The sequence below is a fragment of the Sphingomonas folli genome (assembly GCF_019429525.1).
Taxonomy (GTDB): domain Bacteria; phylum Pseudomonadota; class Alphaproteobacteria; order Sphingomonadales; family Sphingomonadaceae; genus Sphingomonas; species Sphingomonas folii.
The window spans coordinates 1-55190 of the sequence record NZ_JAHXZL010000015.1; the positions used below are offsets into that span (position 1 = coordinate 1).

The window sequence follows — 55190 nt, forward strand, 5'->3', positions numbered from 1 at the left end:
ATCTCCATACAGGCCAGCAGCCGTGATGATGGCTGCATCACAGGCCGGACACACGGAAGCACCTGAACCCGCGCGATCAAATCTCCCGAACACCCCCTTGTATCCGGTGGGGCGTCCACACACGGACATTCATTCACCTTCAAGCTGCCGTTGACGTGGCGAGACGAAGCCACTGAGAGGCGGCCTCTCTGAACGGTCGATCACCAAGCACCTTTCGCTCTCTGCGCTCTGTTGAGAGGCCGCAGCTGGCGCTGCAATCGGTCGCCATGGTCGACTAGGTGGGATTAAGTGACTGTATTTCTCAAGCGTGATGTCAGCGACATCCTGCGAACGGCACAACGGCAGCTCCGTCCTTCATCACGAACCGAATGCCTCGCAACGCCCTGATGTCCTGCGACGGATCGCCAGCGACAGCGAGCAGGTCGGCGTGTGCGCCGGGCCGAAGGACGCCGAGTCCATCGTCGCGCAACAGCCGGCCTGCTTCCCATGTCGCGGTGCGTAGTGCCTGCGCTGGCGTCAGCCCCGCGTCGACATAACCCTCGAGCGTTCCGCGCGTGCCGGCCCCTCGACCAGGCGCGTACGGGAAATAGAGATCCGAGCCGAGCGCGATCCGTACGCCTGCCTTGTGGGCGCGCATCAGCGGTCTTGGAACATCTTCAACTGCTGCTCAATCTCACCGGGCGGAGGCTGTCGCTTCCACGACATCGAGAACTCTGTCACCATCTCGATCGAAGGATCGGTTGGGACGATCCACACGCCCTTGGCGGCCATCAGCTTCAATGTCGCATCGGATATCTCGTAGCCATGTTCGATCGACGACACGCCTGCCTCGACTGCCTCGCGGATCGCGGCATCGAAGGTTGCATGTGCCGCAACCGGAATGTTGTGCCGCCCGGCTTCGCTGACGATCGCCTGCATTTCAGCGACGGTCAGCCTGGTACGCTGAGGTGACGCTTCAGGGTACATCTTGATGACATCAGCGCCGCGGGCAATCGCGTCGCGAACGGCAGCGCGCGCATCGTCGGCGCCATTGATGACCCGATACTCGCCCGAGACGAGCCCATGTGGGTCCATCGGCAAAGGCTCGAACTGTCCGCCGGCCGGAGCGAGACCGGGACCGGAACCGAAGATGCGCGGGCCGCTCACCGTGCCGTTGGCGATCGCCTGCCCTAACACGAGATCGAGAAATTGGCCGGAGTTACTAAGGTCACGGATCGTCGTTACGCCGGCATCGAGATATTGCCGTGACCGGGGTATGCCGGTGAGGGTCCGCCCGACAGCGCCACCATGCGTGTTGTCACGGTCAATGGATTGACTCAGCGGCTCACCGAATTTCTGTTCTGCCAGAATGTGGGTGTGCGCGTCGATGAGACCTGGCAGCACACTGCAGCCGCGCGCGTCGATCTCACTCGCACCCGCCGGAAGCGCGATGCTAGGAGCGACCTCCGCGATGCGGTCGCCACGGATTAGGATGTCGCGGCCCGGAAGCATTTTCCCGCTCTCCGCATCCCAGAAATGGCCGGCATGAATGAGCGTGACCGGACCGGCCGGTCGCTGCGCCAAACCTTCGGTCGCCACCGTGGCGAGCAGCAGGTGCAGCAGGATCTTACGTGTGAGTTTCATTAAGACCTCTCCCCTCTTTGCTCGTCAGCGGTTCCCGATCATCACTGCGTTGTGAGCCAAGGCCGAGCGGCTCCGCGTCCGGCGCTCAGTTCCAAACGACCTAGATAAGTGGCACGGGTGGCTTACCCATGCAACACACCTAGCGTAGATGCCCAACCTCGCACGATGTTCGCGACGAAAGTGGACTCTGGCGCGGTGGAGATGCCGCACAGGTTCGAGGGCGAGCCATGCCGGCTCCGTCGCCCATACGCAGAGCCTACGAGATCCTTCGGGTCGCGGAGAAGCCGGGGAACAGCAACGCCAGCGCCAAGACGAAGACCAACAGTGCTCTGTTCATCACATCAGGCGCCCGACCCGACCGATCGTGACGGTAGCGGATCTTGATGGCTCGGCAGAGCAGCTCGGCGCGTTGCTCGGCGGGCGAGGATCATCGTGACTTCGGGCCGTGGCGCCGTAGAGCCTGCCGAAGGTGAGCGTCACGAAACGTTCGATCAGCCACTCTTGTGTGAGGTGTGACAAATGCCGCGTGCACGACTTCGAAGCAGGCGCTAAATTTCTTTGTAACGAGCGGGGGGCGCAATCCTTGCCGATGATGGACATTCGTCTCGAATTAGCGGCATCGATCATGAAGAGGTCGAGCGTAGTGCCCGAGAATGGATCGACGAGTTCAACCTCGGCGCGGATCCGCTTGGTCGTCGGGAACAGCGAGCCGATCAAAGGCAGCCGTGGGGCTGGTGCTGGCGAAGGGGAGCTGGTCGCCGCCTCATCAATGACGATCCGCAACATCGCGGTCGGTAGCGAGGGTTCGTGGTCGGCGATGGCGAGCTCGAACGCAAGCCGCAGTCGTTTGCACAGCTGATCGCGATCGCCATATCCCTTCCGTCGTCGCACCATTATGCCGCCGATGTGGTAGAGCCGCGGAGTGGCGGCGGGCGGGCCGCCGCACCACAGCACAGGTGCGCCGAGCAGAACACAGCGCCACGACACGGCGCCCTCCTCCCTTATCTTCATGAGTTCAACCTTGTGGAACGGGCGAGCCCCTCACGCAGGGCTCGCCCTTGATCAGACCAGCTGCCGCCGAAGCGCGGGCGCACGTCGACGGAGCGACGTACCGACGAGGCCGAAGCCCAGGATCATCATCGCCCAGGTCGCCGGCTCGGGCACCGCGCCGGCGCCGATCGCGCGCACATACCACTTGATGTTGTCGATGCCGACATTCTCCCCTGCGCCGAACCAGAGATCGACGACATTGCCATAACCGGCGTTGAACGTGACGTTCTGGTGGGTGGGGTAACCGGTGCCGAGCGAACCGGTCTGGTACCCGCCTGCGCCGGGGTTGACGTTGTAGGTCGCCGTCTGGCAGTTCGCCAGATTGACAAAGCAGCCGAGATCGAATGACTTGAGCGTGATCTCATAGCCAGCAGCGGCGCTCAACGTGATGCGGGCGCGGGTACGGAAATCGGTCGAGCCCTTGTTGCTGTACGCCACACCGACGAGATCGCCGTAACCGCGCTCGTAGTAATAAAGCGGGCCGCTGGGATAATTATCGTAGGTGCTGCCGAAATTGACCGAAACCTGCGCCGTACTCCCGTGCCCTTGGTCGATGGCGGCGTTATTGGTGCACAGTTCCCCACCGTTGCAGTAGTTGCCCTGCGTAAAATCCAGCATCTGCACCGCCGCCTCGGCCGGCATGGAGGTGAGCACAGCGAAGGCAGCCGTCAGCAGAGGCATGATCATCTTGTTCATTGTATCTCCCTTTCTTATAGCAGCAGCGATGCGGCGAGAGTCAGCCGCGAGCTTCTTGGATGGTCATTGGAATGTCGGCGGCTGAGCGTTTCGCCGGTCGCCGCCGCCTCGTTTACTATACCGCAAGGATGCAACGCTCATCCGTGTCGCGACGAAACAAGACGCCGCAGCGACGAAGCCGACATCGGTGTCCACGGCTCCGCGCCCCGCTAGTTACCCAGCCTCAGTCTGCCTCACAGTCGCCGGTACGCTGCCCTTTCAGCCGGATCTCCAGCGGTACCGGTAGCTCGGGCAGGCGCGAGGACGTTGTCGCATCGAACGCGGTGAGCGAGTAACTTGCGCTGATTGATGCCGAGCGGACCTGCGCGCCAATGCGGCAGGAGTGCGCGAGTTCGATTCGCCCTCCGCCGATCTGATCGCGCGTTATGACACAGTCTCCCGGCATCGGCCGGAGCGCGAACAATTGGGCGATGTCGTCGGCGCTCATACATTCGCTACTGACCTTTAGCGGCGCACCTTTGACCGTGGAGGTGACGCGGTAGGTGCCGGGGGTCGGCGCGCCCGACGGGCTTGCGGCACTGACCGCCCCGCAAGCGAGGCTTCCACTCAACCTGGCGCAGAAGCCGACGATGGCGAGCGCGAGCCTCATGCTCCGCACTGCCGCTCAGACGCGAGCGTCGCCAGACGCCCAAGTCGCTCCTGCTCTGCCGCGCTGTATTGAGGCGCGGCCGGTGCAGCCACGGACACATTCGATCGCGCCAACGCCTCGGCAGCCGATTGCCCCACTCCCTGCGCAGCAAGCGATCCGAGTGCCGAGCCGCCGCCCGCCACCATTGCCACGCCAGGAACCATGACCGACGCCATCGTCTTGGCAAAGCCGAACAAGCCTCGCTTCGTTTTCGCCGCTCGCTGCGCCTTGACCGCGCGCGCGGTGGCCGCCTCCTGGAGAACGCCGAGCTCAGCAGAGATCATCTCGCAGGTAAGCGGCTGCTCGTCGACGTTGAGCTCGCTACCCGAGGCGAGCGCCTGCTTGCTGTCTGCCTCTTGGGTCGAGGCCCATGAGACAGCCGGTTGAGCGAGCGTCAGCGCGGCGATGATCGTTGCGCCGACCAGCGACGGTATCTTCTTCATGGCGGTGTCCCTTCTCGAGCTGGGCGAGCCCAGATCGAGGAGCGCGCCACGTTAGGAGCCCGAACCGAAACTCGGAGCGGCTCCCCTCCGCGGCGCAATGCGCTCGACGTTTTACGTGCGCAGCGACGGCGCGACGGAAACCGATCCCGCTGCGACCAAGACGGCTTCGCTATGAAAGGCTGGTAATAGCCGGTGGGAAGCGCAGGCGCACGCGCCAGCCACCATTCGCGTCCGGCCCCGCTTCCAACGCCGCAGCATCACCGTACAGCGTTTCGAGACGCTGCCGCACGTTGGCGAGGCCCAGTCCGGTGCTCGTGATGCTGCCGCAATCGACGGCAACACCGGCGCCGCCGTCCCGAACCTCGATCACCGCTAAACCGTCCTCTTCCCACGCCGACAAGGCGATCGTGACCGGCTGCCGCGCCGGCGCGACGGCGTATTTGATCGCGTTCTCGACGAGCGGCTGCAGGATTAGGCTCGGCATCAGGATACGCGCGCGAAGGAGACGATCGACGTTGAGCTCGATGTTGAGCCGCTCGCCGAACCGGATCCGCTCGATTGCGACATAGCTGTCGAGTGCGGCGAGTTCCTGACCGAGCGGAACGATCGCATCGACATCCTCCTCCAGCGTCTGGCGCAGGAAATCCGACAAGCGCTCGATCATCTCGTCCGCCTCGCGCGCGCGTCCCGCACCGACGAGCGAGGAGATGGCATTGAGCGTGTTGAAGAGGAAATGAGGATTGAGCTGCAGTCTGAGCGCCGCCAGTCGCGCTCGGTCCGCACGTGCGCTGACCTCGAGCAATGCCATGCGGTCGGCAGCGCGGTCACGTACCTGCACCGTGAAGGCGATAAGGGTGATGTTCGCGAAGGTCTTGTAGAAATGCCCCTGCATCACGCGCGCGAAACGCTCGCGAATGATGTCGGCATGAGCGGCGTCGAAGCGCGGGATGACGCCGAGCAGACGGTTCTCGGCCAGATTGACCATGCTCTGCAGGGACGCGATCACGAGCGCGACGACGAAGAAAATGAGCCATTTTTGCCACGGCGTCGCCTCGTGGAGTGCCAGCACGAGCGGGTAGGCAGGAAGAACGAGTAAAGCGACCAGTACGACCGCCGGCACGTCCATCGGTATGTCGTACAGCCAGCCGAGGCGACCGCTGAGCGTCTCGGTGAGCTGGTAAACGCCGAGCACGAGGAGCCAACTCGTCAGCGTCATCCAGACGACCTGGCGCCCCTCCGGCGTGGTCCAGATGTCGCGGCGCAGCATTCCCATAGGCGCGATCCTGCCCGGCGCTTACCCAAGCAGCAATCCCGTCGCGGGCTCAGCCTGCGACCAAAGTGGACAAGGGTGCGACGGGGCCGCTCGTGCGCGTGGCCAAGGGTGCTAAGTTGACGCCGGCGCTGGTATGCAGCGGTACCGAGGTGAGTGTCATGCGGGCAATCCTGATCGACGACGAGGCATTGGCGATCGAGCGCCTCGCGACCGGACTGGCGGCGATCCCCGAGGTCACGGTGGTTGCCACCGCGACCGGAGCGTCGGAGGGATTGTCGCTAATCGAGCAGCTGCGTCCAGACCTCGTCTTCCTCGACATCAATATGCCTGGCATGAGCGGCATCGCCCTGGCCGAGCAGCTGATGGAGCAGGCCACCTCACCCGAGATCGTGTTCGTCACCGCGTTCGATCAATATGCGGCTCAGGCCTTCGACATTGAAGCGGCCGACTACCTGCTCAAACCCGTAGGCGCTGAGCGACTGCGCATGAGCGTGGCACGCGCACTGCGTCGGCGCCGCGCCCGCGCCGTGGACGCCGGCGACGTAACCCAGGTGACGTCAGCCGCTATACCGGTCGGCAGCTACGACAATGCACTGTGGGTCCCGGTGAAGCAGGGCAGCGTGCTGCTGCCGATTGAGACGATCAACCTGATCGAGGCCGCGAAAGACTATGTGCTGCTCCACACCGACCTCAAGGCGCATATCCTTCGCGCCAAAATGAGCGAGCTCGAGCAGCGCCTCGATCCAAGGGTCCTGCTGCGGGTGCATCGTTCGTACATCGTACGGCTCGCCACGGTGACGGCAGTCGAGCGGCCGGGCCGTGGCATTCTCCGGCTGCGGCTGGCTGATGACAGCTCGGTGCAGGTCGGGCCGCTGTACATGGACGAGGTCGCGGAAGCACTGAAGTTGACGGCTCGTTGAGGTGACGATGGACCACTACATGACCGTGGGCGCGCGCGATCAGGCCGCGTCGGTCGCCTTCTACGACGCTGCGCTGGGGGCGATTGGCTGGGCGCGCCACGCGGACGTCGCTGGTTGGTCCTGCTACTCGCAGGGGGGCACGGGGGGCGGCATCGTGCTGTTCGTCGGTGCGCCCTTCGACGGCGCGAAGCCGAGCGCCGGCAATGGTCTGATGATCGGCTTCATCAGTCCCTCACGCGAGCAGGTCGATTTGTTCCACGCGGCGGCGTTGGCAGCCGGCGGCACCTGCGCCGGCGCGCCGGGCGAGCGCGCGCGCTACGGACCGGGCGTCTACGCCGCCTATGTGCGCGACCCGAGTGGCAACAAGATGTCGGCCGTTCATCGCGGCTAGCCGGGTGGTCCGCTGGCAGCCCTTCCGGCGAGAGAGGGCGCACATCACGCCAGCGCGCTCCGCGCGGCGGCGTCGAGCCAGGGCCCAAGCACCGCTGGTTGCTGCGCCAGCGCCAGGATCGTGACTGTGACGAGGAAGGCTGCCGACCCCTCACGCAAGGACCTGCCTCGCGTCGGCGCGACATGCCGCATCCGCGTGGCAGCGGGACGTGACTGATTGGATGCCCGTCGCAGCGCTCGCTGCGACAGACCCTGCATCATCTCGATCATGACAGATTCCCCTTTGGTCCGCCTCGAGCCTTCCGCCAACGCCGCGTGGCGCCTCTCAGGCGAGCGATGCCGCAGCGCCGAAGGAGCGCAACATGGCACGCCAGTTGTCGGCCGACATCGTCGCCTTGTACTCGTCCTGCATCTCTGGCGTGAGCACCTCGATCATCTGGCGTCCCTCGATCCAGATCTCGACGACGCCGAACATGCCGCCACGCTTGCGATATTTCGCCGGCCATCCCTCGCGCGCCGCGATCGACATCACCTCCTGCTGGCTGAGCGACGTGCCGATCGCCGCATGCGTCGCCGTGAACGGCTCACGTCCGGTCGCTTCCCCTACCGCGTCGGCATCACCTTCGGCTTCCCGCAGAACCGTGTCGATGGGATAGACCTCGAGCGCGCTGCGGTGCTCATCCCTGGCGAGAACGATCCAGCCATTGTCGGAGACCGGCGGAAAAAACAGCGCGTCGCCTGCCCATAGCTCAGCAAGCACCTCGGCAACGTGACGCGGATCGTGCGCAGCGATGGAAACATGGAACAGCATGGTGAGATCCCCCTCTTTGTCCTGAGCGGATTAGCTTAGTGGCACAGATTGTGTCAACATGAATTTGACACAGCCTGTGCCGATAATTAGATCGCCCACATGCCTGACCACGCCGTCGACGTACCCTCCTCCGCCATCCCATCGCCGCGCAATCGCAAGAAGGAGGTGGCTCGCAACCGCATCGCTGACGCGGTCATTCAGCTGATGGCCGACGGTCGGACGGACCTGAATCACGATGTCGTCGCCGAGGTGACAGGTATCAGTCGCCGCACGGTGTACCGCTATTACGCCGATCGCGAGCAGCTGCTCGCCGCGGCCAGCACGCGCGTCCGGGAGCTCGCTGGCAGTCGCGTGATCTTTCCTGACAACGAGGAGGATCTTCGCGACACGCGCTCCATCTACCTAGGCCTGGACCGCATCGCGCCGATCGCCACGCTCGTCCGCTCGACGCCGCAGGGTCGCGCCATGCGCATGGCGCAGAAGGCAGATCGCCAGCAGAGCTACCGCGCCGCGACGGCTGACGCGGTGCGGAAGCTCCCGGAGCCCGACCGCACTCTCGCGACCGCGATGCTGCAGGTGTTGCATACGACGCCGTGGCTCGAGATGCGGGATCACTGGGACCTGGACGGTGAGCAGATCGCGCGCGTGACCGGCTGGGCCATCCGCGTATTGCTGGCTGATCTTCGAGCGCGAGACGGTAAGCCGCTGGATCAATGAAGGACGGAGCGGACGGCCATAGGCAGCCACGGCCGGACCGGCGGCGCTTGGTGCTGACCGATTGGCGGGAGGTCGCCCTACGTCACGCATGCGAAGGCTCGATGAACCAGACGTCCCCCGTTTGAGCGTTGACGATCAAGCGAAAGCGGCGGATGTGATCGAGGCCGAGCAGCATGGCTGGACGATCACTCCAGCCGAACGTCTGGAAGACGCTGAGATCCGCAACCTTGATCGTCGTCGCGCCCAAATCATGACCGGGCAGCCGCATCGAGGCGACGCTAGCTGTACGAAGCGTTGTCGCCTTATCGTTCGCACCTCTGATCGATCGCAGCGGAGCAGCGATCGCCGTCAGCCTGGCCTGTTTCGCAAAAGCCTCGTTGGCGCGGCTCTCGCGGGCCCCAGTGTCGATGATGGCTTGGCCCGCGACACCGTCGAGGACGACGGGGATGGCAAGCAGCCCTCCCGTGACCTTTGCCGCTCGCACGGGTCTGCCCAGGGATCGCCTGAGCCGACCTGCCGCTGCGCGATCATGGAACAGCGCACGTCCGCGTGCGAAGTCGAACTCGACGAGATAGCCTCGCATCACGTCCAGACCGACGATGCCCGCCACATCCGGTCGGTCCGGCTGGTCCGCGAGCTCGACGACGGTTAGCGGGCCATGCCGAACAGCATCGATCGCCAACGTGCGGACGGTGCGGAGCGGCAGCGTGGTGGAGCCCGTCTGGCCCACGAGTCGCTCCTCCCCTGCATTGGGCAGAGCACTCTTGTGAGCGAATCCACGATAGACCGCGGTCCCCTCCGCCCCGGTGTCGACGATGAAGGCCGCAGCCTTCTGTCCGTTGATCGATACCGGCGCGACGAGGTGCCCGCTCGATGCCAGAGTGAGCGGGGCTGCCGTGATGGCGCTGGCTGCGGCGAGAAGCGCCGCAGCCATGATCACAGGGGCTAATCGGCCCCAGCGTCGCGCGCTCATCAGGCTGTGACGCAGTCGGCCGAGCCGCTGCGCCGACGCACCACGCCGCCGACCAGCGCGAAACCGACGATCATCATCGCCCAGGTGGCAGGCTCGGGCACAGCTGGAGTGCTTGGCAGGTCGATCGGCGGCCCGGAGCGGATGCCGTTGATCTGCAGGTTGTCGATCTGAACGCCGGCATACTGGATCGCGTGATCCGAGGTAAAACGGAAGCCGAACAGCTGATCGCGTTCCAGCGCCGCAAGGTTGAATTTGTAGGATCCGCTCCCCGTGCCGTAACCTTGCGTGATCTGCCCGAAGGTATTGAAAACTAGGGCACCCGCCGCATCATAATGGCCGGTAAACCAGGTCACGTAATCGTAGGAGCGCTCCGTGTACTCGGTGAGGTCGAAGGTGAAGTCGATGTTCTCGTATGCGTTCAGCCCGAGATCAGCGATGTAAAGGCTGCGCTCGTTCGGCGAGTACTCTGCGCTGTGCCCGAGGAAGCCGTTGTGAACTCCCCAGCTGCCGGCGACGTTGGAGACGACGCTCTCCTTTGCGCCAAGGCCGCTGGAGAAATCCTGCGAGAAGATGGTTGCCGCACTGGCTGGCGTTGCGGCCGCTGCCAAAACGCTGGCGATGAGTAATGGGGTAATCCGAAGCATGATGCACTCCCTCTGTTTGCCAGACGCGCGTCATCACACCCGGACGAGCGCCTTTTATTTTCGGTTGATCCGCTGCCGGGCTGCAGCGGGACTGATGCAGCTGCGCCTAGCTTCCTTGAGAAGCTTTGGCGCTCACAAGCCCAAGGAATGCAGCGTAGGTTGAGCCATAGCCAGGCATGGCCTTCATGCGCCGCAGCCACGCGACGACGTTCGGACATTCGTCGAAGTCGAACACGATCAGTTCTGACAACGTGATGTACGAGAAGGCGAGGAAGTCGGCGATCGTGATTGAACAACCCGCTATGAAGCCGTCGCGCAGGCGTTCGTCGAGGACCGACATGATCTGGCGAACGGCCGGCGCCGCAACCTGCTGCATCTCGGCTACACTCGCGGCCGACAGGCCTGCGGGCACGCCAAGCGCTGCGGGGTAGACCGAGAACACATCGAGCCAGATCCTCACGTCCGTGCTAGCCCAACTCATCGCCTCATCGACGCGAGCCTGTTCTTGATCGTCACGGCCCAAATAGTCCGGCGCCAGCCTTCTCGCGAGATAGCGGAGAATGGCAGCTGCCTCGGTCAGCACGAAGTCACCATCGACCAGCACTGGGACGTGTCCCATCGGATTGACCGCCAGGAACGCCGGCGCACGCGTCTCGCCTGCCAGAAGGTCAACCAACTCGAGCTGCAACGCGAAACCTGCTTCGGCCGCGAAGAACGTGACCGGGCGTGATGTTGTCGAGATCGGATCGTAGTAGAGCTTCATCGTGGCGCCCCTTTCTTACCGCGGAGATACGTGCCCCTCAGGAATGGCTCAAACCCCTTTCCTGACCGAGCGCTATGCGGCAGTGAATAGGCGTGGACGATTGGGATGATATCCGCTGGTTCCTCGCTGTGGCGGAACATGGCAGCACGTTGGCCGCGGCACGAGCGTCGCGGGTCAGCCAGAGCACCATATTCCGTCGGATCGCCGCGCTGGAGGCCGCGCTTGGTCTGTCCTTGTTCGAGCGGCGATCAAGCGGCTACACTCTCACCGAGGACGGCGCCGCCTTACTCCCCATAGCTGCGCAGATCGCCGCGAATGTTGAGCACCTGTCGCGCGTTGCAGCGGAACGTCAGCGCAGCGTCGCAGGCACGGTGCGACTGTCTGCGCCCGAGATTGTCCTCGCGCACGTTCTGCCGCCCGTGATCGGTCGCTTTCGCGCGCTCTATCCAGCGGTAAAGCTCGAGCTCGTCGCTACTGATCGCAGGGTCGACCTCGCAAGTGGCGAAGCGGACGTGGCGTTGCGGGGCGGCTTGGCTCCAACAGATCCTTCGTTATTTGGACGACGCCTAACCTATGACCGCTCCGTCGTAGCGGCGAGCAGAGCCTATGCGGATGCTGCAGGTCTGCCGCAATCACTCGCTGACCTGAGAGACCATCCGCTCATTCGTTTCGATCCTCCCGGCGCCCCTACCCCCCTGCTCGATCAGCTCGTGGCGTGCTTTCCCGACGAAGCCGTTGTCCTGCGTCCAAATACGATGACAGCGGTTGTAGCGGCCGTGCGGGGTGGCCTTGGCCTCGGCATATTGCCGCGCTTCGTCGTCGACCGCGAAGCGGACCTCGTCCACGCGCCAATCGTGCTGCCGCTGCCCGTGTTCGAACTGTGGATCATCACGCATGAGCGACGCCGACACTCGGCCCCTGTCCGGGCGCTGATGGATTTTGTGGCGGCGTATGTACTGGCCGAGCAGCCGCAGGCAGACGAGTAGGCACTGACTGACCGACGACCCACAAGTGGACGTTCAGGCCGCCGTGCTCGCTTCCCAGCTTCGGTCGTTCATTCATGTAGACTTATCCGCTCGCCGGAAGTGACGTACCGAGGACGCGGATCGACGAAAAGTCGGACAAAGCTATCGATTGCCCCCTTCGCTGAGAACGACCGGTAGCGCTGAAATCGACCATTCTTGGTGTAGCGAAGAGCCTGCGCGGCTGCCCGGTTCGACCTGAACACCGGAAGAAGCCTAGCGGCTCGGGTCTCAACCCAGAGTACATTCCGAGTGGATGTCGGCCCAACCACCGATCGCGCGATCGACGCTAGATGGGGATGGTGGGTGAAGAAGAGGACCTGCGTCAACCTCGCGAGCTCCGCCAGCACTCGAGAACCCGCTTCGGAACGGTCGTCGTCGAAGTTGACGAAGAGATCGCCGGCTAGGAACGGCAGGCGCACGCCCGCTGCGACAGACGGCTCGACGGCGGCCAGGCGCAAAACGAGGAAACAGCTGGTCGGTGGTTCCCTCGCCCATGGCGCCGACCTCGAGAATGTTCCCGCCGTCATCACGGACTCCAAGGAACCGCGGCGAGGCGGCGTCGCTGTCGCTCTGCACCGCCGGTTAACGTCCGATCGCCTGTCCTTTATCCCGAATCTCACGCTTATCGGCAAAGAGTTTGCCGTTGGAGTGTTGCGTCCGTATCAATCTCGTTGATTGAATTCCAAGCCGGTCGTCACTGGATCAAAGGTTACTTCCAGATCCTTTCGTTGTCTGAAGAGCTCTTCGCTAAATAGCTTTCGATGGCGTCGCCGACGCTACTGATAATCTTGTCGCGCGGCGTCGCATGCAACGCCGGTATTTCAAGAACGTAGCGGCAAAATACTAGGCCGAGCAATTGCGAGGCGATCAACGCAGCTGCCCTTTCACCTTTTACACCGGTGACGATTTTTACAGTAGCGTTCAGCTGCTCGTAAAAGATTGAGACAAGTCTCTCCTTTGCTTCCGTATGATCGAGGCTGGCTCGCAGCAACGCAACAAGGTCTCCGCCGCTCCCACTCGTGTCCCAGTCTCTTGTAACATGGGTTACCAGGATTTCACTGGCAGCTTTGTAATCCATTCCCTCAAATGACGGAAGGACAAGATCGAACTGGATCGCTGCGGCAAATACACCTGCCTTTCCACCAAAATATCGGACTAGCATGGCCGGGACGACGCTAGCGCGCTCGGCGATTTGTCTAACGGTAGCTCGTTCGTAGCCAACTTCCGCAAACACGGATCGCGCCGCCGCAACGATGCGGTCCTTCGCCGCTTGCGACCGAGATGTCCCCTGTACGCGTTTCACTTGTTCGCCCCCAGTTTGCAAACATGCGTTTGCAAAAGCCTTGCGTTTGTGCGAACAGGTGTTTGCACGGACGCCATTTCTGAACAAGTCAAAGCGTTGGTTAGATGAACACGGTGTCGGAGCGCAGGGCTGCTATCCAAGGGGCATAATCGTCGGTTGCGAACCTCGCCGCATGGACGCCCCAACGGGAGAGAGCCTTTCAAGATGCCGCGACCCACGTTTCGATTTTCTAGGTCTTAATCGAACTTCGCTGTCATGAACCCGACAAAGGAGGAGAGATTGGATAACTCGTATAGCTTCGCAGCCATCCGCGGCGTTCAAGCTAACCGCGCCTACTACGTCGCGATGGTGCCGATGAAGACGCTGCAGCGGCTGTTCCAGTTTGATGATGAGGAGCTGCCGCCCGGCCTGCGCGCCCAGCGCGAGCTAAACCGGACGCGCATCCCCTCCATCGCCCGGTACATCAACGCGAACCCCAACGAATACGTGCTGTCGGCGCTGTCGGCATCCATCGGCGGGGCGTTCCGCTTCGAACCGTTTCCCGGGCAGCGCTCGGTTGGCACGCTTTGCGTCGACATGGCCGCCACGATCCTCATCAACGACGGCCAGCACCGCCGCGCCGGCATCGTCGAGGCGTTGCGGGAGCGTCCGTCGCTTGGCGACGAGACGATCGCCGTGACGCTGTTCCCCGACGAAGGGCTCGAACGCTCGCAGCAGATGTTTGTGGACCTCAACCAGCATGGCGTTAAGCCGGCCCGCTCGCTCCGTCTCTACTATGACGGTCGCGACGACGCGGCACAGCTGACGAAGGCGGTCACGGTGGCGATCCCGCTGCTGCGCGACCTGACCGATTTCACGCGCTCCAACCTGCCCGCTTGGTCGCGCAAGCTCTTCGCGTTCAGCAGCCTTCATACGGCGACGGCCACGCTCGTAGCGGACGCGGCGCTGGGCGCGACCGCCGACGAGCCGGCCGCGGCGATCGAGTTCTGGCAGACGGTCATCGACAACATGCCGGACTGGCTTGCCGTGGGTCGTCGCGAGGCTTCCCCGTCCGACCTTCGAAGGGACACAGTCCACGCGCACGGCATCGCGTTGGAGGCGATCGCCATCGCCGGTGCGCGGCTGCTGGCGCACCGGCCCGACGACTGGCGCGACGGCCTTGCCGCGCTCCGGGACATCGACTGGTCCCGCGCCAACTCGGACCTCTGGGAGGGTCGCGCGCTGGTGAACGGTCGGGTCAACCGGTCGCGGACGAGCGTGCTGCTCACGGCTGAACTCATTTCCCGCTCGATAGCGCACAAACAAGCTGACGGGGGCGGGACGATCGTCTAGGATTCCGGATGAGGCGGGTTAGTTATGAAGAAGATCGTTGAAAAAGAGGGCGTTGCGCGTTTGACGCGCATGCACGACGACGTTCGCGAGATATACCTCGCGGACAGCCGTCCGTGGGTCGTGGGTTATTCCGGCGGCAAGGATTCCACCACCGCGCTGCAACTCATCTGGAGCGCGATCTCCGCGCTCCCCCCGGAAAAGCGCACCAAGAAGATCTACGTCATCAGCTCCGACACGCTGGTCGAGACGCCAGTCGTGTCCAACTACATCGACGTGTCTCTTAAGCGGATCGCGGAGGCCGCGGTCGAGCAGGGGATGCCGATCGTCACGCACAAGGTGGTGCCGGAGGTCGACAAGAGTTTCTGGGTGAACCTGATCGGCCGAGGATACCCCGCGCCGTCGCGCCGCTTCCGGTGGTGCACCGAGCGGCTCAAGATCGAGCCCGCCAACGACTTCATCAAGAGCCGCGTGGCGGAGTTCGGCGAAGTCGTTATGGTGCTCGGCGTGCGGCGCCAGGAGTCCGCCACCCGCGCCCAGGTCATGTCGCTGCACAGCATCGAGGGCTCCCGCCTATCAAAGCACTCGTCTCTCCTGAACGCCTTTGTCTACGCGCCGATTGCCGACTTCTCGACCGACGACGTCTGGACCTACCTGCTCCAGAACCAGTCGCCATGGGGCAACGACAACCGCGACCTCGTCGCGATGTACCGTAACGCCGCGTCCGGCGAATGCCCGCTCGTCGTTGACACCTCGACGCCCTCGTGCGGAAATTCGCGCTTCGGCTGCTGGGTGTGCACCGTCGTCGAGCGGGACAAGGCGATGGAGGCAATGATCGATTCCGGTGAGGAGTGGCTGACGCCTCTGCTCGAATTTCGCGACAAGCTGTCGGACACGCAGGATCCCGCGCGCAAGCTCGAGTTCCGCGACCACAGGCGCCGGACCGGCAACGTGTCCTTCATCGGCGACACGGACCGTGTGATGCCGGGGCCCTACACGATGGAGTTCCGCCGCGAGCTCTTGAAGGGTCTGCTCGAGACCCAGCGCCAGGTCGCCGACGAGGCACCTGCTGGCGAAGCGCCGATCCTGATCCACGAGGCGGAGCTGCACGAGATCCGGCGGCTCTGGCGCACAGAGCGAGGGGATTGGCAGGACTCCGTCCCACGCATCGTACGCGAGACACTGGGCAAGGAAGCCGGATTCGTCGAGCCGGACTGGGTCGCCGAGGACTCGGTCGCCTTCACCGCCGAGGACGGCGAACTGCTGGGCTCGATCTGCGCGGACAACGACGTTCCGCTTGAACTCGTGATGAAGCTGCTGGACGTCGAACGCGCGTCGCACGGCCTCAAGCGCCGGCACGCCGTGCACACCCGCATCGAGGAGGCGTTCAAACTGGATTGGCGCGAGATCGACCTTGTAGTCGCCGAGCGGCGCGAGAAGCTGGGCATCGGCGCGCCGTCGGTGTCTGAAGCTGCGATCGACGACGATGCCGAACTGCCCTTCGACGCAGAGGAGGACGCGCGATGATCCTCCGCAACATCGAGATGGAGAACTTTGGCCTCTATTCGGGTCGGCAGGTGCTCGATCTGGTCCCAAGGAAGCGCGCAGGCCGCGACACGCCGGTCGTGCTGTTCGGCGGGCGAAACGGCGCCGGCAAGACCACGCTGCTCGAGGCGGTCCGGCTCGCGCTGTACGGCCGCCTAGCGCTCGGTCACCGCGTCGGACAGGCGGAATACGAGAGGCACCTGCGCGGCCGCATGCACATCGGACCCGGCGGACGGGTCGCAGGCTCGGCATCGGTTGGCCTGGAGTTCGACTATTCCGAGGGCGGCCGGATACAGCGCTACCGCGTCACGCGCCGCTGGACTGCGAAGGGCGCCGGTATCGTGGAGACGCTCGTCCTCGAGAAGGACGGCAAGCCGGTCGAGTCCGTGCCGCGCGAGGAGTGGCACCACTTCCTGCAAGAGCTTATCCCGCCCGGCGTCTCGCAGCTCTTCTTCTTCGACGGCGAGAAGATCGCCGACATCGCCAACGACGAGATCGACGAGGGCCTGGCGGACGCGGTCCGCGGCTTGCTTGGGATTGAGCTGGTCGGCCGCCTCCGGACCGACCTGGGGCTGTTCATGGCTCGGCGATCCAAAAGCGGCGACGCGGTTACCGCAGCCAAGCTCGAGGAGGTGGTGCGCGAGGACGAGAAGCTCGAAGTCTGCATCACGGCGATGCAGGACACCGTCGCCGAGCTGATCTCCCGCCGCGCGGGCCAAGCGCGCCTAGCCGCGACTGCGCGCCAACGGTTCACGGCAGAAGGCGGCGACGCGGCCAATCAGCGCGCCACGCTCGAAGCGGCGCGCGACGAGACCCGGCATCAGCTGGGCCGCCGCGAGACCGAGCTGCGCGAACTCGCGGGCGGCCTGCTGCCGTTCGCGATGGCGCCCCGGGTGGGCGAACGCCTAATGCAGGTTTTGTCGAAGTCGACCGGCGGCAGCGGGGCCGAGGCGGCAGCGCTGCGTGAGCGCCTGCTGTCGTGGCGCGCGAGCGGGCATCCCCCGCGGAACGCCGCGTGGAAGGAAAGCCACTGGCGCGACCTGGACAGCTTCCTCACGGCCGAGGCGCTGTCGCCGGCCGCGTCGTTGGACGAACCGCTGGCGGATTTGGAGTCAGGCGAGCGTGCGGTGCTGCTGCATCAGCTGCGCGAGGTCCGCGAGATTACCGTCGCCCGGTCGGCGCTGATCTCGTCCGAATTGCACCGCCTCAACGGCCGCCTAAAGGACATCGAGGCGAACCTCGTCCGCGCCTCCGGCGAAGGCGCCGGCGTGGTGCTCGATGAGCTCGTGCTCGCCGAGCAGCAGGTCGGCGCGATCGAAGCCGAGCTGAAGGCGCGCGAGGAGGAGCTCAAGACGCTCCTGTTCCGCCGCACGACGCTCCGACGCGAGCGCGAGCGCCTGCTCAAGGCGCAGTCGGAAGCTGCCGCGGCGGAGGGCCGCGCCGCATTGGCGGGGCGCATCGGCGTCGCCCTGCAGCAGTACGAGGACCGACTGCTGGAAGCCAAGCTGAGCAGGCTGCAGTCCGAGTTCGTGCAACGCTTCAATCACCTCGCGCGCAAGGGCGGCTTCGTGGCCGACGCGCAGATCGACCGGGCGACGTTCGAGACCACGCTGATCGACCGCGACGGCAACGAGATTACGAAATCCGCGCTTTCCGCCGGCGAGAAGCAGATCTACGCGATCGCTATGCTGTGGGCGCTCGCTCACACGAGTGGCCGCGCGCTGCCGATGATCATCGACACGCCGCTCGCCCGACTGGATTCCGAGCACCGTACGACGCTCGTCGAGCGTTACTTCCCGGAGGCAAGCCACCAGGTAATCGTTCTCTCCACTGATACGGAGGTGGACGACAAGCTACTGAAGCGGCTCATGCCGGCCGTCAGCCACACCTACCGGCTCGACTACAACCCTGACCAAAGGTCGACGTCGGCCCGTCCCGGCTACTTCGACGACGAGGAGGAAGCACCCCATGCGCTTCACCAAACTTAAAATCTCGGCCGATGCCGAGAGCCGGCTGCGGTCGCTCCGCCAGCGGACCGGCCTCACGCCGAACCTGCTGTGCCGGATGGCAATTATGCTGTCCCTCGAGGAGGGACCGGTCGGTTCCGGCACGGACACCGACGAGGGCGGGAGCGAGTTCAACGCCTACACGCTCACCGGCGACCACAACCGGCTGATCTTCGCCATGCTGCGGCTGGTAGAGGAGGAGCAGGCGGGGGGCCGCGTGGCGGATGACGAGCTGCTCGCCCGGCTTCGCGCGCATATCCACCGCGGCGTCGGCACGCTCTCCGTCAGGGCGAAGGCGCCGGCGGACGTTGCGCTGCTCGCGGCGGCTGCATGACGACTGCGGCGGACGCGCCGCTCTACCTCGACCACAACGCGACCACCCCCGTCGACCGGCGCGTTCTGGAAGCGATGCTGCCGTTTTTCACTGAGGTGTTCGGCAACCCGTCCAGCGTCGAGCACGTCCACGGCAACCGCGCGCAGGCCGCGGTCACGAAGGCCCGCGCGCAGGTGGCCGCGCATCTTGGCGCGCGCGAGAACGAGATCGTGTTCACGGGCAGCTGCACCGAAGCCAGCAACATCGCCATCCTGGGCGCCGCACGCGCGCAGGCGGGCCGCCGTCACGTGGTCACCTCCGCCGTCGAGCATCCCGCCGTCATGGAGCCGATGCGGCAGCTCGAGCGCGAGGGCTTTGAGCTCACCGTGATCGGCGTCGACGAGTTCGGCCGCGTCGACGCCGGCGAGGTCGCGGCTGCACTGCGAGACGACACGGCGCTCGTGTCGATCATGGCGGCCAACAACGAGGTCGGCACCATCCAGCCGTTCGGCGAAATCGGTGCCGCCTGCGAGGCGCTGGGCGTCCTGTTCCACACCGATCTCGCCCAGCTGCTCGCCCACCGTCGGGTCAACGTGCAGGACGAACACATCCACCTGGCAAGCGTGTCGGGCCACAAGGCTTATGGGCCGAAGGGCGTGGGCGCACTCTACGTGCGATCGCGCTCGCCCCGCGCCCGGCTGGAGCAGACCGTGTGGGGTGGCGGCCAGGAGCGCGGTCTACGTTCAGGCACGCTCGCGACGCCGCTGATCGTCGGCATCGGCGCCGCCCTGGAGATCGCCGGACGCGAGGGTGAGCGGGAAGGCGTGCGGCTACGGACGATGTGCGACGCACTCATCGCCCGCGTCACAAGGGCGGTGGATGGCGTCAAGCTCAACGGCCACCCGACGGAGCGCATACCAGGCAACGTCTCGCTGTCGATCGACGGCGTCGAGCCGCTGGCGCTTATGCACCGGCTCAACGAGGTCGCCAGCTTCTCGGCGTCCAGCGCCTGCGCTACCGACAAGGTCAAGACAAGCGACGTGCTGATCGCGATGTTCGGCGACACCCCACGTGCCCGGCAGTCGTTCCGGGTGTCGCCTGGTCACGGCACGACGGCCGAGGACCTGGACGCGTTCGCGACTGCTGTCATCGACGTTGCCGGCGAGCTCAGGAGGTTCGCGGCCTGATCACGGTCAGGTTTCGCCCAAGCCGCTTCGCACGCGCGCGTTGAACACTGCGATCCATGCCTCATGCTCGTCCTTAAGGTGCTCCACGAGCCTTTGGACGGTCGCATCGTCGATCGCCTGGGGTTTCCCGTGGGCGAAGTCGTTGCGCTTGTGGTGGATGTCTTTCATCATCTCAGACACCCGCTCGAAGCCATGCGCGGCGAGGTCGTCGAAGTAGGTTGTGTTGAAATTGATCCTGTAGAGATCGAAGACTCGGCTGCCGATGCCGGAATACCGGCGGAGCTGGTCCGCAAGGACGCGCTTGGGCAGCGACCGCATGGCCGTGCGGTGAAGCCGCTCGATACGGGTCTCGAAATACGTCCAGAACAACAGGACCAGCGCAGCGCGTGGTGATGGCCGCCCGCCGTCTGGGAAATGGACGAGGCGTCCGAACTCCTCTGCGGGACGCTCCCACTCGCGCTGAAGCATCTCCAAATAGACGTAATCCTCGTATCGCCCCTCAGCGCCCATGAACGCACGAGGCACGGTGAACTCGACCTCGCCGTCGGAGGAAGTCTCTGGCGTTAGGTCGTAGGGAGGTCCACCGCAGGCCGGGCACGGCGTCTCGATGTGCCGAATCCCGCGACAGTCATGGCCACAGACGACATACCCCGCCCATAGGCTTGTCCAAGACCCACCAACGGCGTCGTCGATCCACATGGCAGGCAGCTATCTACCTACGCCGGGAAGGGTTCGCCGGCCGTTGCAGCTCAATTCTGTCCGGTCACCCTGCATCGATCGCCTTGGCGATCAGCGCCGGGTAGCTCTGAAGAAACTCCTCCACGTGGAAAGGACGCTGCTCACGGTTCTCGGCCAGATACTCATACCCGCCGCTCGCGTAGGCATTCATCCGGCGCATGCCGAAGTCGGTTAGGTCGTTCGTTCCGTTGGGGTGGACCAGCTTCTTGAACAGCTCGCGGACCTGCGCCTTGTCGGTGCGGTTGACGCCAGTGAACTTCAGCTCGGCGATTACCAGCAGCCCGATGATGAAGTGCCGTGCCGGACGGTATTCCTCAACGAAGCGCTCGGTGAGGTCGGTGGCGGCGGTAGACTCGCTCGACCGACCCGACGCGAAGCCCGCCATCAGGCAAAGGTAGTAGACGTCCCACTTGACCTTGAACGGCGGTGCGTCGCCGATCTCGCGGAACCACTTCTCGGCGTCCTTGCGCAACCTGAAGTACGCCATCAAACCTCCTCCTCGATATCGAAGCCCTCGAAGAAGGCTTGGTCGTGCACGAGCACGGAGCTCTCGGTCACCGTCGCGCGGTCCGCCGGCACCTGCGCCATGAGCGGTAGCGTTCCGGGGGTCCGACGGAACATCGTCAGGTAGCGCACGTCCGAGGACGCCGCCTGAAGGGCGGGTACGAAGCCCTCCCGCTCGGTGTTGATCGTTAAGCCGACGAACTGTTTGGTGAGCTTGGGTATCAGCGTGCCGATCCGCCGCCTGACGCCGGCGTCGATCGGGTTGGCGGGACTGTCGACGACGAGCGGCAGGTCGTTGTTGCCGCGGTTGAGCACCGTCATAAGAAACACGTAGCCCACCGAAAGCGTCTGGCCAACGCTGGCGCCGGACTGGCCCGAAAGCCGGAGCGAGCGGTCGATGCCGGCGATCCTCAGCGGATCGTTGACCAGCACCTTCGCGATCGTTTCGTTGCAGGCATCGATCAGCTCGCGCTTGATCTCCGCCCTGGCCAGCTCGCCCGTGCGCTTGAGGATGCGAACGATCAGCTCGGTTTGGCGGCGCACCGTCAGCGTGTCGGTGAGCTTCGCGATTCGGCTGCCGATCGCCCTGATCTGGCGCTCTAGCGAGGCCATCGACCATGTCTCGACATCGACCTCATCCTCGTCGAGCTCCTCGCCCGCTGCGTCGATGTCCTCAAGCAGCTTCTTGCAGCCCTCGTACTTCTCCATCGCCAGGACCTGCTCCGCCTCCCAGGCGTCGATGTCGGTCTCGCCAGCGTCCTTCAGCTGCTTCTTGAGGGTGTCCACTTCCTGCGTCGCGAGCCGCTGCTCCTTTCGCGCGGTGGCGAGCTCGGCCACCAGCGCCGCGAACATGGCGTTAGGCGAGCCTTCGCCCTCGATTTCGCCGACGCCCTCGATGTCGGCCTTGAGCGCGTTGATCGTGCCCGCGTCGGCGGCGTCGAGGTATCGCTCGGACCGCGCGCGTATCTCCTCCCTCGCACCTTCCGTCATCTCGCGTCCGCAGATGCAGTCGACCTCCTCGAGCAGCTCTTGGAAGAACTGCGCCGAGGAGTTCTCAGGCAGCCGCAGCTTGTCCAGACCCTCCTTGAGCTGCACCAGGTCTCGGCCGAACGCGGTGTGCAGCGCGATCGGCATGCGCAGCGCCTGCATCGCGTCGCCGGAGACGCGCGTCAGCTTGTTGGCGGCGGAAGCGAGCGTCTCCTGAGCCGCGTCGAAGCGCTCGCGCGTCTGCGCCCCGCCGCTCAGCTTGGCCTTTATGCGTCGATCGAGCTCCTCGATCTCGAGGGCCAGCTTGTTGGCACCCACCTGCGCGTTCTCCCGGTAGCGCGCGACCTCGGCCTTGCGTTTGAGGAGCGCACGATGGCTCTCCTGCAGCTTCGCCAGTCCGGCCTCCGTCTTCACGGGTGCCTGCTTGGCCTTCCGGTTCCAGGCCTCCTCCGCGAAGCCGGCGACGTCGTCGAGTACGTATAGCTGGCACAGCGCCTCAATCGCGTACTCCGCCTCGAGCTGCCGCTGGTCGAACAGCTTTCCAGCGAACTCGCCATCGAAGATGAAGAGGTTGAGGAACTCGGGCTTCAGGAACCGACGGACCGACGGCAGCGGAACCCAGTTTGGCTGGACGCCGCCGCTACCTGGATTGGTGGTCCGGTAGACCGCGGTGCCGCGGCCGAAGTCGAGCGTGAGCTCGAACGTTAGCGGCTTGCCGTCCACCGCTAGCCGGACGACGAAGACACCCTTCTCGGTCGGCGAGCCGGGGCGGCGGAAGTCCCGTACCTCCGTTTCCGACCAGTTGGTGGCCGACCCGTTCATCGCCGCCTCAAGTAGCGACAACGTGGTCGTCTTGCCGGTGCCGTTGGGCATCTGGATCAACGACACGGCGGACGGCTCCATCCCGTCCGCCAGATCGACCTTCACATCCGGGCAGCGCATGCCGTCGCTGGACCAGCCGAGGAGGCTAATCCGCATCGGTTTCACCGAAGTCGAGCTGATTCCTTATGACGTCGTAGATCTGCATCTGCGCGTCGACGCTGGCATCGCCCTCGCTCAACGCGAGCAGCCAGGCCTGTAACTGCTTGGCGACCTCGGGAGGCTGACCCTCCTCAGCGACCGCCTCGCGCAACGAGCGCGTCACCGCTGGATCAAGTGGCAATCTCTTCCTCCCTCGTGATCTCCGACAGACCGGTCAGCCATTGGCACCGATCCTGGTCGGCATTTAGCTCCTTGTCACCCGGCTGCGACGGCCTGACGAAATCTATGACACGCGCGCGCTTGTGTGCGTTGCCGGGATCCGCGCGAAGGCACCGGCCGATACGCTGGATAGTCTCCAGCCGAGCCCTCGCGGACGCGAACAGCACCACGGTTTTCAAAGACCGGATGTCGATCCCCTGCGAGATGCGGTGGCACGTGATTAGGCAGTCGATCTCGCCGTTGGCGAACGCCACGAGATGTGCCCGGTCGTCATCCGCGTAATACGTCCGGTAGCGGTGCGTGTAGCGGTCCACGATTTCCAGGATGCGCTGGCCATATTCCCGCGTTTCCACGAAGACGATGCAGCGATCTACGATGGTCGGGTCCTCGGCCAGACGGTCGGCGAACACGTCCGGCTTGCGCTCCGCCGTCTTGTAGACCCGAGCGATCTCAGTCCAGATCTCCTCCTGGCTCATCGGACGCCCCTCGCGGGCTCGGCTCGCCTGCTTGGTGTAGACCTGGCGCAGGCGCTGACGGTCGCCGTCCGTTAGGTTGTAGTGCAGCGGCTCGTAGTCGAACTCGCTAAGCACACCCCTCGCGATCGCCGCCTCCAGCGGGAAGCGGTAGAGCACAGGACCGATCTCGCTCTCGAGGAAGTGGTTGCCCTTTGCGTCGTAGGCCCTGTCCGGCGTGGCGCTGAGACCGAGCCGCCAGCGGAAGCGGTCATGCGTGCCATCAAGATCGCGCACGGAAGACGGCGTGCCCAGCCCGTGAACCTCGTCGTGGATGATTATCGCCTTGGCCGCATTGCCCTTGCTCAACCCCCGCATGAGGCGCGGCAGCTGCCCGCGTGAGATCACCATGAGCGAGGACGCCGGATCAAGCAGGTACTCGTCCAGATCGTGGTGGCGTTCATACTGGCGGTAGATGACCCAGCGCTGCTCAGACTTGGCGACCCACTCCTCCAACTCAAGGGTCCACTGGTCCAGTAGATCGGTACCGTCCATCGTCACGATCGCCGAGACCACGTCGCCAGCGACGGCGAGGTCGGTGAGGATGCGTAAGGCCGTTCGCGTCTTACCCGTGCCGGTCGCCATTTCGAGGACGCCGGCGCCGGTCTCCATGAACGCCGCGACCGCCTCGTCCTGATGGCGCCACATCGACGGCGTGGGAGGCGCCTCCACGGCCGCATCCTCCTTCACCGACCCCCGATTCCTCGCCACCCGCGCGCGCAGCCGCTCGATGACGGCCGGTGTCGGCTCGAGGACCCGTAGACCATTCGCGGCATCACTCCATGCCTCCTCGAACTGGGTGCCCTTGACCTCGACGCGGCGCCGTTCGTCCGGGAGCCAGCCGCGGAAGACGTCGATGCTTTCGTAGTTGCGGCGCTGTCCCGAGTCCGTCTCGTTGGCCGACCCGGTGAAGGCCAGCTGGTCGCCACCCTCGAGCGTCACGATGCCGATCTTTTCGTGATAGAGCCTGGCGTCGTCGACGTGCTCCGCAAAGGCGAACTTCAGCTTCAGGCGTCCGTTGGCGACCATCCACGCGAAGACGCGGGCGCGACGCGCGACGTCGCCGGGATTGTCCATCAGCTGCAGGATGTCCTCGAGGATGTGATCGACAAGCGTGGCACGATGGCGGTCGATCTCGTCCTGATCCTGAATATCCCGGAGGACGGCGAGATCCAGTGGCTGTAGCTCCGGGGAGGCGATCAGCCTGACCTCTAGATCGCTGGAGGCCATGCGAAGCATCGCGTCGGCCCAGCCCAGCAGCGCGCTGGTCGAGAAGTATCCAACGGAACGGCGGTAAAGCGTGGCCTGCCCCAGCACCGGGCCGAAGAAGTCCTCGACGAGGACGTCGCCGCCGCTGCGGTAATGGTCGCGCACCTGCGGCCGGATCGGGCTAGGCGTCCTGGCCACGTCGTTCAATTCTCGTCCAGCCATGCGAGCAGGTCCGACTTCCGGCGTTCGGCGAGCAGTGCCCGGCCGACGTCGCTTGCGACCTCCGGCGTGATCTCGATTGGCTCGGACGGTGCGGTGGCGAGGTCGCGGAAGAGCGCGGAAAAGCGGCGGAACGGGATCCACTGAGCGGCACGCTTCTCGCCATCGACGATGCGCCCTGCGATCCGCGCACCGACCTCGGAAGCCCATTCGAGACGTCCACGCTCGTGCAGCTCGGCGGCGAGTTCGCCGCGCATCTCTGCGGCGGCGGCGGACTCTATCGCATGCGTGAGCTGCCAGGCGCTCTCGGCGTCCTGGCCAAGAGGTGTAAGTGCGCCACTCAGGAGCAGCACCGCCAGCAGGCCGCATCCCATCTGAGAGGCGACATGCCGGCCGTCGACGCGGTTCAGCGCCATCCAGCTGGTCCGTCCCGCCGCCTCCAGATCGATCAGCGCGGCCAGAAGTCGGTCGAGGTCCGGCCTGACCGTGAATACGTTTGGCCGCACGTTCGCGACTAAATCGTAGCGACCCTCACGCGCGCAGACCGCACGCCATTCGTCTCTTTCCTCGATTTCCACCGGCCAGGCGTCGACGGTCGCGGTGGCGAGAAGGCTGCGACGCACCTCACCCGATCCTTGGCGGATGGCCCAGCGGCAGAGCCTGTACTCGGCGTCGGGGCTCCACAGCGGGAACGTCCCCCAAGGTTCGTCCGCCCGCCTTGCCATGGCGAAGATCTTGGCCTGTTGCTCGTCCAGCAGATACGGCATCTCACCGGAGAGGATGACTTCGCGTGTCGGGACCTGGGACCATAGCGAATAGACGCCCGGCAGCAGCCGGGCGAACAGGTCTGGCCTCGTGAGCAACGTCGGTTGGACGCTGTTGTGGGACCGGTCCGGCGGAAGGTAGCGACGCGGGTTGTTGGTGAGCGCGGACAGGGGCTGAGGACCAGCGCGCTCAAGTTCGTCACGGATCGCCGACGCGACCGTCAGGTCGCCCTCGCCGGGACTCTCATCACCTTCGTCCACGTCGCGGCGCCGGCCGCCCGGCGGGATTTCCCCCGCGCCGCCGACGGCGGTCCAGCGCCATTCCGAGACCTCAAGGAAGAGGTGCGGGGCGTCGCTCATCACGATGGTGAGGTCGCGCGTCGAACATTGGTCGGCCGGTGCCGCCTGGCGGTATGCCCGCTGCAGGTCGGACAGCGTCATGGGCTTGCCGAACCCGGCCAGGACCGCGTGGGCGACCAGCGACCTCTTCTGCCGCGTGCCGATGCGACCTTCGACAACATAGCCATGCAGGGTGCGGAATCCGGCGCCGATCAGGACGGCCGCCTCAACGTCCAGCGGCGCGCCGGGTAGCCCCAGCTCGCCGAGCGCCCGAGGCAGCGGCGGGCCTGTCGTGACGTCCCGCAGCGCACCGAGCGCGGCATCGACGGGAGCGCGCTCGCGACTGGGTGCGAGCCAGCCGTGGGGATAGCGATGCGCGACCTCGGTCAGCCAGCCGGCCAGGTCCAATCCTAGCAGTTCGAGCCCCAGGATGATCGCGCCTGGGACCATCTTCCTGAACGTGGTGATCTCGAGATCGGTGATCAGGTCGTCGCCGTCGGCGAGCGCGTCCCAGGCCGATCCCCACCTCTCGTCCAGTGCCTGCCGCAGCGAAACCTTGCGGGCGAGTACCTTAAGCTCGCCGAGCCCGCGCTTCTCGATTTGGCGGATGCGTTCGCGCGTGACATTTAAGCTGACGCCGATCTCCTCAAGCGTCTCGGGTGAGCCATCCAGCCCGAACCGACGCCGGACGATAGGCGCATCCTGCGGCTTGATCCGCTCGAGCATAAACGCGAGGAGTTCGTCCAGACCGCGTGGGATGAGCACACGGTCAGCTACGTCCCCGGACGACGGCACCAGCGGCGCATGCTCGGCCATGTCCTCCGGATCCGGGTCAAGTCGGGTGAGCTCCACCTCAAGGAAACGGGCGAGATTGCTGCGCTCGGTGCTGCCAGCCTCGGCGCGCGCGAGCTGGACGGCGAGCCGGCGCCACAGCACCTCCCAGAACTCTGAGATCGTCTTGCGCCCGACCGCCTGCACGCGTCCCAGCTCCCAGCCAAAACGGGTCCTATCAACGAGCGCATCGGCGATCGGCCGGTCGCCGATGTTCCTGGCGCAGACCAGGCGGGTCAGCCTCACCGGTACGATCGCGTCCTCGAATGCGGACGCGCACACGGCGTCCCCAAGGACCTTCTGGAGGAGCCTGTGTGCCTCCTCGTCCGCCAGCTGCAGCCGCGCCTCGCGCGGCCAGATTGGACCGGCGCCTTTACCGAACAAGGCGGTCAGCACCGCGTCGTGCATCGAAGGGGAGCCGCCCGTCTCACGAAGCAACCGCGACGTCGCCAGGTGTACCTTCGCGCAGAGCTCGTCCGCCGTGACGGCTCCTGCGGTCTTTGCGCAGAGCAGGTCGCTCCGCAAGGCGTCAGCGTCGTCGAGGGCGTCAAGGGCGGGTCGATCGCCGACCGCGTGTCTTAAGGCGCGTTCCAGCCGCGTTCCGGGTGACGCCCGTCCGACGAGGTCACGGAGTGATATCTTGGCGAGCTCACCGCAGATGGTCGCGCGCCCTTCCGAAATCTCCTGATCGGTCGGCATCTCAGTCTCAGAATCGGACCCATCGACCGGGACGGTTGTCCGGACGAGCTGGTCGAGTTCAAGGGCGGTCTTCCGGCCTAAGCCACCGACTCGAAACATCATCGTCTCGACGGGCGCGGGTGAGGCGAGGTACTCCGCCACAGTCGCGAACGGCAGCTGGCCGCCAAGCGCGGCCGCCTCGAGCGAGTTGCGCAGGCGCGCCGATCCGTTCTGCCCGCGCGCGAACTCGTACAGGTCCATCTCGACGGCAGGGCCGGGCTGCTGCGATGCCAAGCTCAAGCCCCAGCCGGCTGGGCGCCCGGCGCCGACTCGTGCTCGCGCCACACGTCGACCAGCAGCGACAGCCTACCCGACTTGATCCGGCCATCGGATCGGTCGGTCGAGCTGCGCCCGATCAGGTGCGGCAACAGCGTGACCGTCACGAGATCTGCAGACGCAGCGTTCAGGGTGGCGTCCGACCGACCGGTGTCGCGGGCGAACTTGTTGTATCTTTCGATCGACCCGCGCGCGCCGGCCTCGGCCAATCCTCCAACCATCTGTTCGATCGCGTCGGGCGACTTGAGGCCAAGGCGCTGCGCCGCGTCGTAGGCCTGGCCTGCGTTTACGGACAGATCGGCTCGGGGGAAACGGTCGCGCAGCCGCGCGACGAAGTCGTGGACGTCACTGAACTCGCCCTGTCGGCTGCGGAGCCGCTGCTGGTTCGCCTCGAGCAACCGCGTGATCGTCGCGTCCCCGGAGCGAGTGAGGTGACCGAGCGCCTCAAGGAGACCCCGTTCGGCCGGATCGGGCCCCCCCCCATCGGGCTTGTAGCCGATGTCATGCTCGATCTCGTTCCACACGTGCGCCATCATCGAGCAGATCTGCAACTCGCAGCTGGCGCCGCGAAGATTGTCGTAGATGCCAGCCAAGTCCTCCTCGCGGAGAAAGACCTGGCAGTGCGTGGCGCGGTAGAATTGAGCCTCGCCGGGATCGAGCTTGTTCTTCGGATCGACGTTGACCGCTTCGCCGTCGGGACCGCAGAACAGCTCGCAGACCCGCTGGCGCACGCGGTCCTCGTCCTCGGGGCGGTAGGTGGCGATTCGGACGCCGGCGAAGTCGCCGATACCGTCGAAGACCTCGTCGACGTTCGCGTAGTTGCGGTCGGCGCGGCGGGAAAAACGGTCCAGCTTGCCGCGGAAGCTCTGAGGGGTCTTGGTCCTCGAGGTGACCTGGGCGCGAACCGCATCGCCCTCAATGATGCTGGCCTGGCAGATGTCGGCCACGCGCCCGGCCAGCTTGATATATCGGTCGCGCTCGCGTTCGTAACGCGCAGCCGCACCCTCTATGACTTGCGCTGAAAATGGCATGCTACCCCCGTCCGGCCAAGTCTGCCGCCAGCCGCCGCGCCTGTCTACGGCTCCGCGTCGACCTTAGCTCGCCGAGACCGAACAAACGTCTGAGCGGACGCGATAAAAGGACCGGTATTCGATCCACTTCGGTGGCATCGAGGAACGACGGACCCTCTGCCAGCGCGAAGCAGCATGAATATCGGCGGAATCACGCCTTCATTTGCCGAGGGCTTGCGTGAACGCGCGTCCGAGATGTTCTTCGGCCTGATCCACGAAATGCTTTTCCATCCTGGTCTGTCGTGTCCGTGTCGCATGTATGATGATTAGAGGACTGCATAGAGCCCCGCAGGTCTCGACGGCCAGCTTAGCGATCAGCACGGCTGCTTTGCGATGAAGCCATGCGAGAGCCTTCACGGTGCGCTGGCCCGCTTGGTGGGACGTGCCCGCACCTTCAGAAGCAGCGGCTTGAGGAGCTCGTCCGCGGCCGGCACGTCCGCCGACGTGATCCTGAGGCCGCGCTCGCCGTCGAATAGCCGGCCGACGGACAGGTTGTGGTAGCGGATGAGCCAAAGGTATTTCGGGAGGATCAGGGAATCAGACTGTTCCCGCAAAGCGCTCTCGATGATGAACTCCCGCATCAAGAATAGCGTTTCGCGAACGTAGTCGGCATCGTTCAGCAACGAGACGCTCTTAATGTAGTCGATGAACCAGATCCCGTCGTCACCTAGGTGCAGGTGACTCTTCAGGTCCTCGATCAAAGTGCGCTTCTTGGCGCGCGAGCCTACGGAGTGAAGGTGCTCCCGGATCCGCTCTACCACTGCGGGATCAATCACGATCCTAGGCGCACCGGCGAGCGACGACTCCAAAGTATACGCGCGGATGAAGGCCGGTCCGAACGCCCGTCTCTCATCCATGTGGATGTCCCCGACCGTGGTCCCGCCGCGGATGAGCATGCCGAACTCGACCAGCGTCCACTGCGCGGTGGCGAGATCCTGCACCTCCTGCAGCAACGCGTCGTAGACGGTCTCGCCCTCCAACGATCTCGCGCGGATGACGCTGTCAGAGAAGGAGAGGATCGAGGTGAGCTTGCCGACCTCGCCGACCGGCTGGGCGGCCGTCTTGCCCATCGCGTCAAGCATCTCGTCGATCTGAGCGAACGGCCCCTTCTCGACTATCTTGCTGAAGCCAAGGATGTCGACGAACGTTACAACGGATTGCCTGTAGGCCATTGGCACGTCCCCACTAGTCGTCGTCCGATGAACCGCAGGACTCCGCAACGCCATCGATGAAGCCGGGCTTGAGGTGCGGTATGTAATCCTCGGCGGCCGCGATCGCCGCGCTCAGCCTCTCGAACGAGATGTAGCGGCAGATCTCGTTCACCGCGGGCGAGAAACTAGAGAAGGTGGGCCGGTTAATCTCCTGCATCACCTTCGCCCGCCTCGCCTCGGGCGCGACAAGGAAGAGCTTAATCTTGATGTTGGGCTGCATCGCGGCGAGATCGGACATCCGGAGCAGGCCCGAGTAGATCGAGGTCGTGCTCTCGATCTCGAAGGCGGCGACGATCGACCGGCCCTTGATCCAGAGCACATCGATCAGCTCGATAATGCGGTTTGTCACCATATCGAACTGCAGTGGCACCTCCGACAGGAGGCGCGGCATCTCGGCGAACTTTTCCTTGCCGAACGACCGGCTCCGGTCGTTTCGCGCAACCCAGACCGACAGCCCGAGATCCGAACCCAGCTTGAGCAGGCGGTACTGGATTTCAGTGTGCAGCGTGGCTTCGGCGATGGCGCTATCCGACTCCGATGTCGGGACTGTCACCACGCCGATATTGCGGCTAACGTAGCGTCCGCTCTTGGCGCTGCGCTCCATGAACGAAAGGAAAGCCGGGTAACGTTCCAGCGTCTTCATATCGATCCGGGCGGGGTTCTCGGCGAGGAGTTCGCGTCCGAGCTTGGTGATGCGCAGCTGGCCACGCTTCGGCAGGTCTACGAGGCCAGCCTGCCGGAGATAGACGCGCGCCCAGCCGACCCGGTCGTAGAAGCGGCCCTTGCCGGACGCGAGCACCTCCTCCCGTTCCGAGGTCGAGAGCTTGAACACGCTCGACAGCTGCGACGTCGCCTCTTGGATGCCGATCTGGCGCTCGGACACGAGCTTGAGCAGCGGGAGGGTCAGATCCATCTTGTTGGGCATCGGCATGGCGGCGGTCCTCATCCGCCGCGGATCCGCGTCGGATCGAATTGTGATGCTCCGGTGATGCCCCAAAAGAACGATCTGCGCCATGTGCCGAGCTTCACGTGGCGCACGAGTGTCGCGGAGCACGCGGCCTCAGCCTTCCAGAGACCGAGCTAAACTTCTTAAACGCGGCCTGGCCTCGTGGGACACCATTATTGGCGCGAGCAACGTACGATCACGAGGAACTCGCCGAAGCTCGCTCCGTCTAAAGCGTTATCAAGGCTGTTAAGACTCATCGCGATCGCCGTCAGGCGCTCGAAGACCGACTTCGCCGCAGCGATCGCGTCCGGGCGCTTCAGGTCTCGCGGCCCGAGGGCCGACGCCGAGTCGTTGAGCGCGCGCAGCAATGTGAACTGCAGGTCGTAAGCGTGACCGGCTAGATCATGTATTCGACGCACACTTTCCGCAACCGTTTTGTTGGGCTGAGCGGAAGGCAAAGTATGAAGCGCATGGCGCGTCGTCTTGTCGGATGTGTGTTCGGCGACAATGATGAGTTGCCACAAAGAGAGCTTTGGAAGAGAACGTCTAAAAGCTACAAATTCTCCCTTCAGATGTTCCAGTACTTCACTCGTCGCTAGGACAAAGAGAACGTGTGCTCATACTGCCTCGCTTCTTTCAGCTGCAGGACGGCCTGAACGAATTTCTGCGGCTTCGCTGCAGTGGCGATGCGGGTCGCTACGCTGCCGCGGGTGAGCAGTTTTTGCTTCCTCATTTCGACCATCAGCTCGGGCCCAAGGCAGGTCGGACGGGGCGGTCGAGTTGAATAGACTCATCATGATCTAGGTAATGAGCAAATTGCCGGACTAGGCGCTGCCGATGTCGTTCTGGTCTTCCTATGACTTTCGACATTTCTTTACCCACGTTCGTCAAACCAGCGCCATTCCCGTACTTATATTTACTTCGACAACGTAGCCGCATAACCGGGTCGTGATCGTGTTGGCCAAGCTAAACGTAGGGGCGAGTCCCACCCAGCTGTCATTATGGATGAAGCAGGGGTGCCAAGTTGCGGCCCAGATCTGCTCCTGGCGGGATGGCTACGGCCGCTCGAAGTTCGTCGAGTCTCTGCCGGGAATACACACGCGCGAGCTGATCGGCCATCTGTCGTCGCGATCGCAGCAAAGCTCCGACGTTGCGCGCGTGGTTTTCCGCGGCGAACTCGAAGTCGCCGTTCACCATGCAAAGGTATAGGGCGCTCGCACCATCCCTAAGTCGCGAAAAGCCTAGCGCCTCGAGGTACTGCCGATGCTTTTCAGTCTGGGGAAGGCCGGCAAACTTGCCGAACTCCCGTAGCAGTTCGTCGCCCGAAAGCCTCGCCTGCGACTTAGCCTGTACGTAGACTACGGTAGAACGGAGCGGCCCCGACTTAAGTAGGCCAATCAGGTCGATGCCCTCGTCTCGCGAGCCGTCGGTGATCAGGACCGGGTCGCAACCCAGCGCGCGCAGGTAGCACGCGCACGGCAGCAGGAAATCGCGGTTCAGCAGTGCAGCGACCCAGGCCTGCACTTCAAACTGCGATGTGGTTGGCGCCGGATGGCCCGTGAGCTCCTCGAAGCGGTCGTGGCGCCAAGTCACCACCTTGCCTTCCTGCTCGACGTGGAAGCCGAACGGAGGCGACAGACCCTGGTCACTCCAACGGACGATGTGGTCCGCAACCTTGTGCCGCACCGCCGGGTACTGCTCAGTCGATAGCTCGGACGCGAGGTTCTCCTCGATACCATGGTCGGCGAGGAAGCGGGTGAAGCTGACCTCTAAATCGACCACGCGTTCGCCATCGACGGCGGTCACGATCAAGGCAAGCCGGTCCTGCACGAAGCTTCTGACGGCGCGCCTCGCGTCCCCGAGCGCACCGAACCGCATATCAGTCATGCAGCTCCGCCCGCGCGCTCTCCAGCCGCCTGTCGATCTCCTGCTTGAAGCGTTCCAGCTCCGTGATGAAGTCCCTGGTCTCGTCGTAGATCGCGGACTGCGGCAGGTCGCCGATCAAGGTGCGGGCGCGCTCAACCGTCCTGCGCCAGTCCGCGGTCTTCGTCTCGCCCGTCGCCCGACCGTAGGCTTCCGAAATGCCGATCTCATGGTTTTCAAAATCCGAGATCAACGACGCCTTGTCGTTGCTGATGAGGTAGGCGAGTTCCTTGATCTGCTTGGGATTGTGGATGCGTCGAGATCGATCCTGATGTTCGTCGTCGGGCGATATCCAGGCATAAAATCGTTTGATCCGATCCGTGTTAGTGAAGCGCTTATGATCCTCATCCCAGCCGAACCATTCCCGCAGAGTGCTGTTGCGGTACGCCTCCTCGAAGAGCGAAAAGTAGTCGTTGCGGGCCTTAGCGCCGAACTCGTCGTCAGCCCGCATCTGCTCGAGCGCCTTGTACGTTCGATAGAGGCGCCCCACCGCCTGGGGCGACAGGCCGAACTGCTGCCCGGTCGCACGGAAGCCCTTGCCGTCCTGATCGATCTGCTGGGCGACCAGCTTCGCCCGCTGCGCCGGTTCCCAGTCGCGGACACCGCTGATGTGTCGAATGCCCTGCAGCATCCACGAGATGTCCTCTGAGCCGGTGCCCCCGTAGATGAGCACCTGGATCGTAGCAGTCTGCTCGAGCAGTCTCTGCAAGTAGTCGTCGTCGATGCCCTCCTCAGCGACTGCCTCGTCCTCGATCGCGGCGCGCAGCTTCGTGAGCGAGCGGAACCGGCGGTTTCCCTCGACGACGACGAACTTGCCGTCGTGCCCTTCGATCGGACGGACGACTATCCGATCCAGCAGCAGAAAACCATTCCGAAGGATGCTGTTGTAGAGGTCGTCGATTCCGTGCTTGTCGATGTTCGTGCGGGCGGATGCCTGGATGCGTTCGTCTGGGATGCGTCGATCCGGCACCTCGCGGACGTTGTGCTCAGACCAGAAGCGCGGGTTGTTCGGATCGAGGAAGATGTTCGCTACCGACACCTCCGCGACCTGCAGCTCAGACATGTACATCGGATGACCCCGCTTTCGTTGCCGACCACAGTACGCTCGGCGGGCGCGCACCTGCAACAGCGTTGGCGATATGGTAGGGCCAAAGATCGAAAATGCCGCGGCGCTCGCATCCAGACCTGTTCCTGTGGCGTTACGACGCGCCATTCCGGGAGGTGAGTCGACTAGCGTTGCTCAGATCGTCAGCGATCCTGGTCCCCCGGCAACGGTGTTCGCCGGCCGCGAGAACCAGGTGGACCTTGACCGTCTAAGTTCCCGTGCAATGGGATAAACGCTTGGCTCAGGTCGTACAATCCTCCCAGCCACCACTCTACTGGCAGCACTTAGAGGACCTGACCGCGGGCGTGGTCGAAGCCGTCTACGGCGTGGCCCAGGCGAACAGGATCGGTCGTCCTGGTCAGGCGCAGAAGGGGGTAGACGTTCACGCCGCGAGAGCTCGGGTCGGCCGCGTCGGCGTGCAGTGCAAGCGGCGCGACGATCTGGACGAGAACGACGACCCGCTGCCGAGCGGGGCCGTGACCCGGTCCGTCCTGCTGGCGGAGGTCCGGCAAGCGGAGGCGTTCACGCCGCGCCTAGACCTATCGATCTTAGCGACTACCGCTAAGCGCGACGCCCACATTCAGCGGTTCGCTCGGGAACTCGATGAAGAACGCGAGGGCATCGGCAGCTTCGCCGTCCACCTGTGGTTCTGGGACGAATATCCGCGCTGAACAGCCACTCGGACCTCCAGCGGTGGTACTACTCGGAAGTCATAAACCTGAGGAGCGCGCGCGGCCAGGACCGGCTGATACTCGAGATGGCCGCGACCGCCTTCCACCGACCCGCCTTCACCGACCCGCTGAGCATCGAACAGGTCGACGACCTCGTGCAGGGGCTGAGGGACTCGCAGGACGCGCGACGGCCGCATGGTCAACGGGAACGCGACGAAGGGCGGGAATTTAGGCGTCGAGTTTTTGAGGATGCACGGTCTATTTTGCGTTGTCGCCGGACTAAGGCGATCTGAGCAGAAGCTCCTCAGCGTACGCTGCGGCTACTAGCATTGCCGGCCCGGACAGTGGGCGCCGGCCACCGGCTACGCGATTGCGCGAACCGACTGCCCGCCGCACTCGGCATCGGTGGTAGTCCTCCGGTTATCCGGCCTCGTTTATGCAAGCTCGTTCAAGGCCCCGTGATGGTCGCGAGCATGTTGCCTTCTGCGCGTCGCCGACTGTCGCGTTGATTCGCTCGGACGATGCTGATCCCGAGAGCCATATCGGCTCGGCGCACGACATAGGCCTCGTCTGGACCAAAGCACGTCTTCAGGTGCTCAAGCGCTCTGCCGAAGGTCTCGTCTCCGACTGCCCTCCGCACGCCAGCCAGCCACCGTGCCGAAGCGTAAGGATGTCGCCGTATCCACAAACCTCGTGCGAGATCGGCCACCGCAAGCACCAACCATCCTGCGAGCGCTACAAGCAGTACGAGCGCCGACGCCTTATCGCCGAAGAAGGTGACCGTCAGCGAGGCTATCAGCATCATGCCGGAGACTGGCAGATGGATGATCCCCGGCATGCCGCTGAGTGACCCTACCTCCCATGCGGCGAGCGCCCGGTCGGCCGCGGTCACGGTGTCAGTCGCGCCAGGGATCATGTCCGCCTCCGATGCTGTTCCATGAGCCGCTATCGTGCCACTGCGACGAGCTGTCGTAATGGCATGAGGACGCACCGGAGCTTGCGAAATGCCAGTCGTCATGACGGTGCGCAGTCAGGTCGGTGCCGAAGGGATTGCCGAGCACATCAACGCCGCCGATGCCACCGGTCATGGGCAGGCCATTAGCGGGGTTTAAAGCAGGCTCAATGGTCGCCGAGAGGCTTGGCGAGGCATGCCAATCGTCGAACAACGAGGTGATGCGATCCAGCAGTCCCATGGGTCAAAGTCCTTCGCCAATGAGTGCGCAGCGACGTCCATCTGCCCCCCCACAACGACCGTCCACCGCGGCCGGGTTCGCGCTCGCTGACGGAGATCGTAGCCCGAATTCTTACGCAAAGATCGGGTCCGCGTCGTTCTCCGTTGCATCCAACTTGGAGGCAAACGCCAAGCTCGTCGCAGCGTCCAACATGTGCCCGCCGGATAGTAATTTCTGGGCCACGCAGGCCTTCCTCTGACACGATCGCTGATCCAAAGAACATGGGGCCGAAGCGGGGCCGCCAGCGATCTTTGATCCTGCAGAAAACGGACGGTCGATCCGCTACGCTGATGATATCAGGATGGCTAACCGTCGGGCGGCAGACCGCCTGGCATCCAGTCGCTTGAAACGGCTCTCCGCATCTAATCTTGAACGCCAAGCGGAAGCCGCCGTCGCCAGAAGCGGTTCAAAGCCCGACAAGGTGCGGGCGAGTTTCGCGTTCTCTGTATCTCGGTTTCACAAACGTCGTCGCTTGCCAAAATGCGCTCGCCTGTCGCGACAAAGCCGACTTCAGAGGGCGTCGCTCGCGCGTGCCGGTCTAGCCCTCAAGCTAGCTTCTAGTTGCAGCTTCCACAGCCGCGCACGTGGGCCAATCGCTTCATCAAAGGACTCGAAGGCGGTCGGGTACTGCCAGTGGCGGATGGAGTAGCAGCGAAGCAACCTGGGTTTACGGTGTCCCAGGCGATCGCAAGTGGATCGGATCCTGGTGATGGCTATTTGATCCCCAAAGCGGGCCAAAGAGCGAACGGGCCGCGTTGGAGAGCGATTTGGAGCGGCATTGAGGCGCGCTGTCCCGCGCGCCTAAGTCTTTGCGGAAACGCGATAATCAGGACGTGTTCGACGCTTTGTACGCCAGCCTTATCCGCGCGTACTATGTGCTGAATTGACAGCACACCCTACGCAAGCTTTCGAAAGTGGGGTTATGGTCGCAAACCAGCGAAACCTTCGCTTCAAAGCGTGCCACTTATCTCTCCAATCCTTGCTCATCTGCCGCGCGGAAGCGCCTTCGTTCCGCATTCGACGCCGGAACGTGCTCAAGCCCCTTCCCGACCCGCTGAACGAATGTCTGGTTTTCTCATCCGGCTGCTCGATAGCGGACAGGCAGCAATCCACCCGAAACCGCCGCCTTCAGTTTCGAAGCTGATGTCCACGAACAGCAGCGACGCCCTCCAGGATGCCATCGACGACAAAGGCCGGTGCTTCATGCGGTAGCCCATGCCCAGCTCGCGCAGCAACGTTCTGGCGCGCGTTCGTCGACAGCGCGAGGAACTGCCGCTGCATGCGCTGGGTCGCGTCTTCCAACCGGACAGCGATCGGCTCCGACAATCCAGGCACCATGCGAAAGCGCGGACTATGGGTCAGCACGATCACGGGCTTCTTACCCAGCGAAGTCAGCTGGCGCGCCTCGCGGGCGCTCGTTCGCATGTCCAGTCGCTCCTCGTTCTTGCTCGGATCCGTTTGCATGCTGGTGAGGAACGAACGAGCCTCCGTGACCGCCTTTTCCTCGCCCGGCGCCGGAGGAGGCAAGAGCGCGAGCCATGTCGTGACCTGATCGGGATGCGTCGAGGACACCAACACGAGACCGGCCGTTTCAGCAGGGTATTGCGCAGCGAATACCTGAGCATGGAGCCCGCCGATCGAATGGCCGACAAGAAGGTACGGGCCCTTCACCTCTGCTGCTGACAATGCGGCATGCAGGTCGTGAGCGGCGTCTGAGCTGGAGCGTGGACCAGCCGGGGCCGGATCGCTCGCCCCGAGGCCCGCCCGATCATACAAGCAGACGCGAGTCACCGACCCCACCTGCGCAGCGATCGCCTGCCAACCTGGGTCCTCGACCGGCGCGGTCCCCATTCCGCCATCGATCACCACCGTCGGTGCTCCCGTGCCCTTACAGGAGAGCCGGATTGATCGGTTACCGACATCAAAGCGCCCGTCAGCAGGCTTCTCCGGAGCAGCCGCTACCTGGCCGGGCGCAATACCGGCGATGCAGGACAAGAGCGCGGCGACGGCTAAGGCGCGCATGTAAGCCTCCCAATCAAGCGTGACGATGTAGGCCTGCCGATGGCCCGACCACAATGACTGTGCTCCGGTTGATTCAGCGGACAAACTATCGATGTCGATGTTCAATTAAAGCACGCGAACCGCTGGACTTCACCTGCACCCAGAGCGACAGCACAGCTCGTCTCAGGCGCTGGTGCGGCCGGGTCGCTGCCCCGCCGACACGATCGCCGGGGCTGTGGGTGGTGGGAGCGGCACTGGCGCCGCTCTCCTCGAGAACGAGGACCCACCATGCCTAAGCTCACCGACACCCACACGCTCCTGCTCGCCCATGCCGCACAGCGCCATAGCGGCAGCCTGTTTCCCCTCCCGGAGGCGCTCGCCGGCACGGCGCGGGCGATCAAGGCCATCGCATCGCTGCTACGCCAGGGCCTCGTTGCCGAGCAGGAGACGCGTGTCGCCGCCGAGATCGCGCGCCAGGATGACGATCGCCGCGTCGGCGTCTTCATCACGCCAGCGGGCCTCACCGCCATCAACGCCAACGATGGTGACGGCGCCGCAGTCAGCGACGTTGCGAGCGACGCCGATGCCGCCACGCCGCGCACGAAGGTGTCGACGGTGGTGGCGCTGCTCGAGCGCGACGAAGGCGCGACGCTGCCGGACCTCATAGCAGCCACCGGCTAGCTGCCGCACACCACCCGCGCCGCGCTGACGAGTTTGCGCAAGAGGGGCCACGCTATCGAGCGCACCCGCCGCGACGAGCTCACCTACTACCGCATCGTGCGGAGCGCCTGACTATGGCAGACGATCAGATCACAGCGCTGGAGGCACTGTCCTCCAGCGAGCTGCGCCAGGGCTGGAGCGAAGTCACGGGCAGCGCGGTGCCAAAGGTCAGCCCCAACCTGCTGCGCCTCGCGCTCGCTTGGGAGCTGCAGGCGCGAGCACACGGCGGCCTCTCGCGCGAGACGACACGCGAGCTCGACCAGCGCAGCCGCGGACACACCAAGACAGCGCGGCCGTCGGCTGGCATGCGGCTGGCGCGCGAGTGGCAGGGCCGCCTGCACGTCGTCACCGTCGACGAGGATCAGGTGGTGCGCTGGGACAATCGCGAGTGGCGTTCGCTGAGCGAAGTCGCGCGTGCGATCACCGGCACGCGCTGGTCGGGACCCGCGTTCTTCGGGCTGAAAAAGAAGGTGGCGGCATGACAACGCTGCGTTGTGCCATCTACACCCGCAAGTCGAGCGACGAGGGGCTGGAGCAGAGCTTCAACAGCCTCGACGCGCAGCATGAGGCGTGCTCGGCCTACATCCTCTCACAGGCCTCACACGGCTGGTGTGAGGTCGAGACGCGCTACGACGACGGCGGGCTCTCCGGCGGTACGCTCGAGCGCCCCGCGCTGCAGCGTCTGCTCGCCGACGTCGCCGCGGGTCGCATCGACATCATCGTTGTCTACAAGGTCGACCGGCTCACCCGTTCGCTGCTCGACTTTGCCAAGCTGGTGGAGGCGTTCGACCGCGCTAACACCAGCTTCGTGTCGGTGACGCAGTCGTTCAACACCACCACCAGCATGGGCCGGCTCACGCTTAACATGCTGCTGTCGTTCGCGCAGTTCGAGCGCGAGGTCACCGCCGAGCGCATCCGCGACAAGATCGCGGCCAGCAAGGCACGCGGCATGTGGATGGGCGGCACACCGCCGCTCGGCTACCGCTCTGACCGCCGCAGCCTGGCGGTGGTGGAGGAGCATGCCGCGCTCGTGCGCCACATCTTTACGCGCTACCTCGCCCTTGGCACCGTGCGGCTGCTCGAGGCCGAGCTGAAGCAGCACGGCATCCGTGTGCCTGAGCGCACGACCGCCGGCGGAAAACCGCTCGGCGGTGGCTGGTTCTCGCGCGGCGCGCTTTACCTGATGCTGCGGCGGGTCACCTATGACTGCCGCATCGCGCACGGCGACAAGAGCTACTCGGGCACGCATCCTGCCATCATCCCCGCTGACACCTTCGCGCGGGTGCAGGCCATGCTCTCCGAGCACGTACAGGGCACCCGCACCTCACCACGCGCCAGCAACCCGAGCCTGCTCGCCGGCAGCATCGTTGACGACGCTGGTGAGCCGCTGGTGGCGACGCACGCCACCAAGGGGAAGGCACGCTACCGCTATTACGTCAGCCGCGCGCTTCACGCCGGCGCCAGCAGCACCGGCCTGCGTGTGCCCGCACGCGAGATCGAGCGCGTGGTGGCCGACCGACTGGCGACGCAGTTCGACGATCCACTCGCGCTCACCGCGGCAGCCTGGCTCGACGTACCGGCCAACCGCTTCGCGAGCCTGCACGAGCGTTGCGGTGACATCGCCGCCAAATTGCGCCGCCTGTGTCCGAGCAGCATCGAAGCGCTGGTCGCGCAAGTGCGCATCGCGGATGCGCGAGTGCACGTCGACTGCCGCATGGACGCGGTCGCCACGCTACTAGGCTGCGAGCAGCACGAGGACGCTCCGGCCCTGCTGACGCTGACCGCCGAGGTACGCCTCACCCGCTCGGGCACCGCGATGCGCCTGGTGCAGCGCGACGGCAGCGCCAGCACCGTTCCGGTGGACGCCTCGCTGACACGCCAGCTGCTGCTCGCGCGCACCTGGTGGAAGGAGCTGCGCGGCGGCGAGATCGACGTCACGCGACTGGCCGCCCGCGAAGGCCTGACCGCCTCCTATGTCACGCGGGTGCTGCGGCTCGCCTTCCTGGCGCCCAGCGTCACCCAGGCGATCCTCGCCGGGCGGCTGCGCGCCGGCGTCAGCGCGGCGACACTCACCGCGACCGGCGGCGTGGATGCCAGCTGGAGCGCGCAGGAGGCGCGGCTGCTGCCGACGCCAACAGGCGCCGGCAGGCGGCGAGCCTAGGAGCGGATCCCGAGCGTCTTGCGCGCCGACGCCAGCGCGGCCTTGCCACGCTTCCCCGCCTTGGCGACGACTGCCTCGGCCGCCTGCTCGACGGCGGCGCCCGCCTCCTCAACAGCGGTCACCGCCTTGCGACCGAGACCGATCTGCTTGGCGAGCGCGCGGCGGCCCTCGCTATAGCCCGGCGCCACCATCGGATAGTCGGCCTTGAGGCCGAAGCGCGCGCGGTATTCGTCCGGCGTGAGCCCGTGAGCGGTGAGGTGGCGCTTCAAGCTGGCGTAAGGCTTGCCGTCGATCATGCTGATGATGCGGTCGCGGTTGGCGAGCGACTTTCGTACCGACACCGCTGGTGTGTGCTCGGACGTCGCCGGCACGGCCTGCTCAGATGTCGGCGCCGTCAGCGACAGGACTGCCTCATGCATCGACTGTAGAATAGCCGGCACGTCGCTGGCGCTCACGCGCGTGTGCGGGTTGGCGAGCCACGCCATCGTCACCGCGGCGGCCAAGCCGACGGTGTCATTCTGTTCTTCGCCGCTCATCTCGTTATCCGAACTCATCGCCATTCCTTCGTCGTAGCACGCGCACTGCTGGTCGGTCACGGGCAACTTGGGCCAGCTTGCACCAAGGCCGTATCAGATCAGGAGCGAGTGTTAACCATCACTGCGCCTGACCGCGTCTACAACATCCGCGATGGTCGTGAGTTCATTTACTAGGCGGCGCAGGTCGCCGACGCGCTCCGGGGCCAGGGGATCGATCACGACCTTGGCCGAAACGTCCTCCATCAGCATGCCGGCAGCCGTCATATAGCTGCGGATCAGATCGTCGTTCACGCGCGCCCTCCTCGGGCACGACAGAGCCGTGCGCGCACGCAGAAGTCGAGCTGCAGCTTTCGGCCGCGACGATCAGCCGAGCAGATCGCTCGCCGTGAGCGCGAAGGGCGCAGCGAGCTTCTCGACGACCGTGATCGTCGGATTGCGCGAGCCGCGCTCGATGTCGCTTACATAGGTGCGGTGGACACCGGCACGGTCAGCATAATCCTCCTGGCTCCAACCCTGTTCGAGCCGGAGGCGGCGCAGATTGGCGGAGAGGCGCTGGCGAACGTCCACGTCGTGCTGAAGAGCGCGATGTCGACGAACGATCTACAGACGATGAGAGACATTCCAGTTGATTTGACGCCCGTGTCGAGCATGACGTCAGTCACTGATCGTCGACACACAGGTCGGCGACAGCAGGGAGTGTCATGACCCAGTTCATCCTTTTCATCGACGATGTCGGTGCCGAGTTCACCAAGGCGCGGGTCACCCGCCGCGACGTGACCGCCTTCTACGAGTGGAAGCCGATCCAGTTCGTACCGGTCGAGGTTCGCCCGCTCGAGGTGACGGCCGAGGCCGGCGCGGGCAAGCGCGCCGCCGGCGGCTTCCTCCTGCTCGGTCCCGTCGGCGCGGCGGCGGGTGTGTTGCTCGGCAAGGGGCCAAAGGTCGTGTTCGAGTTCGTGCTACGCGATGGTACGACCCGCAAGGGCGTGGTGCACCAGCGCCACTACCCGGCGCTGCGGCGCCAGGTCGCCGCCGTCCAGACGTACACGCCCGGCCAGCTGCGCAAGCAGCTCGCCACCGTCGTGATCGTCCTGCTGCTCGTGCCGCTCTGCATCGGCCTGGGGCTGGTCGGCAGCGCCGTGCTTCTAGCGCTCATCGTCGGTGTGACGGCGCTCGTGCGGCATCTACGCCGCAGCGACACGGAGGCGACGGCATGAGGTGGCATCGAGCCGCCGCCCTCGTGCTTGGCGCGGTCCTGAGCGGCTGTGCGGCGACGCCGTGGGACTTTCCGGTCCCGACCATGATCGGCGACAAGCAGGGCGTGTCGATGACCGGGTTCATGAAGACCGACAGCGAGGACGAGGTACGCCGGCGCCTCACCGATCGCATGCGCTGCCCGCACGGTCTCGAGTTCGCCTCGCTCACCACCCGGCGCGCCGACAACAAGCTCGGCACCCACATCCTCCAGTATCAGGCGGTGATGCGGTGTGCTGACGCGGCCCCTCGCCAGACACCGCCGGGTAGCCCCACAACCTCGTGACAGAGCCTCGAAGAGGTGAGGCTTGTCGGGCGGGCAGGCCGCGCTACCCGCCTCTCCTCTTCGTACCTCAGCCGGCCCTCAGCGCCTCCGCGGCCCACCCGTGGGTCGGCGATGGCGCTCGTTGCTCGCAGCGCTGCGCCCGCGGCGCCCGGCGACCCAGTGGACGAACTGTGTGACGCTATCGACCTGATCGTCGTGGACCAGGTTGGGGAAGCCCATCATCTCCCGCCGAAGCACCTCCAGCCACGGCGCGGCCTCCGGAAAGCGCACCTGGCCTGAGTAGAGCCGCTCCGAGCTCGTCGTAAGCCGTTCCTGCTTGCCGATCTTGGGCGTGTAGCCGTGCACCTCACACGTAGCGGCGTGATGCTCTGGCGCGCCCAAACAGCGCCAGTCCCGCACCAGCTCGTGCTGAAGGGCGATCCCGGTGCCTGCGTGTTCGACGATGACCGTGTCCGTCTTCCACCGCTCGCGCTCGTGACGCACACGGGCGAGCAGGTCCGGGTAGCTGAGGCGCTGTCGAACCACCTCGAGGAGCAACCAGCTGTCGTTGTGATAGCCCCAGGTCGTCCCCACCGACTAATCCGAGCGCCGCCCGTCGTGAAGCGCGGTATCCCAGCTCTGGACGACGTGGAGCAGCCGCTCGCGGGGCGGTGCGTCACGGTAGGTCGCGATGCGGTTCCACTCGAGAAGCGCGCTTTCGGGCGGCGTCGGGTTCTGCTGGTACTGCGCCTCGAAGTCCGGCCCGCCCATCGCCAGCCGGAACTCGTCCAAGATCGGCCGAGGCTCCGTGCGCGGCTTGAGCAGGTCGCCGGGCTCGCGCGTGATCACCTGCCCGCTCGACAGCGCGAACACCTGCGACGTCTCCGCGATGGCAGGGAGGTTCAGATGCTCGAAGCCCATGTCGATCATGCGTGCGGCCAGGTCGTCCTCGTGCAGGCGCTGCTGCACCGCGATGATCGTCCCCACCGACTTGTCGTTGAGGCGGTTCACCAACGTGTTGCCGTAGAAGGTGTGCACCTTCTCGCGCAGCAGCGGCGAGCGCGCGTCGTCGGCCTTCATCAAGTCGTCGACGATGATGGTGTCCGCGCCGAAGCCGGTCAGGGAGCCGCCACGCGAGGCCCCGCGCCTGAAGCCGTTCTGCCGTGTGCGCACCTCAGCGACCGTGTTGCGCTCGATGCTGCGCGCCGTCTCGGGAAAGACGTGAGCATACCAGCCTGACCGCACGATCTTCTGGAAGTTGCGCGAGTGCTCGCGGGTGAGGTCCTCGGCGTAGCTCACCGCCATGATCCGGCGCGACGGGTTACGCCCCAGCATCCACGCCGGCAGCGCGATGGTGGTGGCGATGCACTTGAGGTGCCGCGGCGGGATGGTGATGAGCAGACGACGGCACTCGCCGCGCTCGACACGCTCGAGATAGTCGCTGAGGATGGTCAGATAGTCGCTGCGCTCCAGCGTGGCGGCCGGGTCGAGCGTGGCGAACACACGCTCGATGAAGACCTGCAGATCCGTCCGGCACAGCGCGGTGACCGCGCTCGCTATGTCAGGCGGTGCCTGCATATCCGCCTCCTTCGGCCATGCGCTGGGTAAAGGCCGCCAGGATCTCGCGGTCACGGCTGTGCTCCGCATCCATCGGCGGGAGCACGTCGGGCACAATGTCCCGCTCGCCGCTGTAACGCAGCGCCGCCTCGATGAACTTCAGGTCTCCTTTGACGGCTTCGTTGACCACACGCTTTGCCATTGCTTCGCGCTTGGTCATCGTTACCGTGCGTCCGTCAGAAGTGCCCGTCACCTTACTGTCAAGCTCTCGACGTATGAGCGTTGCGAAGTTCTTAGACCCCTTCGGACGCCCACGCGGGTTACCTGATTCGCCGGACTTGAAACGATATTCACGCGGCGGATCGCCGCGCGTTGGCCGATGGGGTGCGGGCTCTAGGCTGTGCCCGCCATGCTGTTACTCTGACATGCCACCCTCCTCACGCCGCACGGCGCGTGCGAGCACGCGCGACCGGAAGGACAGGTGCAGCCGACGGCACACCGCTGCGCTCGGCGCGGACCTCGCGAAAGGTCTGTCCAGTAGCTTCAAGCCGCGCCTCTTCGCCGGAGAAGTCCTGCCACCGCATGATGCCGGTGTCGGCGTATACGGGATCAAGCTCCGTCGCGTAGCCGATCCGACCGCTGTCGTGGGCAGCGACGATGGTCGTCCCGCTGCCGGAGAAGAGGTCGAGCACGATGTCCCCGCGCCTGGTCGAGTCGAGGATGGCATCGCGCACCAGCGCCAGCGGCTTGACCGTCGGGTGCAGCTCGCGTGCGCGCACGCGGTCTTCGCCTGCGCCGTGCATGCCCGGATAGCACCAGACATTATGTCGGTCGCGACCGTGCTTGCCCAGTTGAACCTGGTTCAGGTGAGCACTACCTGCTTTGGCGAGCAGGAAGATGAGCTCGTGCCGTGAGCGGTAAAAGCTGCCGAGACCTCCCGATCCTTTATCCCAAATGATGAGATTGAGCAATTTGAGCTCACTTTTTTCCGCAGCATCAAGGACGTGGCGCATGTGCCGGAAATCCATGCAAAAGTACACAAGCCCGCCGTCGATCAGGCTTTCAGCCGTTATTAGCATAGTTTTCGTCAGGAACTTGGTGAACTCGTCATCCGACATTTCACCTGAAGCCATAACGAACTCGCCGTGCTTCCCAGATCCACTGACGTGTCCACCGACTTTTACGTTGTACGGCGAATCCTCGAAAGCTGTCCTAGCTTTCTGACCGTTCATCAGCCTTGATACTGCCTCAGCGTTAGTTGCATCATCGCACAGCAAACGATGCTGACCTAGCAACCACAGGTCACCGCGACGGCTGGTCGGCGCCTCTGCAACGACGGGAACTGGCTTTTCGCTGACGGCCGACGAGAAAACGATAGCGTCGATCTCAGGCTCAACGAAGCCGGTCAGCTCCAGGCTGAAGTCGAGGTCGAGCTCCAGGAGCTCGCTGAACTCGAGCTTGAGCACATCGCGGTCAAAGCCGCTGAGCGTCGCGAGCTTGTTCTCCGCCAGCACAAAGGCTCGCTTCTGCGCCGCATCGAGGTGCGAGAGCGTAATGACGGGCACTTCGGCAAGGCCAAGCTGGATGGCAGCCTCAACCCGTGCGTTGCCGGCGATGATCTTGTCGTTCTCGTCGACGAGCACCGGCACCGAGAAGCCGAAGGCATTGATGCTTTTGGCGATCTTGCTGATCTGGTCGCGCGAGTGGGTACGTGCCTTGCGGCCGACGGCGCTCAGCGATCACGGTGAAACCAGGCGAATTTGGCGCGAAAGGCCGGCCAGCACGTCGTGCTGCGCCGCCTTCGCCTCAGGCGAATGCAAAGTCATGATGATGATCCCGGTTGACGTAGAAAGCAGTAGACCTGACTTGTCTGACGTCGATGGCGGCAAGTGGGTGCCCGTTCACTGCAAATTGATCGCATGTGACAGACGTTTTTGGACATGGACCCGATTCAGGTCCCGCACCCCTCACCGCATAGGCTCACCATCGTTATCTCAGATGCTACAAAGCTAAGCAGTGACTTTGTCGTTTCAATGGCGCGCCGTCCGATTTCTCACTGAAAGCCGCTTTATGCCGCCCTGTTCGGGTGAGCGGCGTCACCAGCGCCAAGCCGCCTCTCACGATGAGCAGGCAGCGCTTTCTCGGATCGCCGGCACGTCCGATGATCGCGATTGACCCTGTTTTGCCCTGTATTTGATGCCCGGCGCTTCCGTCGGCGAGGGTGTGACGCGCAACCGTACTGCAGCCCATGTGATCGGAGAAACGCGCAAGTTTGATGGCGCTCGGAGCGCTCCGCTACCGTCTCTGCGGTACGGACATCCAGAGGATCATGCGTCTGAATGGCGCGGAAACACGCGGTTTTCGCAGTGCCGATCGGGGAGGAGCCGGCGCTCCTCTAAAAGGAGGAGACTGGGTGGCGGAGACGGAGGGATTCGAACCCTCGATACGGTTTCCCGTATGACGCTTTAGCAAAGCGTTGGTTTCAGCCACTCACCCACGTCTCCGGGCCGGCGTGAGGCGCGGCTATAGCGAGCGTCGCCGACGTGATCAATGGCCGCGCGGCGATTCGGTGCGCCGCGCCGCGGAGTCGGGTCGTCGCGGTGTTCATTGCCCCGACAGCACCGCTGTCGCTATGCTACGGCACCGGTGTGGGGACAGTGACGATGCGGACGATATGGCGCGGCGCTCGAGGCGCGATGATGGTGGCCGGGCTGACGCTCGCCGGACCGGGTGTGGTGGGCGCGCAGGTGCGCACGATCGATCCGAACGCCGCGATCGACCAGGACGTCGGCGGCCAGCCAGCGGTGCGCACGCCCCGCGCGCCGCAGACCACGCCCGCGCCCGAGCCGGCATCGCGCGACGACGAGCCGATGCCGGAGACGCCGCCGCTGCCCGCCACCCCGCCGGCGCAGGGGCAGGTCCAGGGCCAGGCTCCCGGCGACGCTCGCGCCAACGCCACCACGACCGCGGCGGAGACCTACAAGCGCGACGACCTGATCGCGGCGGGCGAGGGCGTGTTCGGCAAGGGCGCCGAGGGCTTCGCGCAGATCATCGAGAAGATCCTCAAGGACCAGGGCGAGCCCAACGCCTATATCGCCGGTCGCGAGGCCTCGGGCGCGTTCGTCGTCGGGCTTCGCTACGGCTCGGGGATCATGACGCACAAGGTCGAGGGACAGCGCCCGGTCTATTGGACCGGGCCGTCGGTCGGCTTCGACGTCGGCGGCGACGCCAACAAGGTGTTCGTGCTGGTCTACAACCTCTACGACACGCACGACCTGTTCAAGCGCTTCCCCGGCGCGGAGGGGCGGCTGTACTTCATCGGCGGCTTCGCGGCGACCTATCTGCGCAGCGGCAACGTCGTGCTGATCCCGGTGCGGCTCGGCGTCGGCTGGCGCGCCGGCGTCAACGTCGGCTACATGAAGTTCAGCGAGACGTCGAAATGGCTGCCGTTCTGATCGGGTGAGCGGGCGCCCCACCGCCCCGGCTCGCCCGTCCGATCGGCCGCGCGGGGCTCAGGCGGCATCGCCCCCGTGATCGTCGTCGCCGCCTCGGTCGCGGTACCCGCCCGGTGCATGGAGGCCCATACGTGCCGGATACGCGGCCGCACGTCGGCGCCGAGCGACACCGGGGTGCGGCCGATCAGCGGACCGTGAGGAAGTGACGGGCGAGTGCCTCGGCGATCGGCGAGCCCGAGCCGCCGCCAGGTCCGGGACCGCCGCGCCCGGCGGCAGCCCCCGCGTGGCCCAGGCTCGGACCGAGATCGCACCGATGCCCGAACGGGCGGCCACGGACTCGCCCGCCACGGCGTCTCACCGCGGCCGCGCCGCGCTCGCCCTCATCGCGCGCCGGGGAACTGCGTCGCCTCGAAGCGCAGCGGCTGCCCCTGCGGCACGGCGCCGAGCTCGTCCTCCCACATCGCCACCTCACCCCGGATGATCGTGCCGATCGGCTTGCCCGTCAGCGCCATGCCCGTGAACGGCGACCAGCCCGCGCGCGACGCCAGCCAGCTCTCCTCGATCGTCCAGCGCTTGCGCAGGTCCACCACGGTGAAGTCGGCGTCGTAGCCGCGCGCGATCCGGCCCTTGCCGACCAGCCCGAAGATCCGCTGCGCGCCCGCGCTGGTCAACTCGATCACGCGCTGCAGCGACAGCCGGCCGTTGGCGGCATGGTCGAGCAGCAGCGGCAGCAGCGTCTGGACCCCCGGCATGCCGCTCGGGCTCGCCGGATAGTCCTGGCGCTTCTCCTCGAGCGTGTGCGGCGCGTGGTCCGAGCCGATCACGTCGGGCACGCCCTGGTTGAGCCAGTGCCACAGCCCGTCGCGGTGCGCGCCCGAGCGGATCGGCGGGTTCATCTGCGCCAGCGTGCCGAGCCGCGGATAGGCCTCCTCGCCCGCCAGCGTGAGATGCTGCGGCGTCACCTCGCAGGTGGCGATGTCCTTGTTGCGCCCGAGTAGCTCCAGCTCGGCGGGCGTGGTCACGTGGAGCACGTGGATGCGTCGCCGCGCCGCGCGCGCCAGCCGCAGGATCCGCGTCGTCGCCAGCATCGCGCTCTCGTCGTCGCGCCACACCGGGTGCGACGACGCGTCGCCCGCGACACGCTGGTCGGCGCGCGCGTTCATCCGGTCCTCGTCCTCGGCGTGGATCGCGACGCGGCGGACGCCGTGCGCCAGCACCTCGGCGAGGCGCGAATCCTCGCTCACCAGCAGGTCGCCGGTCGAGGCGCCCATGAAGATCTTCACCCCCGCGGTGCCGGGCAGCCGCTCCAGCTCGGCCAGCTCGCGCGCGTTATGGTTGGTGGCGCCGACGTAGAAGGCATGGTCGCACCACATCCGCCCCGCGGCGCGCGCCAGCTTGTCCGCGATCGCGTCGGCCGAGTCGGTGTTGGGCTTCGTGTTGGGCATCTCGAACACCGCCACCACGCCGCCGCGCACCGCGGCCTCGCTGCCGCTCGCGAGATCCTCCTTATGCTCCAGCCCGGGCTCGCGGAAATGCACCTGGGTGTCGATCACGCCGGGCAGGATGTCGAGCCCGGTGCAGTCGATCCGCCGCGCCGCGTCGCCGCTCGCCCCGATCCCGACGATGCGCCCGTCGCTCACCCCGACATCGGCGGTGACCGGGCCGCCGGGCGTGTGGACGGTGCCGCCGCTCAGCAGGAGATCGTAGCTCGCCATCGTCCGTCCTTTCCGGGTCTTTCACCGCGTGTGCCGCCTCCCTACCTTGCCCGCATGAGCGACACCAGACCGGCCACCACGCTCGCCGACCGCGCGCTGCTGCGGCTCTCCGGCGACGACCCGCGCGGCTTCCTCCAGGGGCTCGTCACCAACGACACGGGCGGCGCGCTGCCGTGCTGGGCGGGGCTGCTGTCGCCGCAGGGCAAGGCCCTGTTCGACTTCCTGGTGTGGGCCGAGGGCGACGACCTGCTGATCGACGTGGAGCGCGACGCGCGCGAGGGGCTGGCGCGGCGGCTGACGATGTACCGGCTGCGCCGCGCGATCACGGTCGCGCCCGACGACGCCCTCGCGGTCCACTGGTCGACGGAGGCGCCGGCGGGGGGCGAGGCGGTGCGCGACCCGCGGCTCGCGGCGCTCGGCTGGCGCTGGCTCGCGCCCCCCGACGACGGCGACGCCTCGGCGGGGTGGCGCGCGCATCGCCTGTCGCTCGGCGTGGCGGAGGGCCGCGCCGAGCTCGGCGACGGTGAGACGCTGTGGCTCGAGGCGAACGCGCGCGAGCTGGGCGGGGTGAGTTTCACCAAGGGCTGCTACGTCGGCCAGGAGAATACCGCGCGGATGCACCACCGCAGCAAGGTCAACCGCCGCCTGGTGGTGGCGCCGCTGGCCGCCGACGAGCCCAAGGGACGCGCGCTCTACCCCGAGCTGGGGCTGATGGTGGCGCTGCGCCGCGTCGAGGCGCTGGGCGACGCCCTCCGTCCGGCGTGGTGGGCGATCGACTGACGCGACCTGGCCGTGCCCCAGCGAGCGCCGGCGCCCGGGACCATGCAGGGTGAGCTCTGGGCCGCGGGCTCGGAGCCCGGCCGAGCCGCACCGGATCGCGTCGGCACGGCCGCGCTCGCCGCGGGGACCTGAGCGCGACCGCGACGCTCACAGCCGGTCGAAGTCGATCTCGCCGTGGCGGTCGAGCCGCTGCTCGGCGGGGGGCAGCGGGTATTTCAGCCCGGTCGCGCAGTTGAACAGCACCACCTCCTCGTCCTCGTCGACCTCGCCGTCGCGCAGCGCCTGGTGATAGGCCGCCAGCGTCGCGCCGCCCTCGGGGCACAGCAGCAGCCCGTCGCGCCGCGCGCAGGCATCGACCGCGGCGAGGATCGCGGGGTCGCCCACCGCCAGCGCCTTGCCGCCGCTCTCGCGCACCGCGCGCAGGATGAGGAAGTCGCCCACCGCGCGCGGCACGCGGATCCCGGCGGCGACGGTGTGCGCGTCCTCCCAGCGCTCGGCATGTTCCTCGCCCGCCTCGAAGGCGCGGACGATCGGCGCGCAGCCCGAGGCCTGCACCGCGTACATGCGCGGTCGCTCGCCGCCGATCCAGCCGAGCCGCTCGAGCTCGTCGAACGCCTTCCACATGCCGATCAGCCCGGTGCCGCCGCCGGTCGGGTAGAAGATCGCCTTGGGCAGCCGCCAGCCGAGCTGCGCGGCGAGCTCCAGCCCCATCGTCTTCTTGCCCTCGATCCGATACGGCTCCTTGAGCGTCGAGAAGTCGAACCAGCGGCCCTCGGCGGCACCCTTGCCGACGATCGCGCCGCAATCGTCGATCAGCCCGTTGACCCGCCACACGCGCGCGCCCTGCGCCGCGATCTCGCGCACGTTCACCTCGGGCGTGTCCTCGGGGCAGAAGACGATCGTCTCGATCCCCACCCGACTGGCATAGGCCGCCAGCGCGGCGCCGGCGTTGCCGTTGGTCGGCATGGCGATGCGGGTGACGCCCAGCTCCTTCGCCATCGCCACCGCCATCACCAGTCCGCGCGCCTTGAAGCTGCCGGTCGGCAGCCGCCCCTCGTCCTTGACCCAGACGTTGGCGCCCCCGCTCGCCGGGATCGGCACCAGCGGCGTCTCGATCTCGCCGAGGCTGACGACGTTCGCGGTGTGCCGCACCGGCAGCAGCTCGCGCCAGCGCCACAGGTCGGTCGCGCGCGCCGCCAGCGTCTCGCGCGGCAGCGCGGCGCGGACCGAGTCGAGGTCGTAGCGCACCAGCAGCGGCCGTCCGGCACGCGAGAGGTTGTGGAGCTGGTCCGCCGCGTAGCGCTCGCCGGTCAGCGAACACTCCAGATGAGTCACGAAGGTGGCGCGGTCGGCGGTGAGATTGTCGTTCATGCCTCTAGCCTTAGCGGGTGGTGCCGCGGCGTCCACCGGGGCGACGTGTTCTGCCGCTACAATGGACGGTGGAGATCGAGTATGACGTGGCCAAGGATGCGGCCAACCGGGCCAAGCACGGGATCGCGCTGGGACGGGCGGCGGAGATGGAGCAGACCGTGGCGATCGCCGACCCTCGCTTCGACGAGCCGCGCTATCGGCTCTACGGTTTGATCGATGGCATGCCGTATCGCGCGGCCGTGACCTGGCGCGACCGGCGCCTGCGGATCATCAGCCTGCGGCGCGCCCGCGCCAAGGAGTATCGGCGCTATGTCCGACCGACCTGAGATCGACGACGTCGTGTTCGACGACGACAATCCGGAGTGGACCGAAGCCGATTTCGCGCGCGCCCGCCCGGTCGAGGAGTTGCCCTTCGCGGCCGCTTTCCCCCGTTCCGCGACGCATGCGCCGAATGACACCATGGTCATGGTTCCGCTCCCCCGCGACGTGGTCGACACGTAACGCGCCATCGGCGAAGGCTGGGACGCGCGGATCGCGGCGGTGCTCCGCGCCGCCCGGCCCTGAGCGGCGGCGGACCGCGCCGATCGCGCCGCCCCCCCTCGCCTCACTCCGGCTTCTTCGCCACCCCGACCAGCGCCGGGCGCAGCAGCCGGTCCTTGATCATCCAGCCCGACTGCATCTCCTGCACCACCGTGCCCGGCTCGGCGTCGCTCGGCAGCTCGACCATCGCCTGGTGACGGTTGGGGTCGAGCGGCTGGCCCATCGCCTCGATCTTCGTCAGTCCGTGGCGCGAGAAGACGTTGGTCAGCTCGCGCCCGGTCGCCTCCAGCCCGGTGACCAGCCCCTTGAACTTGTCGTCGGCGCGCAGCTCGGCCGGGATCGCGGCCAGGGCGCGCTCGAGATTGTCGTTCACCGAGAGCACGTCGCGCGCGAAATTCGTGGCGGCATAGGCGCGCGCGTCGGCGGCGTCCTTCTCGGCGCGGCGGCGCACGTTCTGGATGTCGGCCTGGGCGTACAGCGTCTCCTGGCGCGCCGCGGCGAGCTGGTCCTCCAGCTCGGCGATGCGCTGCGCCTGGGTGTCGTGCTCGGCCACCTCGGGCGCGGCCTCGGCGGTGGCCTCGCGCAGGTCATCGGCGGAAGTCGGTTGGTCGCTCATTCTATCCCTGTCTCACTAAGCGTCTCGAACGGCGTGCACGCGCGTCACCCGAGCAGGCGGGCGAGCGTCGCGGCGGTGAAATCCACCATGGGCACGACCCGCGCATAGTTCAACCGCGTCGGCCCGATCACCCCGACCACGCCGACCACGCGCCCGTCGTGCCCGCGGAACGGCTTCGCGATCACCGAGGATCCCGACAGAGCGAACAGCTTGTTCTCCGCGCCGATGAAGATCCGCGTCGCGTCGCCGGCGCGCGCCGAGTCGAGCAGCGCGGCGATCTCCTGCTTGCCCTCGAGATCGTCGAGCAGCCCGCGGACGCGCTCCAGGTCGGCGGTGGCGGCGTCGTCGAGCAGCCGCCCGTGGCCGCGCACGATCAGCACCGGGCGGCGCGCGCCGTCCTCGCTCCACACCGCCAGCCCGCGCTCCACCAGCGCGCGCGCGGCGGCGTCGAGCGCGCTGCGCCCGTCGGCCAGCTCGCGCTCGAGCCGCTGGCGCGCCTCGGCGAGCGTGAGGCCGCCCAGCGTCGCGGTCATGTAATTGCCCGCCTCGACCAGCGCCGACGGATCGAGCGCGGCGGGCAGGTCGATGACGCGATTCTCCACCGCACCGTCCTCGCCGACCAGCACCGCCAGCGCCTGGGCGGGGCCGAGCGGGACGAAGCCGATCGAGCGCAGCACCGCCTCGCGCTTGGGCACCATCACCAGCCCGGCGCAGGCCGACAGGCCCGAGAGCGCCGCGGTGGTGGCGGCGAGCGCCTCCTCGACCGGCCCGGCCGCGGCGGCGCGCGCCTCGATCTGCGCGCGCTCCTCGAGCGAGGGCTCGCGCGCCTGCATCATGCCGTCGACGAAGAGGCGGAGGCCGCGCTCGGTCGGCATCCGCCCCGCCGAGGTGTGCGGCGCCGCCAACAGCCCCGCCAGCTCGAGCTGCGCGAGCACGTTGCGGATCGACGCGGGCGAGAGGTTGAGCCCCGCCTGCGCCAGCGCCTTGGAGCCGACCGGCTGGCCGCTGTGGAGATAGCCGTCGACGACGCGGCGGAAGATGTCGCGCGCGCGGTCGGTCAGCTCGGCGATCGGGGGGGAGGGCGTCACCGTCGCAATGTAGGCGGCGGCGCGCGCGGGCTCAACCGGGCGCGCGGCGGGTGGCGTCCGGGGCGCGAATGTTGCGAATGTTGAGTCACTGGCGCGTGTCGGGGCGAACGTTGAGTCACCCTTGCGGGGGCGGGCGACGAGAGCGGATGCCGAGGCGCCGGCGCGGGCGGCGGCGGATGTCGCGGGAGCGGTCACGCGTGCGGGATAGCAGGACGGGCGGGAGGTAGGACAGCGCGCGCCCCGCGCCGATCCTCCCCGGCACGGGGAGGGGGACCATGCGCAGCATGGTGGAGGGGGACTTCCGCGAGCGCCGCGCCGCGTGGCGAATCCCCTCCACCACCGCGCTGACGCGCGGCGGTCCCCCTCCCCGCCGAGCGGGGAGGATCCCTGCCGGCTGATCGAACGGCCTGCCCGGCTCCCGGCCAGCGGGTTCGAGCCGACGCGCGCCGCGCCGCGTGGCGAACCCCCTCCACCACCGCGCTGACTTGCGGCGGTCCCCCTCCCCGCCATGCGGGGAGGATCCCTGCCGGCCGATCGAACGGCCTGTCCGGCTTCAAGTCAGCGGGTTCGAGCCGACGCGCGCCGCGCGGCGCGGCGAGCCCCCTCCATCACCGGCCCGCGGGGAGGATCTCGGCCCGTCAGTCGAACAGCCCGTCCTGGCTCCCCGCCGGGGGGTTCAACCCGAGGTGCTTCCACCCGCCGGCGTTGAGCACGCGCCCGCGCGCGGTGCGCGCCACCAGCCCGAGCTGGATCAGATAGGGCTCGATCACTTCCTCGATCGTATCGCGCGGCTCGCTCAGCCCGGCGGCCAGCGTCTCTACCCCGACCGGACCGCCGCGGTACACGTCCGCGATCATCGTGAGGTAGCGCCGGTCCATCGCGTCCAGGCCGAGCGAGTCCACCTCGAGCCGGTTGAGCGCGCGGTCGGCCACGCCCGAATCAACCGTCGTCGCGCCCGCG

Annotated in this window: 58 protein-coding genes, 1 tRNA gene and 1 pseudogene (1 of these 60 running past the window's edge); 19 read left to right on the forward strand and 41 right to left on the reverse strand. The window is 66.0% G+C overall.

All coding sequences use genetic code 11. The features are described from left to right. Positions 1-313: 313 nt before the first annotated feature. The 7 genes from KZ813_RS19075 to KZ813_RS19105 form a co-directional block, all read right to left on the reverse strand. Positions 314-637, reverse strand: coding sequence for an amidohydrolase family protein (locus KZ813_RS19075; RefSeq protein ID WP_219756583.1), 324 nt, complete (start codon positions 635-637; stop codon positions 314-316). After that, a complete protein-coding gene (locus tag KZ813_RS19080) occupies positions 637-1623 on the reverse strand; it encodes an amidohydrolase family protein (protein ID WP_219756584.1) in 987 nt (328 codons plus the stop codon). The genes KZ813_RS19075 and KZ813_RS19080 overlap by 1 nt, the downstream gene beginning before the upstream one ends. A gap of 336 nt (positions 1624-1959) precedes the next feature. Further along, entirely contained in the window at positions 1960-2634 is a 675-nt protein-coding gene (locus KZ813_RS19085; protein WP_219756585.1) for a hypothetical protein, read from the reverse strand. A 51-nt stretch (positions 2635-2685) separates the two neighbouring features. After that, a complete protein-coding gene (locus tag KZ813_RS20295; RefSeq protein WP_258046963.1) occupies positions 2686-3369 on the reverse strand; it encodes a PEPxxWA-CTERM sorting domain-containing protein in 684 nt (227 codons plus the stop codon). A 223-nt stretch (positions 3370-3592) separates the two neighbouring features. Next, a complete protein-coding gene (locus tag KZ813_RS19095; protein ID WP_219756586.1) occupies positions 3593-4018 on the reverse strand; it encodes a DUF3617 domain-containing protein in 426 nt (141 codons plus the stop codon). After that, positions 4015-4500, reverse strand: a complete 486-nt coding sequence (locus KZ813_RS19100; RefSeq protein ID WP_219756587.1) for a hypothetical protein — start codon at positions 4498-4500, stop codon at positions 4015-4017. Before KZ813_RS19100 ends, KZ813_RS19095 begins: the two co-directional genes overlap by 4 nt. 169 nt (positions 4501-4669) lie before the next feature. Then, positions 4670-5773 (reverse strand): sensor histidine kinase, encoded by a 1104-nt coding sequence (locus KZ813_RS19105; RefSeq protein WP_219756588.1) that lies wholly within the window; start codon positions 5771-5773, stop codon positions 4670-4672. A gap of 92 nt (positions 5774-5865) precedes the next feature. Here KZ813_RS19105 and KZ813_RS19110 point away from each other — a divergent pair, with 92 nt between their 5' ends. Beyond that, positions 5866-6693 carry a LytR/AlgR family response regulator transcription factor gene (locus KZ813_RS19110; protein WP_219756589.1) on the forward strand — a complete coding sequence of 276 codons (828 nt, stop codon included), beginning with the start codon at positions 5866-5868 and terminating at the stop codon, positions 6691-6693. Positions 6694-6700: 7 nt separating this feature from the next. Continuing rightward, the gene (locus KZ813_RS19115) at positions 6701-7084 is read left to right on the forward strand and encodes a VOC family protein (protein ID WP_219756590.1); all 384 of its coding nucleotides are present in this window, start codon (positions 6701-6703) and stop codon (positions 7082-7084) included. A gap of 44 nt (positions 7085-7128) precedes the next feature. Here KZ813_RS19115 and KZ813_RS19120 read toward each other — a convergent pair whose 3' ends face one another. Next, positions 7129-7353 (reverse strand): hypothetical protein, encoded by a 225-nt coding sequence (locus KZ813_RS19120; RefSeq protein WP_219756591.1) that lies wholly within the window; start codon positions 7351-7353, stop codon positions 7129-7131. A 55-nt stretch (positions 7354-7408) separates the two neighbouring features. Then, positions 7409-7894 carry a hypothetical protein gene (locus KZ813_RS19125; RefSeq protein ID WP_219756592.1) on the reverse strand — a complete coding sequence of 162 codons (486 nt, stop codon included), beginning with the start codon at positions 7892-7894 and terminating at the stop codon, positions 7409-7411. Between the two features lie 99 nt (positions 7895-7993). Between KZ813_RS19125 and KZ813_RS19130 the strand changes: the two genes are divergently transcribed. Continuing rightward, positions 7994-8611: a TetR/AcrR family transcriptional regulator gene (locus tag KZ813_RS19130; RefSeq protein ID WP_219756593.1), complete on the forward strand. Its 618-nt coding sequence runs from the start codon at positions 7994-7996 to the stop codon at positions 8609-8611. Positions 8612-8693: 82 nt separating this feature from the next. Here the strand turns inward: KZ813_RS19130 and KZ813_RS19135 are convergent, their stop codons facing one another. The 3 genes from KZ813_RS19135 to KZ813_RS19145 form a co-directional block, all read right to left on the reverse strand. Then, positions 8694-9545 carry an aspartyl protease family protein gene (locus KZ813_RS19135; RefSeq protein ID WP_219756594.1) on the reverse strand — a complete coding sequence of 284 codons (852 nt, stop codon included), beginning with the start codon at positions 9543-9545 and terminating at the stop codon, positions 8694-8696. 38 nt (positions 9546-9583) lie between these two features. Continuing rightward, on the reverse strand, positions 9584-10228 hold the full coding sequence (locus tag KZ813_RS19140; RefSeq protein ID WP_219756595.1) for a PEPxxWA-CTERM sorting domain-containing protein: 645 nt from the start codon (positions 10226-10228) through the stop codon (positions 9584-9586). 106 nt (positions 10229-10334) lie between these two features. Next, a complete protein-coding gene (locus tag KZ813_RS19145) occupies positions 10335-10991 on the reverse strand; it encodes a glutathione S-transferase family protein (protein ID WP_219756596.1) in 657 nt (218 codons plus the stop codon). A gap of 92 nt (positions 10992-11083) precedes the next feature. Here KZ813_RS19145 and KZ813_RS19150 point away from each other — a divergent pair, with 92 nt between their 5' ends. Continuing rightward, positions 11084-11977, forward strand: coding sequence for a LysR family transcriptional regulator (locus KZ813_RS19150; RefSeq protein ID WP_219756597.1), 894 nt, complete (start codon positions 11084-11086; stop codon positions 11975-11977). 748 nt (positions 11978-12725) lie between these two features. Here KZ813_RS19150 and KZ813_RS19155 read toward each other — a convergent pair. Then, a complete protein-coding gene (locus KZ813_RS19155) occupies positions 12726-13319 on the reverse strand; it encodes a TetR/AcrR family transcriptional regulator (protein ID WP_219756598.1) in 594 nt (197 codons plus the stop codon). Positions 13320-13574: 255 nt separating this feature from the next. Here KZ813_RS19155 and dndB point away from each other — a divergent pair, with 255 nt between their 5' ends. From dndB to KZ813_RS19180, 5 genes are read left to right on the forward strand one after another with little or no spacing between them, the layout of a single operon-like run. Continuing rightward, positions 13575-14651, forward strand: coding sequence for a DNA sulfur modification protein DndB (dndB, locus tag KZ813_RS19160; RefSeq protein ID WP_219756599.1), 1077 nt, complete (start codon positions 13575-13577; stop codon positions 14649-14651). Positions 14652-14675: 24 nt separating this feature from the next. Then, positions 14676-16175 carry a DNA phosphorothioation system sulfurtransferase DndC gene (dndC, locus tag KZ813_RS19165; RefSeq protein ID WP_219756600.1) on the forward strand — a complete coding sequence of 500 codons (1500 nt, stop codon included), beginning with the start codon at positions 14676-14678 and terminating at the stop codon, positions 16173-16175. Continuing rightward, positions 16172-18181, forward strand: a complete 2010-nt coding sequence (gene dndD / locus KZ813_RS19170; protein ID WP_219756601.1) for a DNA sulfur modification protein DndD — start codon at positions 16172-16174, stop codon at positions 18179-18181. The genes dndC and dndD overlap by 4 nt, the downstream gene beginning before the upstream one ends. Next, positions 18162-18533, forward strand: coding sequence for a DNA sulfur modification protein DndE (gene dndE, locus KZ813_RS19175; protein WP_219756602.1), 372 nt, complete (start codon positions 18162-18164; stop codon positions 18531-18533). Before dndD ends, dndE begins: the two co-directional genes overlap by 20 nt. Further along, positions 18530-19699: a cysteine desulfurase family protein gene (locus tag KZ813_RS19180; protein ID WP_219756603.1), complete on the forward strand. Its 1170-nt coding sequence runs from the start codon at positions 18530-18532 to the stop codon at positions 19697-19699. Before dndE ends, KZ813_RS19180 begins: the two co-directional genes overlap by 4 nt. 6 nt (positions 19700-19705) lie before the next feature. On the opposite strand, the gene KZ813_RS19185 is transcribed toward KZ813_RS19180, so the two are convergent. From KZ813_RS19185 to KZ813_RS19240, 12 genes are all read right to left on the reverse strand, one after another. Further along, complete coding sequence (locus KZ813_RS19185; protein WP_219756604.1) at positions 19706-20398, reverse strand: hypothetical protein; 693 nt, start codon at positions 20396-20398, stop codon at positions 19706-19708. A 64-nt stretch (positions 20399-20462) separates the two neighbouring features. Then, complete coding sequence (locus KZ813_RS19190; RefSeq protein WP_219756605.1) at positions 20463-20924, reverse strand: hypothetical protein; 462 nt, start codon at positions 20922-20924, stop codon at positions 20463-20465. Further along, entirely contained in the window at positions 20924-22906 is a 1983-nt protein-coding gene (locus tag KZ813_RS19195) for a hypothetical protein (protein WP_219756606.1), read from the reverse strand. Before KZ813_RS19195 ends, KZ813_RS19190 begins: the two co-directional genes overlap by 1 nt. Then, on the reverse strand, positions 22896-23072 hold the full coding sequence (locus KZ813_RS19200) for a hypothetical protein (protein ID WP_219756607.1): 177 nt from the start codon (positions 23070-23072) through the stop codon (positions 22896-22898). The genes KZ813_RS19195 and KZ813_RS19200 overlap by 11 nt, the downstream gene beginning before the upstream one ends. 7 nt (positions 23073-23079) lie before the next feature. Continuing rightward, complete coding sequence (locus KZ813_RS19205; protein ID WP_219756608.1) at positions 23080-25014, reverse strand: DEAD/DEAH box helicase family protein; 1935 nt, start codon at positions 25012-25014, stop codon at positions 23080-23082. A 38-nt stretch (positions 25015-25052) separates the two neighbouring features. Next, positions 25053-27974 (reverse strand): sigma factor-like helix-turn-helix DNA-binding protein, encoded by a 2922-nt coding sequence (locus KZ813_RS19210; protein WP_219756609.1) that lies wholly within the window; start codon positions 27972-27974, stop codon positions 25053-25055. A gap of 2 nt (positions 27975-27976) precedes the next feature. Continuing rightward, positions 27977-29047: a RelA/SpoT domain-containing protein gene (locus tag KZ813_RS19215; RefSeq protein WP_219756610.1), complete on the reverse strand. Its 1071-nt coding sequence runs from the start codon at positions 29045-29047 to the stop codon at positions 27977-27979. Positions 29048-29439: 392 nt separating this feature from the next. Beyond that, positions 29440-30258 carry a hypothetical protein gene (locus tag KZ813_RS19220; protein ID WP_219756611.1) on the reverse strand — a complete coding sequence of 273 codons (819 nt, stop codon included), beginning with the start codon at positions 30256-30258 and terminating at the stop codon, positions 29440-29442. 13 nt (positions 30259-30271) lie between these two features. After that, the gene (locus KZ813_RS19225) at positions 30272-31312 is read right to left on the reverse strand and encodes a winged helix-turn-helix domain-containing protein (protein WP_219756612.1); all 1041 of its coding nucleotides are present in this window, start codon (positions 31310-31312) and stop codon (positions 30272-30274) included. A gap of 104 nt (positions 31313-31416) precedes the next feature. After that, a complete protein-coding gene (locus KZ813_RS19230) occupies positions 31417-31767 on the reverse strand; it encodes a hypothetical protein (RefSeq protein ID WP_219756613.1) in 351 nt (116 codons plus the stop codon). Positions 31768-32242: 475 nt separating this feature from the next. Beyond that, complete coding sequence (locus KZ813_RS19235; protein WP_219756614.1) at positions 32243-33130, reverse strand: restriction endonuclease; 888 nt, start codon at positions 33128-33130, stop codon at positions 32243-32245. Continuing rightward, a complete protein-coding gene (locus KZ813_RS19240; RefSeq protein WP_219756615.1) occupies positions 33123-34229 on the reverse strand; it encodes a ParB N-terminal domain-containing protein in 1107 nt (368 codons plus the stop codon). Before KZ813_RS19240 ends, KZ813_RS19235 begins: the two co-directional genes overlap by 8 nt. Before the next feature lie 278 nt (positions 34230-34507). On the opposite strand from KZ813_RS19240, the gene KZ813_RS19245 reads away from it, so the two are divergent. Then, complete coding sequence (locus KZ813_RS19245) at positions 34508-34942, forward strand: hypothetical protein (RefSeq protein WP_219756616.1); 435 nt, start codon at positions 34508-34510, stop codon at positions 34940-34942. Positions 34943-35390: 448 nt separating this feature from the next. Here KZ813_RS19245 and KZ813_RS19250 read toward each other — a convergent pair whose 3' ends face one another. From KZ813_RS19250 to KZ813_RS19260, 3 genes are all read right to left on the reverse strand, one after another. After that, complete coding sequence (locus KZ813_RS19250) at positions 35391-35858, reverse strand: hypothetical protein (protein ID WP_219756617.1); 468 nt, start codon at positions 35856-35858, stop codon at positions 35391-35393. Continuing rightward, positions 35839-36135 (reverse strand): hypothetical protein, encoded by a 297-nt coding sequence (locus tag KZ813_RS19255; RefSeq protein ID WP_219756618.1) that lies wholly within the window; start codon positions 36133-36135, stop codon positions 35839-35841. The genes KZ813_RS19250 and KZ813_RS19255 overlap by 20 nt, the downstream gene beginning before the upstream one ends. A 1167-nt stretch (positions 36136-37302) precedes the next feature. Further along, on the reverse strand, positions 37303-38301 hold the full coding sequence (locus tag KZ813_RS19260) for an alpha/beta fold hydrolase (protein WP_219756619.1): 999 nt from the start codon (positions 38299-38301) through the stop codon (positions 37303-37305). Positions 38302-38463: 162 nt separating this feature from the next. Between KZ813_RS19260 and KZ813_RS20305 the strand changes: the two genes are divergently transcribed. From KZ813_RS20305 to KZ813_RS19275, 3 genes are all read left to right on the forward strand, one after another. Further along, entirely contained in the window at positions 38464-38856 is a 393-nt protein-coding gene (locus tag KZ813_RS20305; RefSeq protein ID WP_258046965.1) for a DUF3489 domain-containing protein, read from the forward strand. A gap of 113 nt (positions 38857-38969) precedes the next feature. Further along, a complete protein-coding gene (locus tag KZ813_RS19270) occupies positions 38970-39377 on the forward strand; it encodes a DUF2924 domain-containing protein (protein WP_219756620.1) in 408 nt (135 codons plus the stop codon). Then, complete coding sequence (locus KZ813_RS19275) at positions 39284-41056, forward strand: recombinase family protein (protein WP_308461938.1); 1773 nt, start codon at positions 39284-39286, stop codon at positions 41054-41056. The genes KZ813_RS19270 and KZ813_RS19275 overlap by 94 nt, the downstream gene beginning before the upstream one ends. Here KZ813_RS19275 and KZ813_RS19280 read toward each other — a convergent pair. The 3 genes from KZ813_RS19280 to KZ813_RS19290 all read right to left on the reverse strand — a co-directional run bounded on the left by KZ813_RS19280 (position 41053) and on the right by KZ813_RS19290 (position 42159). Beyond that, positions 41053-41592 (reverse strand): Ros/MucR family transcriptional regulator, encoded by a 540-nt coding sequence (locus KZ813_RS19280; RefSeq protein WP_219756683.1) that lies wholly within the window; start codon positions 41590-41592, stop codon positions 41053-41055. The genes KZ813_RS19275 and KZ813_RS19280 overlap by 4 nt on opposite strands. 111 nt (positions 41593-41703) lie before the next feature. Continuing rightward, positions 41704-41883, reverse strand: a complete 180-nt coding sequence (locus KZ813_RS19285; RefSeq protein ID WP_219756621.1) for a hypothetical protein — start codon at positions 41881-41883, stop codon at positions 41704-41706. Between the two features lie 72 nt (positions 41884-41955). Next, positions 41956-42159 (reverse strand): helix-turn-helix domain-containing protein, encoded by a 204-nt coding sequence (locus KZ813_RS19290; RefSeq protein WP_219756622.1) that lies wholly within the window; start codon positions 42157-42159, stop codon positions 41956-41958. 134 nt (positions 42160-42293) lie between these two features. Here KZ813_RS19290 and KZ813_RS19295 point away from each other — a divergent pair, with 134 nt between their 5' ends. Both KZ813_RS19295 and KZ813_RS19300 read left to right on the forward strand, forming a co-directional pair. Beyond that, positions 42294-42806 carry a hypothetical protein gene (locus KZ813_RS19295; RefSeq protein WP_219756623.1) on the forward strand — a complete coding sequence of 171 codons (513 nt, stop codon included), beginning with the start codon at positions 42294-42296 and terminating at the stop codon, positions 42804-42806. An 83-nt stretch (positions 42807-42889) separates the two neighbouring features. Further along, positions 42890-43129, forward strand: coding sequence for a hypothetical protein (locus KZ813_RS19300; RefSeq protein WP_219756624.1), 240 nt, complete (start codon positions 42890-42892; stop codon positions 43127-43129). A 78-nt stretch (positions 43130-43207) separates the two neighbouring features. Here the strand turns inward: KZ813_RS19300 and terL are convergent, their stop codons facing one another. From terL to KZ813_RS19325, 5 genes and pseudogenes are all read right to left on the reverse strand, one after another. Further along, positions 43208-43702, reverse strand: coding sequence for a phage terminase large subunit (gene terL, locus KZ813_RS19305; protein ID WP_219756625.1), 495 nt, complete (start codon positions 43700-43702; stop codon positions 43208-43210). Between the two features lie 3 nt (positions 43703-43705). Then, complete coding sequence (locus KZ813_RS19310) at positions 43706-44611, reverse strand: hypothetical protein (RefSeq protein WP_219756626.1); 906 nt, start codon at positions 44609-44611, stop codon at positions 43706-43708. A gap of 58 nt (positions 44612-44669) precedes the next feature. Beyond that, positions 44670-45005 (reverse strand): annotated as a pseudogene (locus KZ813_RS19315) (DUF5681 domain-containing protein); the annotation flags it as partial. A 97-nt stretch (positions 45006-45102) separates the two neighbouring features. After that, entirely contained in the window at positions 45103-46401 is a 1299-nt protein-coding gene (locus tag KZ813_RS19320) for a site-specific DNA-methyltransferase (RefSeq protein ID WP_258046976.1), read from the reverse strand. A gap of 678 nt (positions 46402-47079) precedes the next feature. Further along, positions 47080-47169, reverse strand: a tRNA-Ser gene (locus KZ813_RS19325). 159 nt (positions 47170-47328) lie between these two features. Between KZ813_RS19325 and KZ813_RS19330 the strand changes: the two genes are divergently transcribed. Further along, positions 47329-48120, forward strand: a complete 792-nt coding sequence (locus tag KZ813_RS19330) for a DUF1134 domain-containing protein (RefSeq protein WP_219756628.1) — start codon at positions 47329-47331, stop codon at positions 48118-48120. A 380-nt stretch (positions 48121-48500) separates the two neighbouring features. Here KZ813_RS19330 and KZ813_RS19335 read toward each other — a convergent pair whose 3' ends face one another. Continuing rightward, on the reverse strand, positions 48501-49835 hold the full coding sequence (locus KZ813_RS19335) for a dihydroorotase (RefSeq protein ID WP_219756629.1): 1335 nt from the start codon (positions 49833-49835) through the stop codon (positions 48501-48503). A 54-nt stretch (positions 49836-49889) separates the two neighbouring features. Here KZ813_RS19335 and ygfZ point away from each other — a divergent pair, with 54 nt between their 5' ends. Further along, the gene (ygfZ, locus tag KZ813_RS19340) at positions 49890-50615 is read left to right on the forward strand and encodes a CAF17-like 4Fe-4S cluster assembly/insertion protein YgfZ (RefSeq protein WP_219756630.1); all 726 of its coding nucleotides are present in this window, start codon (positions 49890-49892) and stop codon (positions 50613-50615) included. Between the two features lie 147 nt (positions 50616-50762). On the opposite strand, the gene KZ813_RS19345 is transcribed toward ygfZ, so the two are convergent. Further along, positions 50763-51986 (reverse strand): threonine synthase, encoded by a 1224-nt coding sequence (locus tag KZ813_RS19345; protein WP_219756631.1) that lies wholly within the window; start codon positions 51984-51986, stop codon positions 50763-50765. Positions 51987-52054: 68 nt separating this feature from the next. Here KZ813_RS19345 and KZ813_RS19350 point away from each other — a divergent pair, with 68 nt between their 5' ends. Both KZ813_RS19350 and KZ813_RS19355 read left to right on the forward strand, forming a co-directional pair. Beyond that, a complete protein-coding gene (locus KZ813_RS19350) occupies positions 52055-52312 on the forward strand; it encodes a BrnT family toxin (protein ID WP_219756632.1) in 258 nt (85 codons plus the stop codon). Then, complete coding sequence (locus tag KZ813_RS19355; protein WP_219756633.1) at positions 52296-52487, forward strand: hypothetical protein; 192 nt, start codon at positions 52296-52298, stop codon at positions 52485-52487. Before KZ813_RS19350 ends, KZ813_RS19355 begins: the two co-directional genes overlap by 17 nt. A gap of 103 nt (positions 52488-52590) precedes the next feature. Here the strand turns inward: KZ813_RS19355 and grpE are convergent, their stop codons facing one another. From grpE to ruvB, 3 genes are all read right to left on the reverse strand, one after another. Continuing rightward, the gene (gene grpE, locus KZ813_RS19360; RefSeq protein WP_219756634.1) at positions 52591-53142 is read right to left on the reverse strand and encodes a nucleotide exchange factor GrpE; all 552 of its coding nucleotides are present in this window, start codon (positions 53140-53142) and stop codon (positions 52591-52593) included. 44 nt (positions 53143-53186) lie between these two features. After that, positions 53187-54230, reverse strand: coding sequence for a heat-inducible transcriptional repressor HrcA (gene hrcA, locus KZ813_RS19365; RefSeq protein WP_219756635.1), 1044 nt, complete (start codon positions 54228-54230; stop codon positions 53187-53189). A 638-nt stretch (positions 54231-54868) separates the two neighbouring features. Beyond that, positions 54869-55190: the 3' end of a Holliday junction branch migration DNA helicase RuvB gene (gene ruvB, locus KZ813_RS19370; protein ID WP_219756636.1), read on the reverse strand. It continues 701 nt past the right edge of the window; only the last 322 of its 1023 coding nucleotides appear in the window; the start codon falls outside the window, past its right edge; the stop codon is at positions 54869-54871.

What these genes read in the sequence shown, in the direction of transcription:
- KZ813_RS19085 (WP_219756585.1), bottom strand. Translation starts at nt 2,634, where the DNA reads ATGAAGATAAGGGAGGAGGGCGCCGTGTCGTGGCGCTGTGTTCTGCTC.
- KZ813_RS19240 (WP_219756615.1), bottom strand. Translation starts at nt 34,229, where the DNA reads ATGTCTGAGCTGCAGGTCGCGGAGGTGTCGGTAGCGAACATCTTCCTC.
- KZ813_RS19220 (WP_219756611.1), bottom strand. Translation starts at nt 30,258, where the DNA reads ATGGCCTACAGGCAATCCGTTGTAACGTTCGTCGACATCCTTGGCTTC.
- KZ813_RS19100 (WP_219756587.1), bottom strand. Translation starts at nt 4,500, where the DNA reads ATGAAGAAGATACCGTCGCTGGTCGGCGCAACGATCATCGCCGCGCTG.
- KZ813_RS19190 (WP_219756605.1), bottom strand. Translation starts at nt 20,924, where the DNA reads ATGGCGTACTTCAGGTTGCGCAAGGACGCCGAGAAGTGGTTCCGCGAG.
- KZ813_RS19295 (WP_219756623.1), top strand. Translation starts at nt 42,294, where the DNA reads ATGACCCAGTTCATCCTTTTCATCGACGATGTCGGTGCCGAGTTCACC.
- KZ813_RS19120 (WP_219756591.1), bottom strand. Translation starts at nt 7,353, where the DNA reads ATGATCGAGATGATGCAGGGTCTGTCGCAGCGAGCGCTGCGACGGGCA.
- KZ813_RS19250 (WP_219756617.1), bottom strand. Translation starts at nt 35,858, where the DNA reads ATGATCCCTGGCGCGACTGACACCGTGACCGCGGCCGACCGGGCGCTC.
- dndB (WP_219756599.1), top strand. Translation starts at nt 13,575, where the DNA reads ATGAACCCGACAAAGGAGGAGAGATTGGATAACTCGTATAGCTTCGCA.
- grpE (WP_219756634.1), bottom strand. Translation starts at nt 53,142, where the DNA reads ATGAGCGACCAACCGACTTCCGCCGATGACCTGCGCGAGGCCACCGCC.
- KZ813_RS19355 (WP_219756633.1), top strand. Translation starts at nt 52,296, where the DNA reads ATGTCCGACCGACCTGAGATCGACGACGTCGTGTTCGACGACGACAAT.
- KZ813_RS19075 (WP_219756583.1), bottom strand. Translation starts at nt 637, where the DNA reads ATGCGCGCCCACAAGGCAGGCGTACGGATCGCGCTCGGCTCGGATCTC.
- dndE (WP_219756602.1), top strand. Translation starts at nt 18,162, where the DNA reads ATGCGCTTCACCAAACTTAAAATCTCGGCCGATGCCGAGAGCCGGCTG.
- KZ813_RS19080 (WP_219756584.1), bottom strand. Translation starts at nt 1,623, where the DNA reads ATGAAACTCACACGTAAGATCCTGCTGCACCTGCTGCTCGCCACGGTG.
- KZ813_RS19180 (WP_219756603.1), top strand. Translation starts at nt 18,530, where the DNA reads ATGACGACTGCGGCGGACGCGCCGCTCTACCTCGACCACAACGCGACC.
- KZ813_RS19225 (WP_219756612.1), bottom strand. Translation starts at nt 31,312, where the DNA reads ATGGCGCAGATCGTTCTTTTGGGGCATCACCGGAGCATCACAATTCGA.
- KZ813_RS19105 (WP_219756588.1), bottom strand. Translation starts at nt 5,773, where the DNA reads ATGGGAATGCTGCGCCGCGACATCTGGACCACGCCGGAGGGGCGCCAG.
- KZ813_RS19270 (WP_219756620.1), top strand. Translation starts at nt 38,970, where the DNA reads ATGGCAGACGATCAGATCACAGCGCTGGAGGCACTGTCCTCCAGCGAG.
- KZ813_RS19185 (WP_219756604.1), bottom strand. Translation starts at nt 20,398, where the DNA reads ATGTGGATCGACGACGCCGTTGGTGGGTCTTGGACAAGCCTATGGGCG.
- KZ813_RS19330 (WP_219756628.1), top strand. Translation starts at nt 47,329, where the DNA reads ATGCGGACGATATGGCGCGGCGCTCGAGGCGCGATGATGGTGGCCGGG.
- KZ813_RS19145 (WP_219756596.1), bottom strand. Translation starts at nt 10,991, where the DNA reads ATGAAGCTCTACTACGATCCGATCTCGACAACATCACGCCCGGTCACG.
- KZ813_RS19345 (WP_219756631.1), bottom strand. Translation starts at nt 51,986, where the DNA reads ATGAACGACAATCTCACCGCCGACCGCGCCACCTTCGTGACTCATCTG.
- KZ813_RS19280 (WP_219756683.1), bottom strand. Translation starts at nt 41,592, where the DNA reads ATGAGCGGCGAAGAACAGAATGACACCGTCGGCTTGGCCGCCGCGGTG.
- dndC (WP_219756600.1), top strand. Translation starts at nt 14,676, where the DNA reads ATGAAGAAGATCGTTGAAAAAGAGGGCGTTGCGCGTTTGACGCGCATG.
- KZ813_RS19115 (WP_219756590.1), top strand. Translation starts at nt 6,701, where the DNA reads ATGGACCACTACATGACCGTGGGCGCGCGCGATCAGGCCGCGTCGGTC.
- KZ813_RS19235 (WP_219756614.1), bottom strand. Translation starts at nt 33,130, where the DNA reads ATGACTGATATGCGGTTCGGTGCGCTCGGGGACGCGAGGCGCGCCGTC.
- KZ813_RS19195 (WP_219756606.1), bottom strand. Translation starts at nt 22,906, where the DNA reads ATGCGGATTAGCCTCCTCGGCTGGTCCAGCGACGGCATGCGCTGCCCG.
- KZ813_RS19215 (WP_219756610.1), bottom strand. Translation starts at nt 29,047, where the DNA reads ATGCCATTTTCAGCGCAAGTCATAGAGGGTGCGGCTGCGCGTTACGAA.
- KZ813_RS20295 (WP_258046963.1), bottom strand. Translation starts at nt 3,369, where the DNA reads ATGAACAAGATGATCATGCCTCTGCTGACGGCTGCCTTCGCTGTGCTC.
- KZ813_RS19135 (WP_219756594.1), bottom strand. Translation starts at nt 9,545, where the DNA reads ATGGCTGCGGCGCTTCTCGCCGCAGCCAGCGCCATCACGGCAGCCCCG.
- KZ813_RS20305 (WP_258046965.1), top strand. Translation starts at nt 38,464, where the DNA reads ATGCCTAAGCTCACCGACACCCACACGCTCCTGCTCGCCCATGCCGCA.
- KZ813_RS19300 (WP_219756624.1), top strand. Translation starts at nt 42,890, where the DNA reads ATGATCGGCGACAAGCAGGGCGTGTCGATGACCGGGTTCATGAAGACC.
- KZ813_RS19335 (WP_219756629.1), bottom strand. Translation starts at nt 49,835, where the DNA reads ATGGCGAGCTACGATCTCCTGCTGAGCGGCGGCACCGTCCACACGCCC.
- ygfZ (WP_219756630.1), top strand. Translation starts at nt 49,890, where the DNA reads ATGAGCGACACCAGACCGGCCACCACGCTCGCCGACCGCGCGCTGCTG.
- dndD (WP_219756601.1), top strand. Translation starts at nt 16,172, where the DNA reads ATGATCCTCCGCAACATCGAGATGGAGAACTTTGGCCTCTATTCGGGT.
- KZ813_RS19130 (WP_219756593.1), top strand. Translation starts at nt 7,994, where the DNA reads ATGCCTGACCACGCCGTCGACGTACCCTCCTCCGCCATCCCATCGCCG.
- KZ813_RS19140 (WP_219756595.1), bottom strand. Translation starts at nt 10,228, where the DNA reads ATGCTTCGGATTACCCCATTACTCATCGCCAGCGTTTTGGCAGCGGCC.
- KZ813_RS19255 (WP_219756618.1), bottom strand. Translation starts at nt 36,135, where the DNA reads ATGGGACTGCTGGATCGCATCACCTCGTTGTTCGACGATTGGCATGCC.
- KZ813_RS19125 (WP_219756592.1), bottom strand. Translation starts at nt 7,894, where the DNA reads ATGCTGTTCCATGTTTCCATCGCTGCGCACGATCCGCGTCACGTTGCC.
- KZ813_RS19095 (WP_219756586.1), bottom strand. Translation starts at nt 4,018, where the DNA reads ATGAGGCTCGCGCTCGCCATCGTCGGCTTCTGCGCCAGGTTGAGTGGA.